Source organism: Acinetobacter sp. MF4640, from assembly GCF_002018895.1.
GTDB lineage: Bacteria > Pseudomonadota > Gammaproteobacteria > Pseudomonadales > Moraxellaceae > Acinetobacter > Acinetobacter johnsonii.
The window spans coordinates 57,672-100,962 of the sequence record NZ_MVOM01000007.1; the positions used below are offsets into that span (position 1 = coordinate 57,672).

Genomic DNA, 43,291 nt, shown 5'->3' on the forward strand with positions numbered 1-43,291 from the left:
GAATACCCAAGCTGCCGACGTACAAGCTTGCTTAAAAGTTGTACATGAAGCCCTTGAAGATGTAAAAGCAAAAGATATTTTAGCGATTGATGTCAGCCTAATCAGCAACGTCGCTGATGCAATTGTGATTGCAAGCGGTACATCAACGCGTCACATCAAAGCACTTGCTGATAACGTTGCTGAAGAAGCACGTAAAGCAGGTTTTCGCCCTCTCGGTGTCGAAGGCGAACGTGATGCAGAATGGATCTTGATTGATCTTGGCTTTGTTGTTGTGCACGTGATGTTGCCAACAGCACGTCGTTTCTACGACCTAGAAAGCCTTTGGCGTGCAGCCCCAGAAGAAACTGTAGCCTAATATGAAAAGAGCGACCTGAAGGTCGCTTTTTTTATGTCTAATTTTATTTAAATTAAGCGATGCATATCGACCATTGGGTAACGCTCTTTCACTTGGCGCTTCACGTGGGCATAGAGTTGATCTGCTTTTGCAGGACCATAAAACTCACAATAATTTTCATAACAGACTGTCAAGATCTGCGCATATTGAGTCATGGGCAAAGCTTCGAGCACCGCTCGATCATTCAAGGCCTGATACCTATCAATCACAATGGATAAAGCCTCTAGCTGCATTTTCACTTCACGCTCAAACTCCTGCACATCAACGGCTTTGACTGCTTGACAGATATTTTGCATAAAAAACGTCAATGCATCGAGTAACACTGCTCCCCCTTGTTCGCTTTTCGATGCTTTTGCAGAGGGATTCAACAACACTTGTTTTTCAACTTGGGCCATCTCGGCCAAGACATTTTTGAGCATGTCTTTTCGAAAGTAACGTAATTCCTCTGTGGTACAGATTTCACTCAAAAAACGATTCAGGACAAAGGAGGGTTGATCACCATATTTCGCTTCCCAATGATTCAATACTTGCTCTAAAAGTGTTCCTTGTAAGTACTGACTTAACCCACGTTCGATCGCTTGGCGTTTTTGTAAAATAGTTAATGTTTCAGTCGACATGAGCTATCCTCCTTTCATTAATGACGTTTGGTCATATCATCAGTTTCAAACGTCACATCACGCTGAAACTCAGGATAAGATAGTTCTGCATGTTCGGTATAGTCCAAGCCACGTTGTTCATGTTGTTTACTCACCCGCAAACCACCAAGAACGAGGTCTAAGACTTTAAAGACGATCAACGCCACACCAAAACCCCACGCAAAGGCTGTCAAAATCCCCAAGCCTTGTACCGCAATGAGCCCCGCATTAAACATATTGTTTTCAAAAAACAAACCCGCTGCCAATGTGCCCCATGCCCCACAAAAACCATGCACAGTCACCGCATCGACCACATCATCCAAGCGGAGTTTTTCCATCACCACTGGTAAAATACTGACCAGTACACCTGCAACCGCCCCACTGATGATGGCATACAGTGGACTCATGGTTGCACAGCCCGCCGTAATTGCAACCAGCCCACCCAAGGAGGCATTAATGGTGCCGCGCATTAAAATTGCTTTACCACGTATTAGGGTATAAACCATATAGGCAACTGCCGAAGCACACGCCGCCAAATGTGTATTCAAGGCAATCCGCCCAATACTCACATCTGCCTTCACGGTAGAGGCCGCATTAAAACCAAACCATGCCAGCCATAGAACAAAACCGCCTAGCGCCACCAACGGTAAATTATGTCCTGCCAAATAATGGACCTGCCCATTGCGTCCAAACCGTCCTAAACGGGGTCCCAGCACAATAATTCCGGCTAAGGCCACCCATCCACCAATCGAATGCACCACCGTTGAACCAGCAAAGTCGATAAAGCCCATGGCTTTTAGCCAACCTTCACCATCAAATAGACTCCCCCAAGCCCATGCACCAAAAATCGGGTAGATCAAACCACTGACCACCGCAGCACTCACGATATACGCCACAAAGTGAATCCGCTCAGCCATCGCCCCACTGGCAATCGTCGTGGCGGTGGCCGCAAACATCATTTGAAAGAACAAGAGGTTCCAGTGCCAGTCATCCATGGCATTGGGTGCAAAATGCGAAGTTCCTATCCAACCACTCGTATTGACACCAAACATCAAACCAAAGCCAATCAACCAAAACACCAAGCCCCCTAAACAGGCATCCATATAGTTTTTCATGAGTACATTAATGGTGTTTTTAGAGCGCACCGAACCACTTTCAATCAGGGCAAAACCTGCTTGCATGAAAAACACCAAGATGCCACCCAGCACCACCCAGACACTGTCAAGCGAGAGGCGAATCTCTTGAATATTTTGAGCCTGTGTTGGCAGGGGCTCTGCAGCAAAACTGGGTAAAGCAATACAGCACACAAAGAAGAGTAAGTATTTTATTTTTTTCATGAATAATCCCCCAAAGATTATTCATTTCAATTGCAAAATCAATGCCAGTGTTTCAACACATTACGGATATTTAATCATGATCCATGCCCGCCAATATAAACGGAGCGATTTAAACAAGGTGAAAAAACGATACACCATACAAGAAGTCAAAATGAATTTATAAGCCAATTGATAAAACATAACTTTTAGTTTTTATAGTACTCATCCACAGCATAATAGTGAACCTTCTCTATCCATCGACCACGATTCAGCGTTCGCTCTGTCACTTTAACCTTTCCCGCTTGGACTGTTGCATCTTCAATAAACTCTTTGACTAAACTCAAACCATGTTTAGGAATCACAATATATTCCGAACGGATGTGATAACAACATCCACTTTTATTGAAGGTTAAGATTCTTTTCTGTTTTGGATCGACCTCAAACATGCCCAAATTTTCATGGGTTAAGGCCGATAGCTCCTCACTCAGAACAAATTTATTTTTGGTTCGATGAAAGACATACACATCGTAGGTTGGTCCACCATAGGCACCATAGTTACCATTACGGATGGCGACATCCTCACTCCCGTCAAAGTTAAAGTCAGCAAAAATTAATGCGCTTTGCTCACCATAAAGCTGCACCACATTAACAGACGGTTTGTAAGTTTCGTCCAGATCCATCGTCAATTCAGCCGAGGAAAAATGCTGAAAGTGCTGTGTTGTCCCTTTTAGGTAAAGATCAATATTGGCTTGTCCATCACAGCTACTGTCCGTACAGTTCCTCGTCATTTTTACATCATAGTGCTTCGATGCATTTTTTATTTCGAAGACTTGAGCCTGAGTAGTTTGACTCAAAACGAACACACCAAATATCAACAGCAGCTGACACGAGATCTGATTTATGTTCATATTGTTTTCTTATTGAAAAGTTAAACATCATCTTAGCAAAAGCTGCAAACATAAAAAAACCACCCGAAGGTGGTCTTTATACACTCTAGGAGGAGGATTAGTGTCCACCACCATTGATTGCTTTAGTCATGTCTTCAACCACTTTCTTCGCATCACCGAAGATCATCATAGTTTTTTCGTTATAGAACAAATCGTTGTCTAGACCTGCATAACCTGTCGCCATAGAACGTTTGATGACCATAATGGTACGTGCTTTATGTGCTTCAAGAATTGGCATGCCATAAATTGGAGATGTTGGATCGTCTTTCGCTGCAGGGTTGACCACGTCATTCGCACCAATCACAAGCACCACATCTGTTGCAGGGAAGTCAGAGTTAATCTCATCCATCTCTAAGATGTCTTCATAAGCCACGTCTGCTTCAGCCAAAAGTACGTTCATGTGACCCGGCATACGACCAGCAACTGGGTGAATGGCGAAGCGCACTTTTACACCCTGTTCTTTTAGGATTTCACACAGTTCTTTGACCGCATTTTGTGCACGACCTTGCGCCATACCATAACCCGGTACGATCACAACGCTGTCTGCATTTGACATCAAGAAGCCGGCGTCATCTGCTGAACCAGAACGATGGTTACGCTGTGCTTGTTCGCCTTTGTCTGCAGAAGCTACCGCAGTTCCACCCATTGCACCACCAAACAAAACGTTGATGATTGAACGGTTCATGGCTTTACACATGATGTAAGACAGAATCGCACCTGAAGAACCCACCAGTGAACCCGCAACGATCAACATATTGTTTTCGAGTGTGAAACCAATACCTGCTGCTGCCCAACCAGAGAAGGAGTTCAATAGCGATACCACCACTGGCATATCACCGCCGCCGACTGGTGCAATCCACACCCAACCGAATGCAAGTGCCAGTGCAGTCATAGCCCAGAATGCATTCATGTTGCCTGTTGTGAAGAAGTACACACCACATGCCAACATTGCAAGGAAAATCAGCGCTTGTACAGGTTTAACCCATGCACCAGAAATGGTTTTCGCCCATTTTTTTGCAGCCAATTTACCATAAGCAAATACAGACGCTGTAAAGGTAATCGCACCGACGAAACAGCCCACGAACAATTCAAATAAATGAACCTGGCTCATGTGTGCATGTTGCACACCCGCAGCAGTTAATGCCGCTTCATTTTGTGCAAATAATGCAGTCAGTTGGTTGTTATGTAGAATTGCCGCAATCGCAATCAATACCGCAGCCAGGCCCACCAAAGAGTGCATCAATGCGACCGTTTCAGGCATCTGCGTCATAGGTACAGTGCGCGCACGAGCAATACCCACAATCGCACCCAGCACCATCGCACCACCAATCATCCAAATCACAGGATGATCTGCCACAAAGAAGGTAGTCACTACAGCAATCGCCATTGCGATCATGCCGTAACGGTTGCCTTGAATTGCCGTCTTCGGGCCAGACAAACCACGTAAAGTTAAGATAAAGAGGACAGCACCAATCAGGTAGAACCAATCCGCATAGTCTCGAATGAATTCCATATATTAGCCCTCTTTTTTCTTTTGCTTTGGCTTGAACATTTCAAGCATGCGCGCAGTTACTGCGAAGCCACCGAAAATATTGATACTTGCTAAGAACACCGCAATCGCACCTAAGATGCTCACCACATTCACACTTTGGAATGCAACATTCGCATCAACACCAATTGCAGGAATCCCCACCGTTTGAATCATTGCACCGACCACGATGATCGATGACAACGCATTGGTAACTGCCATAAGCGGTGTATGTAGTGCTGGCGTAACGCCCCACACGACATAGTAGCCTACAAAGATGGCAAGGACGAAAATTGTAATTGTTTCAACCATGATCTATCTCCTTAACCACGCTTCAGCAGTACTTGACCGCCATGAGTTACTAGAAGGGCTTTTTGAATTTCTTCTTCAGGATTGATAGCAAAGTTTTTCTCTGCATCAAATAAAGTATCTAAGAAGTTCAAGACATTTCGTGCATACAAAGCAGAAGCTTCAGTTGAAACTGTAGAAGGAATGTTTGGAATACCTAAAATGGTTACGCCGTTGTCAGTCACAACATTTTCACCATTCTTAGAACCTTCAACGTTACCGCCTGTTTCAACCGCCATATCGAGGATGATTGAACCTGGTTTCATTTTGGCAACTGTTTCCGCCTTAATCAGACGTGGTGCATTACGACCTGGTAAAAGTGCAGTGGTAATCACGATGTCAGCATTCGATACAGCTTTGTCCACAATAATAGCTTGATCGCGGATATAGTCTTCACCTGGCATCCAACCATAACCATTTTTCGCAGCATCGGCTGCTTTTTGCTGTTCTTCCGCTGACATAGGTACGTCTAGCCATTTGCCACCCAAAGATTCCACTTGATCTTTCGCAGTCGGACGTAAATCCGTTGCTTCAACCACAGCACCCAAACGTTTTGCTGTCGCAATCGCTTGTAGACCAGCAACACCGACCCCCATGATCACGACACGTGCAGGTTTTACAGTACCCGCAGCCGTCATCAACATTGGGAACATGCGCTGGTACTCTGCCGCAGCAAGAAGCACTGACTTGTAACCCGACAAGTTAGCTTGTGAAGATAATACGTCCATGTTCTGCGCACGAGATAAAGTTCGTGGCAGTAGCTCCAAAGCAAATGCAGACACTTGTTGTGATGCAAATTGATCAAGCTCCGTATTACGGTACGGGTCAAACATGGCAATAACCGATGTATTTGGCGCAAGCTTTTGAATTTCAGCACCCTGAGGGGCACGTACTTTCAAAATCATTTGGCTACCGGTATAGGCATCATCTGTCAGCGTAGCACCGACTTGCTCATAAGCACTGTCGATATAAGCAGCTTTCACACCTGCTCTACGTTCAATCACTACACTATGACCAGCACTGATCAACTTTTTTACCGTTTCTGGCGTTGCGGCTACACGATTTTCACCGACGACAGTTTCGGCTGGAATTCCGATCTGCATGAGCGTCCCTCAAGCTAGTTTTTCTTAAAGTAAACATCACCGATTAGGCAATGTTTTCTCACAGGATGTTCTTATGAATTTTTGGATTCTAATGAAACTTTTTTAAAATACCACCCACTATTTATTTAATAAATACCCATATACTGAACTGGTGATTCATAAAAAATATTGGGTGATATCTCGTTTATTTACTTTGAATCCGCTTAAAAATTGATTTATTTCTATTCAAATTCTGAGCTACAGATCTTTTTACACTAAAATCTGCACTTTTTTTGCACAAAACTAAGTCCTTTAATTCCGCAGTATTGATCTTTTTGACCAATCCAAGAATATGAACCACCACGTTCACATTAACCCGAACCTGTCATTCATCGAGCTTTGCCATCTGCCGTCGCGCAAACTTTGCAGGCATTGACTTGAATGACAGTTTTGCCCCATTTGCAAAAGCTTAGAATTGGCCTGTTCCTATGTTTCATCGATCAAAAATGCCAATGCTCAAAATTTAGTCCAACTGAAACGTGTATTTGAAGTGGATCATATAAAAATACGAGGAAGGATTAATCACGTTTAAATAGATCTAAAACGCGGAACGACCAACAAAAATGTTTTTTTCATATTTTATGGGATGATAATGGCGTGCATTGACGCACTAGCCTTAAGCAAAAATGCACCATAATTGAGCAAAAACACTTTAAATAGATGAATATTTCAACAATCAGCCCCAAATGCTTGGTATGCTTTATGAGTGAAAATGATCGAATGCAACAATTTCATACAAAATAGACGGGTGCGTTCAGAATTTTTTAAAGATTTTTATCATTTTTTGACAGGAAATTCGAAATATCATTATTTTTTGATTGTATTAGACGAAAATACTCTCCTGAGAACAGGTCATGCTATTTTCTATGTCTTCATCTTCGACTCATTTTTTATGCAGTCTTTTCTCGCCTGTTTTAGGCTTTTGACCCAGCTTCGTATACAATTTCTGAAACGATGCATCTATTTAGCTCAAACATGATGTAAACGTCTTTCTGAAAAAAATACTCCCTCATCAAAGGCTCATTATGAATACCTCTTTCGACATCAGTCGAGACAAATCTCTGCTCTGGCTGATGGCAATTGTCTGTGGCTTATGTGCAGGGGCAAACTATTATTGCCAGCCTTTGATTTCCTCTATTCAGCAAAGCTTTCAAGCGCCAGAAGAACAAGTGGCTTTGACCGTGACCTTTGCGCAAGTCTCCTATGCTTTGGGTTTACTGTTCATTGTGCCCTTAGGCGACATGCTGAACAAAGCCAAACTGATTCCATTCCTGATGTTTGGCGCATCTGCTGGACTGTTTATCTGTGCGACATCTACCAACTTATCGATGCTCTGGCTAGGCACCATTATTACAGGACTCTTTTCTGTCGCAGCACAAGTACTGATTCCTCTGGCCACGATGGCAGTCAAACCTGAAAAAACGGGAGAAGTGGTCGGTTTCCTCATGAGTGGCTTGTTGGTTGGGATCTTACTGTCGACCAGTGTGGCTGGATTACTCTCAGACTTATGGCACTGGAAAATGATTTATGTACTGAGTGGTATTGCCATGTTTGCTTTGGCCCTTCTGATGAAAGGAAAACTGCCTCAACTACCAAAACTCAAAATCACCTATTTCGACATTTTCAAGTCTATGGGGAGTCTGCTGCAACAAGAGCCGCGTTTGGTGTTTCGCTCAATCACGGGTGGATTTGCTTTTGCTGCCATGAGTATGCTGTTTTCAACCATTGCCCTACTTTTAACCTCTGAGCCATTTCAACTTTCGGATGTTTTAGTCGGCGTGGTAACTTTGGTCGGCGTATTTGGCGCACTCTCCACTCAGTGGATTGGTAAATGGGCCGATCGCGGTTATACCCTGCTTTTGACTTGGGTCGGCTGCGGGACGTTAGCCCTCAGTTGGGTGTTCCTATATTTAGGCGGGAGCTCACTCATCAGCTACATCATCGGTTATGCACTGATTAACTTAGGGCTTGCAACTACACATAGTTGTAACCAAAACGTGATTTTCCGTTTACGCCCCGATGCGAAGTCTCGGGTGAACTCCATCTATATGACCTTATATTTTATTGGTGGCGCGTGTGGCTCGGCACTGGGTGTCTATGCATGGCATCACGGCGGCTGGAGCAGTACATGTTTAGTCGGTATTACACTGGTGATGATGGCGAGTGTCTTTGCTCTGCTGGATACCCTGTATAGCAAAAAACATGGTATTGCTTAACCCTTAAAAAAGACAGTTGACTGAGTAAACTGTCTTTTGGTTTGGGCACTTCATTTTGAGCGCTAACTGACCTGAGCCACGGGGTAAAAAGGTTTACCCAAGTCGAGACTATCGGCATTTTCCAAAGCAATATACAAAAATGCGGGCAGCAAAGCCGATAAAATTTGACAGCCATCTTGTAGCTGCTTACGGTTTAATGAACTCTTATAGGTTGAACCGCCATGCATCAGCTGATTTCTCAAGGTATATAAACGGTTAAACAGTACCAGTAAAATATCAACCGAATGCTTCTGTTGTAGCGCTTTCGCCACTTTTTTCTTTTCTTGTTCAAGCTGAGCCTTACAAACCTCTAAACCAATTTTCTTATTTTGATAGTCCCAATAGCCTTGATAGGTGTATTGGTTGTCTAAGAGCATACGAATGGCTTGACTAAACTTGTCCCATAAAATGCTATAAATTCTATGATCGACATCATGCTGGCAAATTAAATGTAAGAACTGACGTAAACTCTGTTTGTCCTGACTTTGCCCCAAGTCTTGTGCATATATCGCATTGAAAGAAATCCAGAGGCTGATAAATTGCAAATCGGGATCATGATCGAGCAGGAATGCTTGCTTTAACCAACTCAGCCCACGATGTATTCTCAGATTAAACTCATCACTCTGTTGTATTTTTTTAGTTTTAAAAATTTCTTCTAAAAGCAACATCGGCTTTTCCTATACTTTATTCTTCTATATATTCAACATACTGAATGATTAAGCTAAATTCAATTTAATCCTGCTAGGACATAATGATTGATAAATCCCACAAGTTCAGTGTGAATGTTCTATCGAAAAAAACATTCTGTTTTCTATATTTCAATGTATCTAATGAATATTGGCTGCTCCTCTTACCATTAATTATAAGTTCTAAGGTTGATAAAAGCAGATAATACCTCTCAATGAATGTATTCCATTTTTGTGATAGTATTGCGTGCTATCGGAAATACCTGAATAAAAATGAAGCACCGAGTTTCATTTTTCGTCCACTCCCAAAGATCCTCCTATCGGTAATGAATGCATTTCAGCTCATTACATTGTGCTGTATCTTGCTCAATAAATGGATTGACGCTTTGGCTTTGCGACATCTGATTTTCATGTAATTTCCCACATATTTCTTTGCACCGCTTCCGCTCTAAGACATAGGTTGTTCACCATGTCTTTGCAGACAAAAGCTGATAAACACTGATCAAGAGCCTGATTTTTTAATGAATACTGACAAAACCATTGAAACCCCTCAATCTCCACGAATCAGTGTTGCACCTATGATGGATTGGACAAACAAATAAATATTACTATTTAAAAACAATGATTTATTATTATTATAAATTTTAATGGCGTAAATTTGGTGTAAAAAACAATTGGCAAGCCAAATGCTTACCAATTTTTCAATCGAATTATTAGTTAAGCACACGTCCAAGCATTCGACAAAGTCTCCGCCTGCTTCATCACCAACTCAATCGCTTCAGCTGCTTTATCAGGTGGATACTTCCAACGCTGTAAAGTACGACGTACTAATATTTTCAGCTGAGCACGGACACTGTCCCTAACCTGCCAATCGACGGTCGTTGACTTCCTGAGCTTTTCGGTAATCTCTCGTGCGATCTGTTTCAACGTATCGTCTCCAAGCTCTCTGACAGCACTTTCATTGTTTGCCAAAGCATCATAGAAAGCGATTTCATCTGGATTCAAGCCAAGTGAAGCTTCACGCTGCATTTCTGCCTGAAACTCTTTTGCCATTTGAATGAGTTCTTCAATGACCTGAGACGTTTCAATCGCTCGGTTATTGTATTTCCTCAAGGTTTCCTGCAAACGGTCAGAGAAGCGTTTTTCCTGTACCACATTGTTTCGTGTCTTTGCCTTAATGCCATCATTGAGTAACTTTTCCAACAGTTCAACTGCCAAGTTACGGTATGGCATCTGCCTTACATCTTCTAAGAACTCATCTGAAAGCAAGCCAATGTTGGGTTTATCCAAACCACACATTGCAAAGACATCTGTTACCCCATCAGCAATGACAGCATTATCCAGAATCTGTTTTAGCGTACTGTCCTTTTCCGCTTGCGACAGTTTACGATCTACAGAGGTATGCTTGCTAATGACCGCTTTAATGGCTGAGTAAAAGGCAATTTCTTTGTGCAGGTTCTTCGCTTCATCCAAGGTGCTGCATAAAGAGAAGGCTTTATTGATTGCCAGGACTAAATCAAGAAAACGCTTTTTACCATCCTTCAAGCTCAGCACATAGTTAGCTGCGGGGATAATCAGTCGGTGTGCCTGAGTTTCATAAGCACTTAAATCCATGCCAACCTGTTCATTGGTTTTGGCAAACATTCCCCGTATCGCATCCATCTTTTCAGCAAGAACCGCATAAGCTTCTTCTGCACGTAATGTTGGTTCCCCTTTACCTTTGGCATCGGTATAGGTTTTTAAGGCTTGCTTCAATTCATTAGCAATGCCGATATAGTCAACAACTAGTCCACCCTGCTTATCTTTAAAGACACGGTTCACACGTGCAATAGCCTGCATGAGGTTGTGCCCCTTCATCGGTTTGTCGATATACATGGTGTGCGTACAAGGCGCATCAAAACCTGTGAGCCACATATCGCGCACGATCACTAACTGCAAAGGATCTTTGACATCCTTAAAGCGTTTCTCAAGACGTTTTTTAGTTTGCTTATTGTAGATATGCGGCTGTAATAATGGTTTATCTGAAGCTGAACCCGTCATCACAATTTTGATTTTGCCTTTTTCAGGATCAGGGTCATGCCAATCTGGACGTAAGGCAATAATCTCATTGTAAAGGTGGACACAGATCTCTCGGCTCATGGTCACAATCATACCTTTACCCGCCGTCGCTTCAGTACGAGCTTCAAAGTGTGCGACTAAATCCGCAGCAATCTGTTTCAGCCGTGGTGTGGCACCCAGCAGCTTTTCTAGTCGGCTCCACTCACTTTTAGTCTTTTCTCGGTTACCAACATATTCTTCATCTTCTACAACCTCATCAACTTGATCAGATAGCTCTTCGATTTCAGCCTGATTAATATCTAACTTTGCCAAGCGTGATTCGTAGTAGATTGGGACTGTTGCACCATCATCGACGGCATCCTGAATATCATAGATGGAGACATAGTCGCCAAAGACGGCTCGGGTGTCTTTATCTTCACTTGAGATTGGAGTTCCAGTAAAGCCAATAAAAGCAGCATTCTTTAAAGCATCACGCATGTGCTTGGCATAGCCGAACTTGTATGTGCCATCATTGTTTAGTTTTGCTTTCAAACCATATTGGCTACGATGTGCTTCATCTGACATCACAACAATATTATGGCGTCCATTCAATAATGGATGCTCACTCTCACCTTCCAGTAATGCAAACTTTTGTACTGTAGTAAAAATGATTCCACCAGACTCACGCTCAGCCAAAAGCTGTCTTAGCTCATCACGGTTATTGGCTTGTACTGGGGTTTGCTTTAATAATTCTTGAGCATTGCTAAAGGTTTCAAAGAGCTGTCCATCCAAGTCATTACGGTCAGTCACGATTAACAAGGTTGGGTTGTGCATAGCGGGCTGCTGTAAAAGTTTACCTGCATAGCAACACATGGAGATACTTTTACCCGAGCCTTGGGTATGCCATACAACACCGGCTTTTTTATCCCCAGTTGGATTGGCTGCTGCAATGGTCGCATGTACCGCTTCCCGAACCGCATGGAATTGATGATAGCCTGCAATTTTCTTAATGGTCTTTTCGCCATCTGTTTCAAACAACACAAAGAATCGAATGTAATCCAGGAACAATTCTCGATCAAAGAAGCCTCGAATAACTGTCTCTAACTCCCATTCTAAAACGGGTTTATCATCTTCATTCTTGATCGTACGCCACGGTAAAAAGCGTTCCTGATTCGCCGTCAGTGAACCGACACGTGCTGTTACACCATCACTGACTACCAAAGCTTCATTAAATACAAACAGATCCGAGATTTCTTCTTTGTAAGTTTGCAACTGGTTAAAGGCATCCCAGATATCTGCATTTTCATCGGTTGGGCTTTTTAGCTCCAACACGGCAAACGGAATACCATTGATAAAACAGATGATGTCAGGACGTCGAGGTTGTTTAGTACCTAGAATAGTAAATTGATTGACCGCAACAAAACGGTTTTGATGCACATGATTAAAGTCCACTAAGAAGGCATGGTCATGTACCCAATCATCTTGCTTCTTATACGTGACAGGTACACCTTCCAACAACATACGATGGAAAGCGCGATTATTGGTGACAATATCTAAACTTTCAGGTTGATTCAGCTTTTGTAAGACTTGTTCAAAACAATTTATGGGAAGATGCGGATTTAATCGTTCAAATGCAGCATGTAAGTCTGATTCAATTAAGACTTGTTTATAGTCTTTGCGTAGGGGATTACTGCTGTCGGGCGCAATATCAATACCATGAACGACTTCCCAACCATTTTCAGAAAACCAATCTAAACATAAATTTTCTAGTTGTGTTTCATTCATGGTTAAGATTCCCCCTGTATCACAAAATCAAAAATATTATCAATAACTACTTCCCTATGAGTTTCAGGATAGTTCAACCTCCTCAAAACTAAACGGAGCTTTGCTTGCAACTCTAAGGCAAGATCATCTCTTTCTTCAAAATCAACTTCTTTATACTCTGTAATGATTTTTACTATCTCGGAAGCAATCCTATTTATTAAATCCTTTTCTAAAGTTTCTTCTTGCTGTAAAGAATTAATCAATAATTCAAGGATCGGTGCCACATCCTGTGACTCAAGACTTGGCTTAGGTACAACAATCTCAGTATCGATACTTGGTGGGGCAATAATTATTGATTCAGGTTGTAAGATAATAGCTTCTTTATCCTTTCTATTTTGCTCCCACTCTTCAATTAGAATATTTGAATAATCTGCAGCACCAATAAGATCAGGAAACAAACTTGCATGATGAACATTCATACGTCTCAAAAACTTTAAGCATTCTTTTTGCTGAACATTCTTGATAAAGACTTTACAAATATACTTAGCTAAAATAGCAGGCTCTTCCCCCTCATCTTGTGAAGCATTCCTTAGTTCTGCATCTGGATACTCTTCGCTTCCAAGAACTTCGATCAATTTATTTTCAATCGTGAGATCATTGGGTGAAAAAATAAAAAGTCCCGCTTGATTGACCAAACGTCCATGATCATCTTTTCGAGGTTCTAGCACTCGAATATCATTAAAGTACTCATCATCTGAGATAGCCGTTTTGTTTAGAATATAAATGGCTCTATAGGGATTATCTGTTTCCTCAGCTTCATCTGCCTTAGCAAAAGCAAAAAATAAAGCGACGTAAGGTGAATATGTCCAATCTAACAATGGCGTTTTTAATCCATAATGTTGACCAATTGCCCACAACTCATCATCCTCTCGCTTATCACCACTATTAAACAAAGAGTGATCAGAAATTCTGCCACGTATAGCTTTACGAAAAAGTTTCAACTGCGCCTCAGCCAACTTTTTATCAATTGTATTTTGTTCATTAAACCGAGCTAAAGTTGGTGTTAGCCCCCAGTCATAACGTCTATGCCCACGGAAAACTAGCTCAACTGTTTTACGATTACAAAAGTCAGTATCTAAAAATGAAGTAAATTGATTCCAGTGCTCTAACTTTGTAACAGGAATGCGACCATTAATTTGGTCATTCATTAAAATGAAACTGTCTTTTAAGCTTTCTTTATTCCATACAGGAATTCGGTCCCAATCATGTTGTTCATATTGAGTCATAAATTAAACCTGCGCTCTATTTAATAAAGACACATCAATTTCACCCGACAATAATTTAGGTAATAACGTATCTCTTATACTTGCTAGAATATTATTTTCTTCAAACTTACTCGCCGAAAGAAGGTAAAACTCTTTTACATTTTTATGGAATAAATTCAAAATTCCATCTTTATTTTCGATAGGTAAAATACAAGGTGTATTTAAAACAGTATCATAACTCACGGCAGGATAAGCCCCACCATCAGCCAAATGAGCTAAACGCTTAATATTTTCTTTATCAGTTGCCACAATATAAATAAATTCAGCATAATTTTTATGCTTAGGCGAAAGAACAGCAAAACCTGTACTACCTGTTAAATTTTCTCGTTGAATAAAAGCATAAGAACCATTTGCAGGTCGAACTGTACCAAAAATTGTATCCCCTATTTTCAATACACGTCTTGCTCGACTCGGTGCTTTTTCAAAAATAAATTCTTCCGTTTGCTGAATAGTCCCCCATTTTGTATTTGATAAATCTACATAAGTTACTTTTTCAGGGCAATTTTTCTTAGTCCAAGATTGAACATTCAAATCAGCAAGAATACTTAAATCTGTTTTAAACCACCCCTTCGGCACTTCCCCTAACTCACTTTCCATCAACTCATCAGGAAATAGCGAAGCAGTTGCTCGCAATTCAGCCAAATCATCTTCAGTCATTTGCTGAAGTTCCACTTCACTTTTACCGCTAATGGCACACATAGCAGTAAGTTCAGGATCTTTGCCTTCCTGCTTAGCTGCAATTTTGGCACGGACAGGGTCAAAGTCGATAAACCAGCTTTTAAATAGGGCTTGGGCAATAGATTCCAAAGTTTGGTTAATTTGGTTATTTAGATTAATTTTTTCACAGAAATTAAAGTAAAAATCACCAATAATTTTTTGATTTTTATAGCAAGGATTAGGTAATTTTAGTTTATTAAAATCAGCCTTTTTAAAGTGAGGAATAACACCATCTACATTTAAATTTTTAATTTGGTTTTGAACCTCTTGCGAGCGTAAAGCCGCGAAAAGAAATTTAGGATAAATTAAATCTCTTTTTGCTCTTAGCGCAACCATATCTTGTGCAATGCAAAAAGTTACTGGATTTGGAACAAAACATACAGCACCATTTTGACTACCTTTATTTGTGATAATAATATCGTCAGGTAATGGATGCGATCTAAACCAGTTATTATAAGTATCAGTTGATACATATCTAACATTTAAAAAGCTTGGATAGAGATTATCATTACTGATACAGTTAGTAGCGATTAATGGAAATCCTTTTTCTGTTGTAGGTACAGTTTTACCCCTATTATCTACAACAAATTCTAATGCATCTGCCAAAGTGATTTTCTCATTATTCACATTCCACCCCCAAATTCTTTCTTAATCACCCAACAGCCACGAGTTCCACCAACACGTTCAAGCCAGCCTGCATCTTTTAAATGATTCAGATGCTTTTTCACTGCTGAATCATTAATACCAAGCTGCTCTGCCATAGAACGATAGGAAACTTTTGGGTTCTGTTGAATTAAAACTAAAATCTCTTTGTGCCGATCTGTCAACATATCTTCTTGGATTGAGCCACCAATTGAGCCACCGATTGAGCCACCTGCTTGCTCAGTCGAAGGACGGTAAAACTCCCAATCGACAAAATCTCCTTGGGCTTTCAGTTGAGGTTCGACATTGCCTGCCTTCAAACAAAGATCTTTGATCCGCGCAATACCACTGCCCCACTGCTCGATATAACCCAGCTCTTTAAACACACGCGCCAAAACACGGTTACGGATCTCAGAACGACCTTGAGCCAAATCTTCTTCAGTCAGACCATTGGGCAAGCCACCCGGGGATACAATATTCAGGATGTCATCATAAATGCCAACCTTGATATCACGCCCTGCATTGCTATAGTCACGATGCAACACTGCATTCACCAAGGCTTCACGAATTGCAGGAATGGGGATTTCATAACTTTCTGTACGTTGTAACCCTAAAATCTCCGCCCGTAGATGCAAATGGTTTTTAATGAATTGCTCGGTTTGCTTCAACTGGCTAAATAGGTCTCCACGATATTCTTTTTTGTCCAAAAACACCGTCATGGTCGTGCCTTTAAAGCGGCTACATTTGATCTCAACCTGCTCATAAAGCCCCAACAAAATGAGTAACCCATGACTAGGATAATCCTGTCCATTCTGCTGAATGATCAATTTGAGATTCCGCATTTTCTGCAAAGACAGCTCTTTACCCACCTCAGCAAAGGCTTTCTGCAACGGCTGTAAATCAATATCATCTAAACTGTATTGCGGATTCGGCTGCTCATCAAAAGTCTGGTTCAGACGCTGCAATTCGAGTTGCTGAATATACTCAGGCGATGCCACACGATTACTTGCACCCAAACGGATATAGGTTCCCTGTGCCTTACCTTGCGGCTTGAGATAATAAGGCAATAACGAACCACGGCTCACTTCAATCACCAGCAACTCTATGCCTTGGATATTCTCGATATAGATATACGGCAGAATGTTTGGCATACACAGTTCATTAATCATCGAAGTGATCTGATCTTGCAACTCAAAAATATCATCTTGAATACCTACGAGTTGGCGATCATCACTTACACCCACTACCAATTTACCACCACTGGTATTGGCAAAAGCAATCAGGGTCTTTGCGACCTGTTGCCCTTTCGGTAACTGCTCTTTAAATTCAAGGGTTTGACTTTCACCCTTCTGAATTTCTTGCAATAAAGGATGATCAGAACTCATAACCCAAGCCTTTTAGATTCTTTTTAATCTCACTTTCCAAGACAGCACTTTCAGCAAATTGTTCTTTGAGCTGAGCAGTCAAACGCAGCATTTTCTCAGCGAATGGCTCGCCATCATCTTCCTGCTCGACTGCACCCACATAACGTCCTGGAGTCAATACATAGTCGTGCTTTTGTATATCTTTTAACTCAGCAGAGAAGCAAAAACCTTTCTCATCTTGATACGCTTCGCCTTCAAAATTTTCGCCTTGTTGCCAAGCATGTAAAGCATTGGTGATTTTAGCAATATCTGCATCGGTAAAGTCACGCAGTACGCGATCTTTCATATAGCCCAAATTACGGGCATCGATGAACAGAGTCTTGCCTTCACGATTGGCTTTCTTTTTATCTAAAGACAAGCCATTCTTTTTGTCCTTGGTTAGAAACCAGATACAGGCTGGAATTTGCGTGTTGGTGAACAGTTGTCCTGGTAATGCGACAATACATTCCACCAGATCGGCTTCGATCAGGTTCTTACGGATCTCACCTTCATTGTTGGTATTGGAACTCATCGAACCATTGGCAAGTAACAATGCCATACTGCCCGTAGGTGATAGATGGTGCAGCATGTGCTGCATCCAAGCAAAGTTGGCATTACCTTGCGGTGGCGTGCCGTATTTCCAACGCACATCATTTTCTAAAGAAGCATGCCACCAATCCTTGATGTTAAAAGGTGGGTTAGCCATGACAAAATCGGCACGCAAGTCTGGATGCTGATCCTCTAAAAAGCTGTCTGCATTCTTTTTACCGAAATTAAAATCAATCCCGCGAATCGCCATGTTCATGGCTGCCAGTTTCCATGTGGTCGGGTTGCTCTCCTGACCATAGATGGAAATATGCTTTTTCTGTTCAGACGCTTTGTAACGCTTTTCCTGTGCATGTTGTTCAATGAACTTTTCACTGGATACAAAGAATCCACCTGAACCCATTGCAGGGTCATACACACGACCTTTATAAGGCTGCAACATTTCAACGATTAAGGTGACGATACTTTTAGGCGTGTAGTACTGCCCACCTTGCTTGCCTTCAGCCAAAGCAAACTGTCCTAAAAAGTATTCGTAGACGTGCCCAAGAATATCTTTACTGTGCAGACTGAGTTGCTCACCGTTATATTCTGGATTAGTAAAACTGGTGTCAGAAAAAGTATTGATCAGATCAAGTAACTTGTCATTGTCCAGCTGATACTGTCCAATACGATTAAGAATACCCTTAAGCTTTGGATTGGCTTTTTCAATTGCATCAAAGGCATTGTCAATCAGCCAGGATACAGAACGCAGTTTGACATCTGTACCTTGTTCATCCTGCCAAATGGTTGAGCCAATTGGTAAAGCGGCTGCATCACGGATATTTGACCAGCGGCCTGCTTTTGGCACCCAAAATACGTTTTTTTCTTGGTAGTAATCCAGTATTTCTAGTTCATCAGCAATAGACTGTTGGTATTCTTCTTCGCTGTCGTACTGATCACGCGGCATGTAATAGATGTTGTGATCGTCTTTTTGTGCAAACAATTCTTTGAGTTCAGATTGCCGTTCATCAAAAGCATCTGATACGTACTTTAAGAAAATCAGTCCTAAAACAATATGCTTGTAGTTAGCGGCATCCAGACTGCTGCGTAATTTATCGGCGGCTTTCCAAAGCTTGTCATCTAAGTCATTTAGAAACTTTTGTTCCAATGAATGCATTTTATTTCCTCAATCCAAGATCAACCGCTTTGGTTTTATACTTAATGTTAAACAATGTTGCTAAGTTAGCATATCAATGACCTATTAAAAGTCATGCACTTAACAAAAAAAATAGAGATTAATAAAGTCCTGTCATTTTAACGGGATAACTTTAGCTAAAATAGTCCTTTAACAACTGCTACGTCTTATAATGTCGTAAAAAAAAAGAGCAACCTAGAAAGTTGCTCTTTTCCAACCAATCGATTAATTGACGGGTCTGACTGATCGCTGCAACCCCTGCTGAATACCCTGCACAAACCCTTCAGGCGAAGCTTGTTGCTCCACCGTACGGTTTTGTTCTTGTTCAGGGTAGTATTCCTCCAGCACATCCAACCCTTCCTCTATATCCGTTTCAAACCGTGCATTGGCAAAACCCTTCCTTGCGGTAAAGTCTAATGATTCTATGAATACACCTAACTTTTTCAACTAACTACAAATGTGTTGCACTTGGGATTTGAATCTGCGACTTTAAAAAATATTCATCTTAAATTTTATACTTATTTTACGCAAAATTTACGATATTTTTATTATAAATCAATAAATTAATCCATAACATACATTACTTCACTGACTACTAATTTAAAATGTTATGAAAAAATTATACCATCTACTTTTTAGCCTTATACCGCTCTATTCAAGTTATGCTTTTGCTACTGGAGATAAAAGCTCTCCCGCATTAAGCTTTTCAGGTAATGTATCATTAGCCAGCGAGTACCGATGGCGCGGCCAAACGCAAACCCAGAATGACCCAGCCTTACAGGCAAACTTTGTTTTAAGCCACGCTTCTGGCTTTTATCTTGCTGCATTTGCATCGAATGTTGATTTTGATGACGAAGCGCATTTAGAACTGGATCCCCAGATGGGCTATACAGCGCCAATCGCGCTAGGTTCAATCCATCCTGCAGTCGATCTTGGCATCCTGCGCTACAATTACATCGATAACAGCGATTTAAATTATAATGAATATTATTTCAAAATGATCTTTAATGCGTTGCTGCATCAGAACGATAGCTTCACACCAAGCATAAGCTATACCGATAACTATGGCGGCAAAGCTGCAAGTGACAGTACAGGTAAAGATATCTCAAATTGGTATTTTAATGTCTTATATACTACACCGATTGCCCAAACTAATTTTGGCACAAATGTTAGCTTAGGCTATTCTAAAGCAAATCAGGACATTTATGGTTCTGAAGCAGAAGACCATTTTTTTGATTGGAAAATTGGTGCAACTTACCGCTATAACCCAATGGGAATAAATGTAGAATTAGCAGCAGTTGGTAGTAATTTAAAAACCAAAGACTTTACAAATCAAAATAAAAAAGGGGTAAAAACTGAAGCCGTATTTACCCTGACTAAATCTTTTTAAAAGTCTAATGCCAATAGTATCAATAATACTATTGGCATAATCATTTTACTTGATTGAATTCAATAAATACTCTACCTCACTTCGATTAAAACCTCTTTCTTTTAAAATAGCATGAATTATTTTTTTCATATTTTTTGACGCATGCTGGTATTTCTTTACTAAAATTTCAGAATCAATTTCCTGTAAACTATACTTCAAATATAATTCTTCATTGAGCTTCTGATTTTTAGCATCATCTTCATTATTTATCGTGTTATACATTTTTATGTAGCTAAATATCCCAATGCTGTTCCATTAAAGTGATTTGGCTATACATATGCTGATACTCCGCACATTTAACAGCACACCATAATTCCATAAATCTTTTGCCGAGATGTTTTTGCAAAACCGAATTACTGTGAAAAAGCGCTAAAGCATCCGGCTGATTTGTACTTAAAAAGAGCAGCTGATCTTTATTTTTTATGTGAGTGGCTTGCTGTGGAATTTCCAGATTCTGTGTCAACCCATGCAGTGTGCCGATCAAAATCAGGGCTGCAGTTAAATAAGGATTGCAATCCGCACCTGCAACACGATATTCCAAGCGTTGATTTTCATTGTCCGAACGTGGTATGCGAATGGCCACATTGCGGTTATTCACGCCCCAATTAGCTTCTAAGGGCACATGGTTTCCAGCTTTAAACCGGCGGAATGAGTTTACATTCGGGGCAAGCACGGCCATGGACGGCGGCAGCAAGACTATCAGCCCGCTGATCGCCTTTAATAATTGCCGTGACGGTAAAGGATTCTGCTTCATGCTGAAAATATTCTGCTGGTCTTGATTTAACAAACTCATGTGAAAGTGCATGCCGCTGCCCGCTTTATTCAGATCAGGCTTAGCCAAAAAGCTTGCATGTAACCCATGTTCTACAGCGACTTGCTTAATGGTGCGCTTTAGCATCATGATCTGATCGCATAGCTTCAAAATATCACCGCTATGCTGAATATTAATTTCGTATTGTCCGGAAGATGATTCCGAGACTAAGCCTGTAATCTGAATCCCCTGCAAAAGGGCAATCCGTTCAATTTCATCCAGAACGTCTTGATATTTATCTTGCGCATTCACATCAAAACATTGATTTAAATAAATCTGATTGGAGCCAGATTTTTCATTGCTGTCAAATAAATAAAACTCCAATTCTGCGGCCATGCAAGGATAAAAGTTTTGATCATGCAGCGCTCTTAAACTTTTTTTTAAAATATTGCGCGGTTCAACTTCGCAATCTTGATGATTGTCATCTTTCATGGTTAGGAATAACTGTGCATTGGACTCTGGATTTAAAGCGCAGGGCTGCAGGCTTCCCAATATAGGTTTACATAAATAATCCGGCTCACCGATCGATTTTCCTAAACCCGATTCTTCAATCACTTCTCCATCAAGACTCATGGCATAAATAGACATTGGGAAATAACAGCCTTGTGCAATATTTTTTAGACCGACAATATCTATGCGCTTGCCGCGGACATGACCATTCAGATCGTGCAGGCAAATCTCAACATGACGGGTATTGGGATAGCGCTGCAGATAGTTTTCGATTTCTTCTGAAAATAGAATATCTTCAATATCGCAGCATTGACGCGCAGATGGCATGGATTCAGGGACCGCTTCTTCGTCAGCTATATTATGTCTAGCCATGAGTAAATTACTCATTATTTTGTCCTGTTAAATATTAACAATGATCAAAATAAAACAAGTTCTACCGAATGTAACGTAAATAAACCGTAAAAAAGCACCCAACTAATATGATTATTTTTTAAACTATTAAAACCACGAAAAAGCTAATTTAAAATAAGTTAAAACATAAAAATAACAATAGATCTCTTTCATAAATCAAAAAACGATCTTCTTTTTGGTTAATATTTGCACTCCGGATTTCTTAGCATTCGTGCATAATCTGCGGATGAAATACATCGATTCAAACAAGCTTTCTGATCCTCAGTTCAAGCGATACACAGGCATCTCATGGTCAACTTTCTATTTGATGGTTGAGCAATTGCAGAAGCATGTCTCTGCCAAAGACAGACCGCCCAAGTTAAGCCTGGAGGATCAGGTTCTGCTCTGTCTGAGCTATTGGCGGGAATACCGAACCTTATTTCACGTTGCGACGAGTTACGGGGTTTCAGAGCCCACAGCCTCAAGAATTGTCCGTCATGTTGAAGACTGCCTGCTTCGGTCCAATCTGTTTAATTTACCCAAAGATTTACCCGAGGGCGAAGGCATCGACTGGAATGTTGTGATCGTGGATGCCACGGAAATTCCAATCCAAAGGCCTAAAAAAACAGAAGAAAAGCTATAGCGGCAAAAAAAAGACCCATACCTTTAAAGTACAAGCCATGATTCACTACAAAACTCAGCAAATTCTGAGTTTATGTGCCAGTCGCGGGGCAGTGCATGATTTCGAGTTGTTCAAACGCAATTTAAACCAGATTCCTTTTGGGGCTTTTATCCTGGCAGATAAAGGCTATCAGCGGATTTATGTGTTGTATCCGAATAGCCTGTTGCCATTAAAAGCCAAAAGACACTGTAAATTGGATCCTGAATTGAAAATCTATAATCAAGAAATCAATAAAAGATGAATCGGAATTGAGCATGTATTTGGCAACCTGAAAACCTTCAAAATCCTTGCTGAGCGTTATCGAAATAGATGTAAAAGGCTTAGTTTGAGATTCAATTTAATCGCTGGAATCTACAACTTGGAACTGAGCAAAAAATGATTTATGAAAGAGGTCTAATTACTCATGTAAAATAAATGGCATATTTAATATTAATAAATCTTCAAAAATCGCAAACCCACTCCCGGTTCAGTAATAATATATTTAGGCTGCACAGCATTATCATTTAACTTCACTCTTAATTTAGCCACCAGAATCCGTAAATAATGCGTATCTTCTTGGTGCGTTGGCCCCCACAGCTCTTTCAATATTTGCGGCTGAGTAATCAATTGGCCTTTATTTTTCGCCAATAAATTCAGCAGCTGATATTCTTTGCGTGTTAAGGAGAGCAATTGTTGATTTAAAAAAACCTGCCGTTTGGAAAAATCGATTTTTAATACGCCATCATCAAAAATTACAGTATCAACAGTACTATGCTGGTGCTGCCTAAGCAGTACACGAATGCGCGCCACCAGCTCCTGAACACTAAACGGCTTGGTCACATAATCATTTGCGCCAGCATCCAGAAGCTTCACTTTTTCTTCTTCATTTGCCCGCACAGACAGCACTATCACTGGAACGTGCGACCATGTGCGAAGCTCAGACAAAACCTCATAACCATCCAAATCTGGCAAACCCAAATCGAGGATCACTAAATCCGCGCCTTGCAAAGCTAGGAGTTCCAAACCCTTTTGGCCATTTTCAGCCAAAAGCGTTTTATAGCCTTGCGCTCTGAGTGCTATATCCAAGAATTTTCGAATCTGATTTTCGTCATCAATAATCAAGACATTGGTCATGGAGCTGGCTGATTCATTCTGTTCTGGCATTTTCCCACCTAAAAGCTGCTAGATGCTTTAAGTAATTTGCTGAATAGGAAGCTGTATGCGGATACATGTTCCTTGATTGTTCTTGCCTGATGATGCCATGATTTTCCCCATATGCGCACCCACAATCGCTTTCACAATCGTCAAGCCCAAGCCTGTACCATATTGCCCGCGGTCGCCGCGCTGCATGGTATAAAACATGTCAAAAATGCGTTCCCGCTCACCTTCCGGGATACCCTGCCCCTTATCAGTTATGGCAATTTCGATCTCATTTTCATTCACCTGCTGCACCTCAATCATCACAGCTTTATTTTCTGGTGAAAATTTTGCGGCATTTTCCAGTACATTAAAAATGGCCTGTTCAATCAAGGCGGCATGTACAAATAAACTCAAAGATTCTTGAGGCGCATGCACTTCAACCAATGCATCTGGCATATAACGGTTTAAACGGCGCACTGCTGAACCGATCAGTTCATCAACTCCAATCCAGTCCCGCTTCAAGCTTAAGCCTTCATGGCCTAAACGGGTCATATCCAGTAGGTTTTGAATATAGCGGTCTAAACGCTCCCCCTCTAAATGAATCGCTTCCAGCAAGCTGTCCTGATCATTTTCATTCATGGAATGGCGGTAAGTGCTCAAAGTATCCGCTGCTCCAATCATCGACGCCAAAGGCGAGCGTAAATCGTGCGATACGGATGATAATAATGCCGAGCGCAATTTTTCCGTTTCAGAATTCACATTGGCTATTTCCAAAGCCTTGGTCAGCTGGGTGCGGAAAATCGCCTGCGCAAGATACTCTACCATGAGTTCAGCGAGCTGTTTTTGCTCCGTATTGATTACTGCTTGCACATCTTTAAGTTTCAACCCCACCACGCCTAAGCATTGCTTGGAAGCCAATAAGGGCAAAAACCACCACTCATTTTCCGTCAAGGTTTGGGTAAAGCGACCGGACGGTTGATGGTTTTTGAATGTCCAATCGGCTGAAATTTTTTCTTTATTACTCATGATAGTGGATGATGCTTGAGTTGCTGCAGTATCTGGGAAATACAGCCAGACATCTGCATTGAGATTTTTACTCAGGCTATGTTCAGCAATCTCCTTGATTTGTGCCAAATCTAATGCTGTGGACAGCTTCTGCCCTAAATCCTGCATAATGCTGTTATAACTGTTCGCCGTTTTGAGTGCAGTCACCTGCTCTTTCAAACGTGACGCTAATCGGCTCGAAATTAAAGCCGCGCCCAAAAATGCAATCACGGTGACAATCCCCTGATGTGCAGAAATCTGAAATGTAAATTGCGGGGAAATAAAGAAAAAATTATAAGCTAGAAAGAATAGGATGGCTGAAAAAGCTGCAGCCAGCATCCGTGTTTTTGATGCCACAAAAACCACAGCGGTGATAAAAATCACCGAAAGATCTTCAATCCCTAAATACTTTTCCCCTAAGCTTGCAATCACAATGCTGATGACCGTGGTGGCTAGTACGTACTGTATTTCTCTCAGCGACAAGAATGCCCTTTGAGTGAAAAAGGACAGATGCTTATTCTCTGCAATAATCGGCACTATACTGAGTTCAAAACTGGGCCGGTATTGCAGTAATTGATCAATCAAATTGAGCCTTAAATTCAGCGAAAACTTTTGCGGAGCCGCTTGCGCTAAAACCAAGGTTGAAATGCCGCGGTCCATCACATAATCAAATAAAGTTTTAGCATGTTGCTGGCCGTAAAGGACTTCTGTCATTCCGCCCATTTGACGCGTTAAGTTTAAAGCCCGTTCTATTTCACGGCTTTGCGAGTTTTCCTGTTTATTCATGATTTGCGTATCATGAGAAAAAGCAACAACCGTCCAGTTTGCCGCACGATGCTCGGCAATACGGCATCCAGTCCGAACTAAAGCTTCAGAATGCCCTTTGCCATCAATCATAATTAAGACATGATTTTTTAAGGGGATTTGAGCAAGCCCTTGAATGGCGAAATTTTCGCGTACATCATTATCAACATAATTGGCAACGGTTTGCATTGCCAGTTCACGCAGTGCCGTTAAGTTGGAGCTGTTGAAAAATCGCTGTAAGGCCTGTTCCGCCTGCTCAGGCACATAAACCTTCCCTTGGTTTAAGCGCTCCAACAGCTCATTCACAGGCAAATCAATTAAGCGGATATCTCTAATCCATTCGAACACCCGGTCTGGCACGGTTTCAGTGACACGAATCCCAGTGATTTGATATACCACATCATTCAAACTTTCCAAATGCTGAATGTTCATGGTGGTAAAAACATCAATACCAGCATCTAATAATTCATTGATGTCTTGCCAGCGTTTTTCATGACGGCTGCCGGGCATATTAGTGTGGGCAAATTCATCCACCAAAACAATACTGGGCTTTTTATCCAAAACGGCATCTAGATTCATTTCCTCCAGATGCTGCCCTTGATATTCAATAGCCTTGCGCGGAATTATATCTAAACCAGAAATTAAATTTTCAGTTTCTCTACGGCCATGCGTTTCTACATAGCCAATGACGATATTAATACCCTGCAGCGCCAGTTCATGCGCACGAACCAGCATGGCAAAGGTCTTTCCCACGCCCGGAGCTGCGCCTAAAAAAATCGTCAGCCGCCCAGACTGATAACGCTGTGTATGTTGCAGCAAAACATCGGCTTTATTGGTTCGTTGATCAGTCATAGAAGTAATCTTTATTTATTGCTTTAAAAAGATGTTTTTAAATTCATTTAAATGCGTCTAAAGTCAGCTTGGCTATTGCTGGGCAATATGGATGCCACCGTTGGGCGGAGGTATAGAACATCCCCTCGCCCAACAATCGTATGTAACTTAATTCAAATTATTTAATAGCGTTCAATCACTATATTTTAATCTTCAAGCCATTCATATCACTTCCCGCCCCGATCCAAAGCCAAATTCAATTCAAGCACATTGATACGTGCCTGCCCTAAAATCCCAAAAATCGGCTGAACCGTATGCGACTGAATCAGTTTTTCGACATTCTGTTCAGGCATATGCCGTGCATGGGCAATCCGCTTCACTTGAATCATGGCTGATTGCACGCTAATTTCAGGGTCGATGCCACTGCCTGAAGCGGTGACCAGATCCGCAGGAATTTTAGATTTTTCAATCTGTTCCTTCGCTGCGATTCGATTCAGCCGTTCCTCTATGGCTTTCTGCAGTTCAGGATTGGTTCTCGCCATGTTGCTTCCGGCCATCGCCATAGGATCATAATTTGCGGCAGATGGACGCGGATGGAAATATTGAACTTGGGCAAAAGGCTGTGCCACTAAGCGTGAACCGATCACTTGATTATTTTCGACAATCAAGCTGCCGTTGGCTTGTTTTGGAAAGAGCATTTGTCCTAAGCTGGTTGCAGCAGCACTATATACAAAGCCGCATAAGCCTAGAGCAATGATGGTCATTCCAAACGAAGCGCGCAGTTTCTCACCCCATGATGAGTCTGCCAATTGATGATTTTGCATATTCACTTTGTCATCCTCAAAAAATTTATAGGGCCAAGATTGGACTGATCAGCAGATCAATCGCTTTAATGGCAATAAACGGTAGCAGCACCCCGCCCACACCATAAATCAGCATGTTGCGGCGCAATAATTGGGTAGATGTCGAAGGTTTGAATTTCACACCGCGCAGTGCAATTGGAATCAGCAGAGGAATAATGATCGCATTAAAGATCAGCGCAGACAGGATGGCACTTTCAGAACTGCCTAGTTGCATGACATTTAACACATGCATTTGCGGAATTGCCGCGACGAATAATGCCGGCAAAATTGCAAAATACTTTGATACATCATTCGCCAAGGAAAAGGTGGTTAATGCACCGCGAGTAATCAGCTGCTGTTTGCCTATTTCAACCACAGATAGCAATTTGGTTGGATCAGAATCTAAGTCCACCATATTGCCTGCTTCTTTGGCTGCTTGCGTTCCCGAGTTCATGGCTAAGCCAATATCTGCTTGGGCCAACGCCGGTGCATCATTAGTACCGTCACCGACCATCGCTACCAAATGTCCTTTGTTTTGCTCGGTTCGAATGCATGTGAGTTTATCTTCTGGTTTCGCTTCAGCGATATAATCATCCACACCAGCCTCTGCTGCGATGGCCGCTGCTGTGAGCGGATTATCTCCGGTCACCATCACAGTTTTAATGCCCATTTCACGTAAGCGCGCAAATTTTTCTTTAATGCCTTGCTTAATCACGTCTGATAGTTCAATGACACCCAACAAATTCTGGTCTTTAGCCACGACCAGCGGCGTTGCCCCTTTTGAAGCTATTTGTTCTACGCGCGCTTTCAGTTCGGCATGATTTTCAAGGTTTTGCGAAGCGAATTTAAGAATGGCATCCATAGCGCCTTTACGCACTTGATGACCATCCGCCAAGTTAAGGCCTGAAATGCGTGTGGACGCATTAAAAGCGATAAATTCAGCCTGTTCAGGCTCGGCCACTCTTTCACCTTGCTCTTTGGCCAAAGCAACCACCGATTTACCTTCTGGCGTTGGATCGGCCAAAGAAGTCAGTACCGCCGCTTGGCGAAGTTCAGACTCCGTCACTCCTGTTAAGGGATAAAAAGCAGTCGCCTGACGGTCACCGTAAGTAATAGTTCCGGTTTTATCGAGTAGTAAAACATCTATATCGCCTGCAACTTCAACCGCCTTGCCTGATTTGGCAATCACATTGGCTTTGAGCGCTCTGTTCATCCCTGCAATTCCAATAGCTGGCAATAAGCCGCCGATGGTGGTTGGAATCAAGCAGACCAATAGCGCCACCAATAAAATCGGGCTGATTTCAATATGCAGGAAATGTCCAATCAACGGCAGGCTGACCACGACGATGATAAAAGTCACAGTCATCACGGTCAGTAAAATACCTAAGGCAATTTCATTCGGTGTTTTTTGACGGTTTGAGCCTTCGACTAAAGCAATCATTCGGTCGAGAAAGCTATTTCCCGCCTCTGCGGTCACTTGCACGATGATCCGGTCGGTTAAGACTTTGGTTCCGCCAATCACCCCAGATTTATCTGTGCCCGCTTCACGGAGTACCGGCGCAGATTCACCTGTTACTGCAGCTTCATTGATCGTAGCAAAGCCCTGAATTATTTCACCATCTGCGGGAATCAATTCCCCTGCACGCACTTCAATCAAGTCATGCATGTTCAATTCAGCCGCTGAAATCTGCACCCCATCCATATCATCTTTAGAATGGATCCGGCGCGCCGTCAAATTCTGACGCGCTTGACGCAGGGATGACGCCTGTCCGCGGCCTTTGGCTTCAGCAACCGCTTCGGCATAATTGGCAAAGAGAACCGTCACAAATAAAATCAACGTCACCAATAAGCCAAAAACCAAACTAGATTGACCTAGAATTGTACTAACCAGTGTAATCAGCGTCCCAAGCCAAACGATGGCCATCACCGGATTTTTAATCACATGCTGCGGCAGCAGTTTAATAAAAGCATTTTTCCATGCTTCAGCTTGAAATAAGGTTGAAGCTATGGTGTTTTGCTGTGTTTGAACAGTGTGTTTTGAATGATTCATTGTACTCCCCCTTAACCTTGAACCAATAACAGATGATCAGCAATTGGCCCCAAGACCAGGGCTGGCATAAATTGCAATAAGGTCAACATCACCACAATGGCAATTAAAGTCAGTGCGAATGTTGGCGTTTCGACTTTTAAACTGCCGCTGCTTTCAGGTGCTTGGCGTTTAGCAGCTAAACGTGTAGCGATGATTAAAGGAATAATTAATGTCGGGAAACGGCCGAGCAATAAAGCAATACCGCATGTGACATTCCACCACACGGTATTGTCTGATAGTCCTTCAAAGCCTGAGCCATTGTTGGCAAATGCAGACACATATTCGTACAGCACTTGAGAAATGCCGTGGTATTGCGGATTACTGTTGCCCGTCAATTCAGGAAAAAATACAGTTATTGCGGTTAAACCAAGAATGACGATGGGTTGGATCAAAATCACAACAGCGAGCAGCTTGATTTCACCGGCTTCAATTTTGCGGCCAAACAATTCTGGGGTGCGGCCGGTCATTAAGCCTGCAATAAAGACTGCTAAAAACAGATAAATAATGAATTGCTGTAAACCACAGCCAATCCCGCCCCAAATGGCATTGATCAGCATATTGGACAATTGCACCATACCTGTGAGCGGTGCAGATGAATCATGCATCATATCCACTGAGCCGTTATTGACTTGGGTGGTGACCGCTGACCACAAAGCAGATGATGCCTCGCCAAAACGCACTTCTTTACCTTCCATGGCGGAAAGCAATGTCGAAGTCGATGAAAGGCTTTCTGACCAGATAGCGCTAGTCGCAGAAATGATCGACATCAGCAGCATTGAAGCAAAGACCAAGCCTGCGAATTTGGCGCGTTTGGTGAAAAAGCCCAGCATAAAAATCACCGAAACAGGGATCAGTAAAATCGCAAGCATTTCCAGAAAGTTTGACAATGGTGTCGGATTTTCCAAAGGTACACTGCTGTTCGGACCATACCAGCCACCACCATTACTGCCCAATTGCTTAATTGCTACCATGGGCGCAACAGGGCCTAAAGGTATTTTTTGCGTTGTTAATTCGCTGCTTTGGTCGATGACTTGAACTTCTGGGCCGCCTTGAAAAGTCGATGGTACGCCTTGGCTAGTGAGCAATAATGACCAAACCATGCATAAAGGAATCAGAAAGCGGAACGTCGGACGAATCACATCGGCCCAATAGTTGCCGACATTAATTTGTTGCACTTTATGCTTAAAGCTGGTCTGTTGATCGGTTTCAGAAAGTGCATTGGATTGTTTGTAGAACAGTGCTCGAACTGTAGCCACCACCATCGCCAGGCCCATCATCGGCGTGAAGATCTGCAAGCCGACAATGCCGACCATTTGCGATAAATAAGACAGTTGCGCCTGTCCTGAATAGTGCTGCTGGTTGGTATTGGTCAGAAACGAAATCATGGTATGCAGCGCCAAATCCCATGACATATTCGGTGCATGGTTTGGGTTCAACGGCAGGCTGGCTTGAACCATAAATAGAGTCCAAGTCACCAAACCGATCACTGCACAGCTCATGACAAAATTGAATGAATAGGTTTTGACATTCATCCCCCGTTTGGGATTGATTCCTAAAACCGCGTAAATGGGCTTTTCAATCCAATTGAATAGAGGATCAATTTTCATATCGCGGTTGTGCATAATTGCTGCGAGGTATTTACCCAAGGGATAAGCCAGAACAAAGACGATGGCTAAAAGCAAAGCAAACTCTAACATGGCATTTCACTCCTATGTTTCAGAGCTGAAATCTGCATGCAGATATTGAAATAACGTTTATTTTGATTATTTAGTACAACGCAATTTTTTTGATGCTGTACCTGCTGATGCGCGTGAATGACCGCACTCATGTTTTTCATCCTAAGCATTGGGATATTCCAAAATCCAGTATGAAAAATAAGACCGTAAAGTCTCTATTCATAACTTTGGATGCCGCGTAAAGAAAGCGTAAAAATTTAGCTCAATGCACTTATAAATGCAGAAAAATATCTTAAAAGTGATGGCTATTATTATTCTGTGACTCACTTTATTTATGGATATAATTTCAGTACTTAAAGCCTTATTTTTAGGTTTTATAGAAGGTTTAACGGAGTTTTTACCCATTTCCAGTACTGGTCATTTAATTTTATTTGGCCATTTAATTGATTTTCATTCAGGCTCATGCTGTGTCTTTGAAGTTGTCATTCAACTGGGCACAATCTTAGCCGTTTGTTGGCTCTACCGTAAAAAAATTATTAATCTACTACATGGTTTTATATCAGGTGATTACCATGCGAGACGTTTTGCGATAAATGTCTTCATTTCATTTATTCCTGCAGTAGTGATCGGAGTTATAGCTGTTGATTTTATTAAACAAGTTTTATTCAGTCCTTCGGTTGTGGCATCTGCACTGATTATTGGTGCACTGTTAATTTTTGCTGTAGAAGCTAAAAATTTTAAAGTCCAAACCATTGAGGCAACCAATATTGGATTCAAACAGGCCATTGTTATTGGTTTGGTTCAATGTCTTGCGATGATTCCGGGGACTTCACGGTCTGGTGCAACCATTATTGGGGGGATGTTGGCGGGTTTATCACGTAAAGCAGCTACTGAATTTTCTTTTTTCCTTGCCATACCAACAATGCTTGGTGCCGCTACTTATGACATATTTCGCAACGTTGATGTTTTAACTTCAGAAAATTTATTGAATATTTCCGTAGGCTTTGTAACCGCATTCATCGCAGCTTTGCTTGTGGTAAAAGCCATGGTTAAATTTGTAGAAAAACATACTTTAAAAGTTTTTGCTTGGTATCGTTTGGTATTAGGTTCAATCATCTTATTTATTTTTTAATACAAGCAAAAAAATAAATAAATTAAAGAGAACTCGCTGTTCTCTTTAAGTTTTTTTAATTTACAACCCGTACATTCTGCTGCAAGCTTTTCTGAATCTCTTGTACAACACCCTCTCCCTGATGGAACTTAGGCCCTGATTTAGATTCCTTTTTGGTTCTAGTTTGCAGGGGTTCAGATTCAATAAGTTCATCTATATCAAACTCCTTAACTACCTCCAAGCCTTCCTCTATATCGACCTCCATCCTTCCATTCGCAAAACCCTTCCTTGCAGTAAAGTCTAAAGCCTCCTGATAAAACCCAGCCTGCTTACTCTGCTCATCAATTTGCTTTGCCTGAATAATGGCTTCATTCAAGCTAATCCCCTCCCTTAAAGTTAGATCCACGTAATACACCTGCTGACGATAGCTTTGTGTCGTACTCTTGCCCCGCAATATCAATTGCAAGGGTAGACATGACAGCAAACCATTTGATGCCGCATGGTAATAACTCAGCCGTGCAGCCAAAGTACGGATACTGTTAAAGCCTGTAGTTCTAAAGATGAAGGTGCCAAACTCATCTGAGTCATCCAGGTTCACATGCAAACGCCCGTAGGGCTTGCAGTTCCCTCCTTGAGCCAATGGACATAAATCAGGGGATGGACAGGGAAGTTGCTCCACGCCTTGATTGGTTAAACGCTGGCAGGTTTCTCCATTACCGACACAGACAGGTCTTCCAGTCTGTCGGTCAAACAGGCTGTATTCTGCACGCAGGTTTAAATCAGGATCATTAAAGATCATTCTGACAGGGATTGAACGTAGCTTCTGATTCGGAGCATTCGCTCGCAGCTGATCATCCAGTGGATGTTTAACCCAGCCTTCTTTGCTTTGAATCTGGGAAGTAATGGTGAACTGGTCATCCTTTTCCGGTAGGCGTTTGCCATTCTTCTCGATCATCCGACCGATACTGATCCGTCCAAGTATTGGAGGAGTAATTGCTAAACCTTTAATCATGTTGATATTCCTTAATGTATTACCTTACAAATTTGGGTCTATGTATGTAGGTCGGAATAAGGACCAAATAAGCTACCCAAAGAATGTAGAGCCAGATAAAGTGCTACAGAGATCGCGACCGATTTGCTCTCTACCGAAGGGTAGAGAGCGGGGAGCGATTTTTGTGAATTTTTGATTTGGTGCTGTAGATAGGGCTTAGTCGGTATAGATGTTAAATCGACGACTGCCTTGCTTTTGAAGTGGATAAAGCTCTATGAGTTCAGGCTGGTGCTGAAGCAATGCCTTGGTATTGAGACTGATAGAATCCTTGGCTTTCTTCCAGACTACTGAGCCATGAGTAAAGACAGCCCTTTCCTTGTCTTGCATCATCATCTGAATTTCATGTTTAATTTGGTCAAAGCGTTCCTGTTGATGCTGAATCTCTTCCTTCATTTTGATGAGCTGGTCGAACATCAAATTGGCATTTGGATTCTGAGACAGATCCTCTACGGTTAAAGGTACATGCGCTGGATAAAGTTGTTGAATCGCTTTAGCTGCGGATTCACTTGCATCCACGGATGGTGGTGTATCCTTTTCCACGCATTCCCAGAAATATCGTTCTGCTTGAACAATATGTTCAATCACGGATTCTGATCGTGTCACTTTGAAGATCTTGGTTTCATGCCCACAGATCAAGACACAAACATGCGCTGCCTGTTTACCAGTCACCGCCAGTTGATGTTGTACCTGACACAGCACGTATAAAGGCACACCATCACGCCACAATTTTGCTCCATGCTCACCTGCTGTTTTGCATTCCAAAATTTGGACTTCATCACTGCCGACCACGCTGTAATCCAGATTGGCTAACATAAAGTATTTATCGGGATCAGGATGCTGAAGTACTGCATTGATCCGTCGCACCTTGTTATGGGTGTGCATGCTATAGAACTCTGCCACCAAAGGTTCCAGCTGCTTACCCCAATACAACGGTGCCACACCTGAACTTTCATCTTCTATCGATTGAGCCTGTCGTCCGGTTTTGATTAACCAGAGTTCTAACATCGACATGTAGGGATTAAGACCACAGGCAGTAGCGGCATCACTACTACCGATACCTTGTTTACGAACTTCGAGCCAGTCCTGATATTCCATCCCTTTGGTGTTGACCAGTCGCTTGGCTGCTGTTGAGCGTTTGGTAGTAATGGTTGGATTGACTACGATCTTAGATCCTACAGTCGTAGGCTGATGGGAAATAGGTACAATTTGATTCATGGAATTATCCTTATTAATTCTGATCTCTGTAAAAGAAATGCATAAAAAAGCCATACCCGACACGAGGTCGGGTATGGCGATTTATTTGCTGTTTTAATTGATAGGGGTTACATGAGTGCTATGACTAGCATTTGTTTGGGGTGACTTGATTTCAACATAAGTGAATCGGTTAATTTCAGGCGATTAAAGCAAGTGCTTGCTCCAATCCTCTTTGTTTAAGACCAGCACCTGCACCGAACCAAGCTGAATCAAGACGATGATCGGTACTCATGGCACGTCGTTCATGATCCACAAATTCTGTGATCGAACAAAGTAAACCATAAGCCGTATCTTTAGCTGATGACAGGTCAGCACCACGACCTTGACCATTAAACATCTCCAAAGCTTTATTCATGGCGCGACCATTAGGTTCAGGCTTTTTCTCCTGAGCTTGCTGCGCGACATTGCGATAGAACTGAATGATGTTTTCTTCAGGATCGGAAACTGACATGGTGCTGTTGTTGAACACCGCATCAAAGTAGGCTTTAGCTTCCTGCTGACTCACCTTACGCTGTGTGAGCTGTTTCATTTCATACATGTGCTCATCCCATGCACGAACTGAAATACCCAATTGCTGTTTCACTTTCTCTGCATCAAACTTGGTGCTATGTGGAACTTTCACTACACCAGCACTACTGCTCTGCCCACGTAGAGCAATGGCTAACGTGTTGTTACAGACCACCCGGATACTTGTGAATTGTGCCGTCGTTGCCAACGTGCCGTCACACGCAGTAGCCAGCAAGATATAACCATTACTGACATCCTTAGACTTTAATGCAGTGCTTTGCCCAGTACGTGCCAAAGCCCAGAACTTCTTCCCACCTTTCAGCACCCCCGCAGTTTCTAGCTCAAAGCCTGATTGTTCAGTCAGATCCCGATAAAACTCCAGAATCTCTTTAGGCTGAACTTCCTGATAACGCTGACTGACCACAGATAAAGGTGCATGGGTATCTGAACGATACAAGACACGCTGCTCTTCAAATGGCATGATGATGCTTTGGCCACGTTCATTCTGTGCCATATAGCTGACATTCGAGGATTCAATCCGCCAATCCATTCCAGCTTGCTGTGCCCAAACTTCGAGTGGTTGATTCGGACTCAGCTGATTACCGAGACCATGCCAAGGGGTTTCGCCAACATAGGCGATTTGTTCGATTTGATGTGCCATCGTTCTTATCTCCTATGCTAATTCAACGAAAATTCTGCTGACAGTGATTACAGTGATAATAGGTCAGCGTGATCGGCTTTTTAGGCTCATCAAACACACTACTGAATAGGCCACCAATGACTGCACCTGCAAGCCCGCCAAGCAGTGGTGATACAGGCAAAGGTAAACCCTTTGAAATGGTTGCACCGATAGTTGCGAACGATGCGGACGCTGCTAGACCTGTAGAATCAGAACCATTCACCTGCTGATTGACCACTTGAATAACCTGATCCGAAAAACAATAAGGACAATTTAAACTCATAATATATACCTCTAGAAATGACAAAGGCTCACCGATTGGCAAGCCTTGCAAAGTATTTAAAACCTCGTTTTCATCTAGATAATGTATATCTGAGATTATCTTCATTTAGCGTCTATCATACTGCGCTCTTAACTGACCTTTACCAAATACTCTTCGTCCTTTTGGCTTTACACGTAAGTATTGAAGAGTACGTTTGTGATGATCAGCAATGTATTGCATTGCCTCAATGAAATTTGTTACTTGGGTGGAATCACGACGATAAATCACACCGATCCCTAGCTTATTCTCTCTTCGAAGTTTCGCTAGACGTTCACGGTTCCAGCAATTATATCCTTGACCAAAATCCCTAGTAATATCCCTCCATAGCTCGATTATTTCATCCCCCCAATATGCTGCACCTCCAGCACGATAGGCATTATCATAAATGATTGCTAAATGGCAATGAAAACCTTTACTTTTACCACCTTGCTCTACTCCCCACATATATCCGATCACATGTTTAAATATGCCATCTTTATTTTGGATACGATTAAGTAGTATATCCAAATCATTATAAATATCTTCAACTCTGATTCGACTAGAATATTCTTGCAAATAACCCAAGTCTACACGAACAACTAATATTCGACTGCATTTATTAAGTATTGATCTACAATATTTCTGCACTTCAATTTTATTTTCATCTTTCTGTTTTTCAATAGTTTCATAATATTTTTCACAAAGGTCAGATAAATCTAACAACTCTGATCTCAATTCTCTATACCCAATCGATTCCAATTCATTTTTAAGATCAACTTCATCAGAGTCTATGCTTTGTAAGTCATATATCAGAATAACAAAGAACTGAAGATAACCTGGGTATTCATCATCAGGATCATAAATATCATTAAAGTCTAATAACAGATTAGTAAGCTGTGAATAGAATCCATCCCATTTTGTACGTTGTCTTTTTAAGCGTTTTAAAAAGCTCTCAATCTCAAGTGTAAGTTTTGCTTGGTTAATTGAATACCTCATATTTAAACCTATATGTTTGTTAGTTTCATAAGAGATACGGGAATTCAGTATATATATACTTTTTACTTCTTAACAAAGCATTAACTAATAAAAGATTAGATTAATAACCAAAGCTTAAAATAAACCAAATTATCATTAAATCAAAATAAAATACAAAAATTCAAATACAATTTTCCCGTATTTCACAAAGATTTTTTAATACCCTACCTCTCATTAAAAGCTAGAATTAAGGAATAAAATGAATTTTAGACTATATCGTTTTAGTACCTAATTTTAGTTATAAAAAAAATTAAATTAAAAACTTATATTGCCTAAACATTTTTTATTTATAACACCCTTACCCCTTAGTAGAAAGCTTTTAAAAATATAGTGCAAAACAAGGGGAAATAGAGCGAAAAACTTAGTAGAAAGTATTGTTTTTATTACCTAAAGTATGACGTAAGCTTTTTTAAAACAGGATACAAAATGCGCAATTCTGAACTAGACAATCTTAAATCATTCCTGACACAACTTAGAGATGAAGATCTTATCTGGGCACTGTTTGTCTATCATCGCCCAAATATTGATAACAATCGCAGAATACGGGAGAGCAACGCTGCTATAGAAAAAGATATAGCAAAACTGAACAGCCTAGATAAACTCAGGAACATAAGTAAATTTATAATTGATGAAATGAATAATAGTAGTGATGATGATATCTATTATTTTTTACGTGATTTAAAGGATTTTCAATCTAGAATCACAATACATTCTTTTGACTTTAATAAAATTAAAGATAATCAAAGATTCTTACAATTTGCATGCAAAGTCTTGAATGAAAAAGAAGGAGATCGCTTAATTTTAGATATAAAAAATCTATACTTCCAGCTCCTTTATCTGGCTTATACAATCCCTTTTTATTATGAAAATTCTAGATCAATTGAAAATATATATTTTCGATTTGACAAAATATACACAAAATTCAACAGTCATTTTAAATCACCATGCTCTGATTTTTTTGTATGGGCTAAAAAGTATATTAATGAAAACTCAGAATTTAGGAGATACAGAAGAGATGCATCACATGTATCTGAATATGAGACTTTAATTAACTCAATATTTGATATTATCTATTATGAAGATGAAAATATTCACTATGCTTTAAGAAAAAAATTATCTAACGCGTGGTATCAAAAAAAGCACCGTGAGGAGAAAAAGGTGAAAAAACCTCACTATTACGCATTAACTAAAAGAGCTAGAGAAGCGTTGCTTACATTAGCTTTCAAGAATGGTCTGTCCGAAGAGCAAATGATCGAAAGACTCATCAATGAAACCTATGCCAAAGAATGCTGTTCAGTCGATGGAGAAAATCTATATTTGTAAAAATAATCTTTCCACCAGTCACACCCAATCTAGTCCATTATATAACTAAGATTGGGTTTGTGCGTGCAGACCTAATGAAAATAGGTATCTTAATAAAATTTTATTGATTTAAGCTCATATTCACTTTGCTTAAAGCACTTTTAAACTTATCCCCAATATTGGGATCATAAAAGAAATATTTAGTTAGTACTGGTTCTAATATTCCATAGAAGCCATCATCTATCATGTCATTCACTGTAATTCTAATAAGCTTATAAAAATCAAAAATACTATTATGTTGGTCAAATAAGGTTCTTTCCGAAATAGCAAAACCATACTCTTCCATTTCTTTTTTTGCTATCTCAGAACAGGTAGGTTCAGCATCTAAGATGTGGATAGGGGTCTCACGGTATAATGGTTTATTTATGTTGTTCTTTTTGACCAGCATCAGATGCCATGCTCCTAGCAAGCTAACCCAAGATGCAAGGTTGGGCTTAAAGATCGGATTATGCCCTAACCTTGCCTCCACATTAGTAAAATACCTCGACAAATCATTTTTTTTGTTTAGATCAATAGTATAGATACGCTGATAATCTACTTTTTCCAAAGCTTCCAACTTGGCGTTAGACTTAATAACTGCAATGACTTTTTCATGGTCACTTAAATTATTCAAATCTACAATCTGCGACATTTTTAAATTTGATGCCAACAGCTTATTTTTAAAAATTTCTAATTCAAGAAATAGCATAGCTCTAAAGAATAACTTATCTAATAATTCCTGAGAAATCACCTGATAGGCTTTACTATACTTCGAGACCTTTAAGATCCCCATATCAAGTAATTTTCCAAGTACTCCAATGGCAATATTGTCATATTCATAGCTTAAAAACTGACTAACTATTTTATAGCGTTCATTTCCGCTCAACGGATTTATAGGTTGTCTATCCAATATGTTCTGCAAATCTTGGGCAAATTCATCAATAGGAAAATCCGCCTTATCGACTTCTAAACGTATCTCATCATTAAAAGCAGAGATAAAATTGCTAACATCATTCTCTTGCATCTTATCCGATTTACTATAATAGGCAATATTTAAGTCTAGCCCCATCAACAGTAAATGCTTGTAGTGCTCAGCTCTCAGCCCTTTATATTTTCTTGTAGCTAAAATTAGATGAAAAGAATCATTCAACCTTTTATAAAAATCCGACTTCTCATCAGAAAAGGTTTCTAGCGAAACAATATCGTAGAAGTATAAATAATCTAATAGTTTAATAGTGTTGATTTGAATGTCTGTTAGTTTTGGCATTGAGCTATCTATGAAGAAAAAAGTTACCCTTATTTCCTCATTATTCGTCATTTCATCTTTTTTACAATTATTTCAGTGAATTTTGTTAGCTATACCTTAGTTGTATGACTAAAGATTCAAGAATTAACTTTTAAAAGAGTAACCAAATGAACAAAGTACAAATGAATTTATCAGATTATTTATTCATGCAATTTAAAACCATGACTCCCACTCTTGAACAAGTGGCAGCCATGTATTACCCCCATCTAAGTAAAGCAAAAATATTAGAAAAAGCGAGAAAAAAGGAATTTCCATTTATTTGCTACAAGATAGATGAAAGTCAAAAATCACCATACTTAGTTGATATTTTTGACTTAGCTTTTGTTTTAGACAAACGTTACAACGAACAAGCTAAAGAGTATGAAATTTTTACGAAGTCAGCTCTAACGAATTCTCAAAATTAAGGGTCTGTTTTCTTCGTTTAACTGATACATACCTTTCCAAACTCCCCCATGAATCGTGCAAACTAATTTGCTGTATCTGGGGGATAGTGAAACCTTGCTCAGCTAAACGGGTACACCCTTCATGTCTCAAATCATGGAATTTTAAATCATCTATTCCAAGCAACTTACAAGCTTTTCTAAATTCACCACCTATTGTTTTTGGACTAAGAGGTATCAGATATTCATCGCCATAGCCTCTTTTCAACATTCTAGCTCTAACTTCCTGCTCCGATAAAAGCTCAATAATTTTTTTACACTGAGGTAATACATTAAACTCCTTATGATTACCTTTAGAGCCTGTTGGGTTTTTCAAATCACGTATTTTCCATGAGTTGTTATGAATGTCAAAATCACTTAATTCCATTCGAGTTATTTCCGCCTCACGTCTACATGAGTAAATTGCAAACCAAATAATCAAATGCATTGGATAACTGTAAGCAGGATTATTCCATTTATTGACAAAATACTTCGTCAATGCCGCCAACTCTTCATTCGTTGGAAGCCTATCTCTTTTTTGACTTGATGAAATTTGGCGTGTCTTTCTTAATTGTGCTGTTGCCTTATCGAAAGAATTTAGATCAATATCTATATCCCACATTACCGCTGCATGAGATAGCACCCCTCTAATATGTAAAAGCTCATGCTGGAGTGTACTAGATGCAACAGGAGCGAGTCCTAGATCTTCAATGCCTTTTTTGCGTAGAGCTACGTGTTCCGCAATATGAGTCGATTTAATTTTTGTGATAACATGCCGCGCGATTGGAAACTTCTGAATAAGTTTGAGTGAATATGTTTTAGTTCGTCCATACTCAGCTCCCACTTCCGCCAAATATTTCGAAATAGCGTTAGAAAGAGTTAGATCTATTACATCTTCTTGACCAAACAAAATTTCAGGATTTTCTTCTATTTCAGCTTCCCTTTTTGCTAACCAAATTGCTGCAACTTTCTTCGATCCAAATGTTTTACTTTCTTTATATATTGGTAAATCTTTTCGATTGATTCGAATTTCAGCACGATAGCGTATTGATCCATTGACTAACTTACGCTGCGTGATTGTACCCATTTTTACGCCTTATGATATTTTTACTTATTATGGCGTATTTATGGCGTAAATCAAATTTTAAAAAGAGCAAAAAAAGATGAAATAGATGCAAATAAATTCAACACAACACTGATTCAATAGGTTGATTTTCAATGAGTATTTTATCAAAACCAAGCAACACACAGAATCCTCGAATCAGTGTTGCGCCGATGATGGATTGGACGACCAAAGACTATCGTTTCTTTGCGCGTCTATTTAACCCAAACGTCATTCTTTATACAGAAATGGTGACCACTGGCGCGATCCTGTTTGGCGGTGCAAATCGACATCTCGATTACAACAATGAAGAACACCCGATCGTTTTACAACTCGGTGGCTCAAACCCTAAAGACTTAGCCACTTGTACCAAAATGGCACAAGACTGGGGCTATGATGAAGTCAACTTAAATGTCGGCTGTCCAAGTGACCGTGTACAAAACAATAAAATTGGCGCATGCCTCATGGCAGAACCGGACCTCATTGCAGAATGTATCGCTGAAATGCAAAATGCCGTCGATATTCCAGTGACGGTAAAGCACCGTATCGGCATTGATGATATGCAGTCTTATGAAGAGATGCTGCATTTTGTCGATACCGTAGCCAAAACAGGCTGTAATAATTTTATTGTACATGCACGTATTGCATTACTTCAGGGACTTTCTCCGAAAGAAAACCGTGAAGTTCCGCCACTACGTTATGAAGATGTCTATCGTTTAAAGCAAGAACGCCCAAATCTATTGATTGAGATTAATGGCGGGATCAAAACCTTTGCTGAAACACAAGAACATCTCAAACATGTGGATGGTGTGATGATTGGTCGTGAAGCCTACCATAACCCCTACCTTTTGGCAGAGCTGGGGCAGCTGTGGAATTTGGATCTACCTGATCGCTTTGAAATTATTGACCAAATGCTGCCGTATATTGCAAAGCGTATGGCTGAGGGTGCGCCATTGTCGATTATCACGCGCCATATTTTGGGTTTATTCCAAAACCTTCCGGGTGCTCGAAAATGGCGTCAGGCTTTAAGTGGTGGTAATGCCAAGACTTTTGCCGATGTTGAAAATGCAATTCTTAACATTAAAGACGCAATGCAACGCACCGAAGATTATTTAAAAGAACACACTCTAGCTCAGTAATTTAGAACGTTGATCTAAACGAAAAAAGCGAAGCATCTGCTTCGCTTTTTTATGTTTCACCGTTATAGCCGAGTACAAGCTTTCACTAAAGCACGCTTGTGTATATTGGTGACACATTTTATTGTTTCAGTCTTAAAATCATAATGATAGGAAATATACTTTCCTGCAATAAGCTCGCTGACAAAGGGTTCTTTTCTAAAGTAAGCCGTAGTTATACAGTGGTGTAAATCAGGCGTGGCATTTACTTTAATCTGTTCAACAAATTGACTTTGCTGATGAATTTGATCCTGTAATTTTAAAATACGATTCATATTTTGAAATTCTACGGATTGAGCAATCTGTTGTATATTTTTAAAATGACAAGCCTGCGTGACATCATCATGATGCTGATGCATTGACCAAACCAATAATGACTGTATATCACTCATCATTTCTTTGGCTTCATTGACCTGATTTAAAACATAAAAATGACGAACGGTTGAATAAATAGCATATACAACACCGCAACTCAAAATGATCCCTAAAGCCACTATTTTAACATCAAGTTTGGAATGCCCTGAAAGATCAGTCATTGAGTTACTTTATCCCATTATATTTTAAAAGTGCTTCAGGCGAACTCGTCTTTTATATAAGAGATTAACCCGTAAATTTACTCAGAGCACGCCAGTATTTGTCTTTAAACAGACTGACCTCTATTTCAAAGTTGCCTTTATATTTTTCAATTACTTGATCAATGACTTTGGATGGCTTTCTAAACTCTTTACACGCAAAATATATGGTTCTTAAGTGATTACCCGTTTCACGGCCTATATTTAAATAGCCATCCACATCTTTCAACTCTTGTAATAATGCGTCTTCTATCAAATTCAGTAGTTCATAATCTGTAGACGCAGGGCGAATTCAAACATGAGGTGCGACAGTTTCAAAAGCCTTATGATAATCAACAAGCTGAGCAAATTTCTCTAATGGTGTAAGCCAATCTAACGCCTTTCTAGGACGAGTATTCAGTGACATGGCAAC

General features: G+C 40.7%; 36 protein-coding genes and 3 pseudogenes (1 of these 39 running past the window's edge). 9 read left to right on the plus strand and 30 right to left on the minus strand.

What is annotated here, in order from left to right:
• Window positions 1-355, plus strand: partial view of a ribosome silencing factor gene (gene rsfS / locus MF4640_RS03735; RefSeq protein WP_004692321.1) — the 3' portion only. Its footprint begins 50 nt before the window's first position; the window shows 355 of its 405 coding nt (coding positions 51-405); the start codon falls outside the window, past its left edge; it ends in the stop codon at window positions 353-355.
• Between the two features lie 47 nt (window positions 356-402).
• On the opposite strand, the gene MF4640_RS03740 is transcribed toward rsfS, so the two are convergent.
• The 6 genes from MF4640_RS03740 to MF4640_RS03765 all read right to left on the minus strand — a co-directional run bounded on the left by MF4640_RS03740 (window position 403) and on the right by MF4640_RS03765 (window position 6,271).
• Window positions 403-1,011, minus strand: a complete 609-nt coding sequence (locus MF4640_RS03740; RefSeq protein WP_078388733.1) for a hypothetical protein — start codon at window positions 1,009-1,011, stop codon at window positions 403-405.
• Window positions 1,012-1,028: 17 nt separating this feature from the next.
• A complete protein-coding gene (locus MF4640_RS03745) occupies window positions 1,029-2,366 on the minus strand; it encodes an ammonium transporter (protein WP_078388734.1) in 1,338 nt (445 codons plus the stop codon).
• A 185-nt stretch (window positions 2,367-2,551) separates the two neighbouring features.
• Window positions 2,552-3,253, minus strand: a complete 702-nt coding sequence (locus tag MF4640_RS03750; protein WP_078388735.1) for an XAC2610-related protein — start codon at window positions 3,251-3,253, stop codon at window positions 2,552-2,554.
• Window positions 3,254-3,350: 97 nt separating this feature from the next.
• Complete coding sequence (locus MF4640_RS03755) at window positions 3,351-4,805, minus strand: NAD(P)(+) transhydrogenase (Re/Si-specific) subunit beta (RefSeq protein ID WP_078388736.1); 1,455 nt, start codon at window positions 4,803-4,805, stop codon at window positions 3,351-3,353.
• Between the two features lie 3 nt (window positions 4,806-4,808).
• Window positions 4,809-5,132 (minus strand): proton-translocating transhydrogenase family protein, encoded by a 324-nt coding sequence (locus MF4640_RS03760; protein WP_004692331.1) that lies wholly within the window; start codon window positions 5,130-5,132, stop codon window positions 4,809-4,811.
• 11 nt (window positions 5,133-5,143) lie between these two features.
• Window positions 5,144-6,271, minus strand: coding sequence for an NAD(P) transhydrogenase subunit alpha (locus tag MF4640_RS03765; RefSeq protein ID WP_004979125.1), 1,128 nt, complete (start codon window positions 6,269-6,271; stop codon window positions 5,144-5,146).
• Window positions 6,272-7,335: 1,064 nt separating this feature from the next.
• Between MF4640_RS03765 and MF4640_RS03770 the strand changes: the two genes are divergently transcribed.
• The gene (locus MF4640_RS03770; protein WP_078388737.1) at window positions 7,336-8,526 is read left to right on the plus strand and encodes an MFS transporter; all 1,191 of its coding nucleotides are present in this window, start codon (window positions 7,336-7,338) and stop codon (window positions 8,524-8,526) included.
• A gap of 62 nt (window positions 8,527-8,588) precedes the next feature.
• On the opposite strand, the gene MF4640_RS03775 is transcribed toward MF4640_RS03770, so the two are convergent.
• From MF4640_RS03775 to MF4640_RS19875, 7 genes and pseudogenes are all read right to left on the minus strand, one after another.
• Window positions 8,589-9,233, minus strand: a complete 645-nt coding sequence (locus tag MF4640_RS03775; protein ID WP_004692336.1) for a HEPN domain-containing protein — start codon at window positions 9,231-9,233, stop codon at window positions 8,589-8,591.
• Window positions 9,234-9,968: 735 nt separating this feature from the next.
• A complete protein-coding gene (locus MF4640_RS03780; RefSeq protein ID WP_078388738.1) occupies window positions 9,969-13,073 on the minus strand; it encodes a type I restriction endonuclease subunit R in 3,105 nt (1,034 codons plus the stop codon).
• A 2-nt stretch (window positions 13,074-13,075) separates the two neighbouring features.
• A complete protein-coding gene (locus tag MF4640_RS03785) occupies window positions 13,076-14,338 on the minus strand; it encodes an FRG domain-containing protein (RefSeq protein WP_078388739.1) in 1,263 nt (420 codons plus the stop codon).
• Between the two features lie 3 nt (window positions 14,339-14,341).
• A complete protein-coding gene (locus MF4640_RS19585; RefSeq protein WP_193791549.1) occupies window positions 14,342-15,721 on the minus strand; it encodes a restriction endonuclease subunit S in 1,380 nt (459 codons plus the stop codon).
• On the minus strand, window positions 15,718-17,121 hold the full coding sequence (locus tag MF4640_RS03795) for a helix-turn-helix domain-containing protein (protein ID WP_078388741.1): 1,404 nt from the start codon (window positions 17,119-17,121) through the stop codon (window positions 15,718-15,720). Before MF4640_RS03795 ends, MF4640_RS19585 begins: the two co-directional genes overlap by 4 nt.
• Window positions 17,111-18,841 (minus strand): type I restriction-modification system subunit M, encoded by a 1,731-nt coding sequence (locus tag MF4640_RS03800; RefSeq protein WP_078388742.1) that lies wholly within the window; start codon window positions 18,839-18,841, stop codon window positions 17,111-17,113. The genes MF4640_RS03795 and MF4640_RS03800 overlap by 11 nt, the downstream gene beginning before the upstream one ends.
• 243 nt (window positions 18,842-19,084) lie before the next feature.
• Window positions 19,085-19,273: pseudogene (locus MF4640_RS19875) on the minus strand (hypothetical protein); the annotation flags it as partial.
• 196 nt (window positions 19,274-19,469) lie between these two features.
• Between MF4640_RS19875 and MF4640_RS03810 the strand changes: the two are divergent.
• Window positions 19,470-20,249 (plus strand): TorF family putative porin, encoded by a 780-nt coding sequence (locus tag MF4640_RS03810; RefSeq protein ID WP_078388744.1) that lies wholly within the window; start codon window positions 19,470-19,472, stop codon window positions 20,247-20,249.
• A 45-nt stretch (window positions 20,250-20,294) separates the two neighbouring features.
• On the opposite strand, the gene MF4640_RS19930 is transcribed toward MF4640_RS03810, so the two are convergent.
• Both MF4640_RS19930 and MF4640_RS03820 read right to left on the minus strand, forming a co-directional pair.
• Window positions 20,295-20,510, minus strand: coding sequence for a hypothetical protein (locus MF4640_RS19930; RefSeq protein WP_078388745.1), 216 nt, complete (start codon window positions 20,508-20,510; stop codon window positions 20,295-20,297).
• A 10-nt stretch (window positions 20,511-20,520) separates the two neighbouring features.
• Window positions 20,521-21,936: a glutamine synthetase family protein gene (locus MF4640_RS03820; protein ID WP_078388746.1), complete on the minus strand. Its 1,416-nt coding sequence runs from the start codon at window positions 21,934-21,936 to the stop codon at window positions 20,521-20,523.
• Between the two features lie 331 nt (window positions 21,937-22,267).
• Here MF4640_RS03820 and MF4640_RS03825 point away from each other — a divergent pair, with 331 nt between their 5' ends.
• Window positions 22,268-22,582, plus strand: coding sequence for a transposase family protein (locus MF4640_RS03825; protein WP_026057330.1), 315 nt, complete (start codon window positions 22,268-22,270; stop codon window positions 22,580-22,582).
• Window positions 22,530-22,862, plus strand: a complete 333-nt coding sequence (locus MF4640_RS03830; RefSeq protein ID WP_004692353.1) for a transposase — start codon at window positions 22,530-22,532, stop codon at window positions 22,860-22,862. The genes MF4640_RS03825 and MF4640_RS03830 overlap by 53 nt, the downstream gene beginning before the upstream one ends.
• A gap of 188 nt (window positions 22,863-23,050) precedes the next feature.
• Here the strand turns inward: MF4640_RS03830 and MF4640_RS03835 are convergent, their stop codons facing one another.
• The 5 genes from MF4640_RS03835 to kdpA all read right to left on the minus strand — a co-directional run bounded on the left by MF4640_RS03835 (window position 23,051) and on the right by kdpA (window position 31,047).
• Window positions 23,051-23,764 carry a response regulator gene (locus MF4640_RS03835; protein WP_004692355.1) on the minus strand — a complete coding sequence of 238 codons (714 nt, stop codon included), beginning with the start codon at window positions 23,762-23,764 and terminating at the stop codon, window positions 23,051-23,053.
• A gap of 27 nt (window positions 23,765-23,791) precedes the next feature.
• The gene (locus MF4640_RS03840) at window positions 23,792-26,440 is read right to left on the minus strand and encodes a sensor histidine kinase (RefSeq protein ID WP_078388748.1); all 2,649 of its coding nucleotides are present in this window, start codon (window positions 26,438-26,440) and stop codon (window positions 23,792-23,794) included.
• A gap of 206 nt (window positions 26,441-26,646) precedes the next feature.
• A complete protein-coding gene (kdpC, locus tag MF4640_RS03845) occupies window positions 26,647-27,249 on the minus strand; it encodes a potassium-transporting ATPase subunit KdpC (RefSeq protein WP_004679624.1) in 603 nt (200 codons plus the stop codon).
• Window positions 27,250-27,268: 19 nt separating this feature from the next.
• Entirely contained in the window at window positions 27,269-29,311 is a 2,043-nt protein-coding gene (kdpB, locus tag MF4640_RS03850) for a potassium-transporting ATPase subunit KdpB (protein ID WP_004281624.1), read from the minus strand.
• A gap of 11 nt (window positions 29,312-29,322) precedes the next feature.
• Entirely contained in the window at window positions 29,323-31,047 is a 1,725-nt protein-coding gene (gene kdpA, locus MF4640_RS03855; RefSeq protein WP_039890241.1) for a potassium-transporting ATPase subunit KdpA, read from the minus strand.
• 313 nt (window positions 31,048-31,360) lie between these two features.
• Here kdpA and MF4640_RS03860 point away from each other — a divergent pair, with 313 nt between their 5' ends.
• Window positions 31,361-32,158, plus strand: coding sequence for an undecaprenyl-diphosphate phosphatase (locus MF4640_RS03860; RefSeq protein WP_078388749.1), 798 nt, complete (start codon window positions 31,361-31,363; stop codon window positions 32,156-32,158).
• Window positions 32,159-32,213: 55 nt separating this feature from the next.
• Here MF4640_RS03860 and MF4640_RS03865 read toward each other — a convergent pair whose 3' ends face one another.
• The 5 genes from MF4640_RS03865 to MF4640_RS03885 all read right to left on the minus strand — a co-directional run bounded on the left by MF4640_RS03865 (window position 32,214) and on the right by MF4640_RS03885 (window position 36,925).
• On the minus strand, window positions 32,214-33,149 hold the full coding sequence (locus tag MF4640_RS03865; RefSeq protein WP_078388750.1) for a hydrolase or metal-binding protein: 936 nt from the start codon (window positions 33,147-33,149) through the stop codon (window positions 32,214-32,216).
• Window positions 33,150-33,344: 195 nt separating this feature from the next.
• Window positions 33,345-34,403, minus strand: coding sequence for a YqaJ viral recombinase family protein (locus MF4640_RS03870; protein ID WP_078388751.1), 1,059 nt, complete (start codon window positions 34,401-34,403; stop codon window positions 33,345-33,347).
• 175 nt (window positions 34,404-34,578) lie between these two features.
• The gene (locus tag MF4640_RS03875; RefSeq protein ID WP_078388752.1) at window positions 34,579-35,610 is read right to left on the minus strand and encodes a DUF932 domain-containing protein; all 1,032 of its coding nucleotides are present in this window, start codon (window positions 35,608-35,610) and stop codon (window positions 34,579-34,581) included.
• Window positions 35,611-35,632: 22 nt separating this feature from the next.
• Entirely contained in the window at window positions 35,633-35,911 is a 279-nt protein-coding gene (locus MF4640_RS03880; RefSeq protein WP_078388759.1) for a hypothetical protein, read from the minus strand.
• A 105-nt stretch (window positions 35,912-36,016) separates the two neighbouring features.
• Complete coding sequence (locus MF4640_RS03885) at window positions 36,017-36,925, minus strand: inovirus-type Gp2 protein (RefSeq protein ID WP_078388753.1); 909 nt, start codon at window positions 36,923-36,925, stop codon at window positions 36,017-36,019.
• Window positions 36,926-37,390: 465 nt separating this feature from the next.
• Here MF4640_RS03885 and MF4640_RS03890 point away from each other — a divergent pair, with 465 nt between their 5' ends.
• On the plus strand, window positions 37,391-38,287 hold the full coding sequence (locus MF4640_RS03890) for a hypothetical protein (protein WP_078388754.1): 897 nt from the start codon (window positions 37,391-37,393) through the stop codon (window positions 38,285-38,287).
• A gap of 100 nt (window positions 38,288-38,387) precedes the next feature.
• On the opposite strand, the gene MF4640_RS03895 is transcribed toward MF4640_RS03890, so the two are convergent.
• Entirely contained in the window at window positions 38,388-39,572 is a 1,185-nt protein-coding gene (locus tag MF4640_RS03895) for a hypothetical protein (RefSeq protein WP_078388755.1), read from the minus strand.
• Between the two features lie 146 nt (window positions 39,573-39,718).
• Between MF4640_RS03895 and MF4640_RS03900 the strand changes: the two genes are divergently transcribed.
• Window positions 39,719-40,015, plus strand: coding sequence for a pyocin activator PrtN family protein (locus MF4640_RS03900; protein WP_004281614.1), 297 nt, complete (start codon window positions 39,719-39,721; stop codon window positions 40,013-40,015).
• Here the strand turns inward: MF4640_RS03900 and xerC are convergent.
• Entirely contained in the window at window positions 39,981-41,117 is a 1,137-nt protein-coding gene (xerC, locus tag MF4640_RS03905; RefSeq protein WP_004281613.1) for a tyrosine recombinase XerC, read from the minus strand. The two genes, MF4640_RS03900 and xerC, sit on opposite strands and share 35 nt — an antisense overlap.
• Before the next feature lie 131 nt (window positions 41,118-41,248).
• Here xerC and dusA point away from each other — a divergent pair, with 131 nt between their 5' ends.
• Window positions 41,249-42,271, plus strand: coding sequence for a tRNA dihydrouridine(20/20a) synthase DusA (dusA, locus tag MF4640_RS03910; RefSeq protein ID WP_078388756.1), 1,023 nt, complete (start codon window positions 41,249-41,251; stop codon window positions 42,269-42,271).
• Between the two features lie 62 nt (window positions 42,272-42,333).
• Here the strand turns inward: dusA and MF4640_RS03915 are convergent, their stop codons facing one another.
• The 3 genes and pseudogenes from MF4640_RS03915 to MF4640_RS18935 form a co-directional block, all read right to left on the minus strand.
• Window positions 42,334-42,843: a hypothetical protein gene (locus tag MF4640_RS03915; RefSeq protein ID WP_078388757.1), complete on the minus strand. Its 510-nt coding sequence runs from the start codon at window positions 42,841-42,843 to the stop codon at window positions 42,334-42,336.
• A 64-nt stretch (window positions 42,844-42,907) separates the two neighbouring features.
• Window positions 42,908-43,162, minus strand: a pseudogene (locus MF4640_RS03920) (DUF695 domain-containing protein); the annotation flags it as partial.
• A 9-nt stretch (window positions 43,163-43,171) separates the two neighbouring features.
• Window positions 43,172-43,291 (minus strand): annotated as a pseudogene (locus tag MF4640_RS18935) (IS30 family transposase); the annotation flags it as partial.

What these genes read in the sequence shown, in the direction of transcription:
- MF4640_RS03860 (WP_078388749.1), top strand. Translation starts at nt 31,361, where the DNA reads ATGGATATAATTTCAGTACTTAAAGCCTTATTTTTAGGTTTTATAGAA.
- MF4640_RS03825 (WP_026057330.1), top strand. Translation starts at nt 22,268, where the DNA reads ATGGTTGAGCAATTGCAGAAGCATGTCTCTGCCAAAGACAGACCGCCC.
- kdpA (WP_039890241.1), bottom strand. Translation starts at nt 31,047, where the DNA reads ATGTTAGAGTTTGCTTTGCTTTTAGCCATCGTCTTTGTTCTGGCTTAT.
- MF4640_RS03900 (WP_004281614.1), top strand. Translation starts at nt 39,719, where the DNA reads ATGAACAAAGTACAAATGAATTTATCAGATTATTTATTCATGCAATTT.
- MF4640_RS03785 (WP_078388739.1), bottom strand. Translation starts at nt 14,338, where the DNA reads ATGACTCAATATGAACAACATGATTGGGACCGAATTCCTGTATGGAAT.
- MF4640_RS03800 (WP_078388742.1), bottom strand. Translation starts at nt 18,841, where the DNA reads ATGCATTCATTGGAACAAAAGTTTCTAAATGACTTAGATGACAAGCTT.
- MF4640_RS03870 (WP_078388751.1), bottom strand. Translation starts at nt 34,403, where the DNA reads ATGAATCAAATTGTACCTATTTCCCATCAGCCTACGACTGTAGGATCT.
- MF4640_RS03770 (WP_078388737.1), top strand. Translation starts at nt 7,336, where the DNA reads ATGAATACCTCTTTCGACATCAGTCGAGACAAATCTCTGCTCTGGCTG.
- MF4640_RS19930 (WP_078388745.1), bottom strand. Translation starts at nt 20,510, where the DNA reads ATGTATAACACGATAAATAATGAAGATGATGCTAAAAATCAGAAGCTC.
- MF4640_RS03795 (WP_078388741.1), bottom strand. Translation starts at nt 17,121, where the DNA reads ATGAGTTCTGATCATCCTTTATTGCAAGAAATTCAGAAGGGTGAAAGT.
- MF4640_RS03885 (WP_078388753.1), bottom strand. Translation starts at nt 36,925, where the DNA reads ATGAGGTATTCAATTAACCAAGCAAAACTTACACTTGAGATTGAGAGC.
- MF4640_RS03745 (WP_078388734.1), bottom strand. Translation starts at nt 2,366, where the DNA reads ATGAAAAAAATAAAATACTTACTCTTCTTTGTGTGCTGTATTGCTTTA.
- MF4640_RS03810 (WP_078388744.1), top strand. Translation starts at nt 19,470, where the DNA reads ATGAAAAAATTATACCATCTACTTTTTAGCCTTATACCGCTCTATTCA.
- MF4640_RS03740 (WP_078388733.1), bottom strand. Translation starts at nt 1,011, where the DNA reads ATGTCGACTGAAACATTAACTATTTTACAAAAACGCCAAGCGATCGAA.
- xerC (WP_004281613.1), bottom strand. Translation starts at nt 41,117, where the DNA reads ATGGGTACAATCACGCAGCGTAAGTTAGTCAATGGATCAATACGCTAT.
- kdpB (WP_004281624.1), bottom strand. Translation starts at nt 29,311, where the DNA reads ATGAATCATTCAAAACACACTGTTCAAACACAGCAAAACACCATAGCT.
- MF4640_RS03840 (WP_078388748.1), bottom strand. Translation starts at nt 26,440, where the DNA reads ATGACTGATCAACGAACCAATAAAGCCGATGTTTTGCTGCAACATACA.
- MF4640_RS03780 (WP_078388738.1), bottom strand. Translation starts at nt 13,073, where the DNA reads ATGAATGAAACACAACTAGAAAATTTATGTTTAGATTGGTTTTCTGAA.
- MF4640_RS03820 (WP_078388746.1), bottom strand. Translation starts at nt 21,936, where the DNA reads ATGAGTAATTTACTCATGGCTAGACATAATATAGCTGACGAAGAAGCG.
- MF4640_RS03775 (WP_004692336.1), bottom strand. Translation starts at nt 9,233, where the DNA reads ATGTTGCTTTTAGAAGAAATTTTTAAAACTAAAAAAATACAACAGAGT.
- MF4640_RS03765 (WP_004979125.1), bottom strand. Translation starts at nt 6,271, where the DNA reads ATGCAGATCGGAATTCCAGCCGAAACTGTCGTCGGTGAAAATCGTGTA.
- MF4640_RS03755 (WP_078388736.1), bottom strand. Translation starts at nt 4,805, where the DNA reads ATGGAATTCATTCGAGACTATGCGGATTGGTTCTACCTGATTGGTGCT.
- MF4640_RS03890 (WP_078388754.1), top strand. Translation starts at nt 37,391, where the DNA reads ATGCGCAATTCTGAACTAGACAATCTTAAATCATTCCTGACACAACTT.
- MF4640_RS03895 (WP_078388755.1), bottom strand. Translation starts at nt 39,572, where the DNA reads ATGCCAAAACTAACAGACATTCAAATCAACACTATTAAACTATTAGAT.
- MF4640_RS03880 (WP_078388759.1), bottom strand. Translation starts at nt 35,911, where the DNA reads ATGAGTTTAAATTGTCCTTATTGTTTTTCGGATCAGGTTATTCAAGTG.
- MF4640_RS03835 (WP_004692355.1), bottom strand. Translation starts at nt 23,764, where the DNA reads ATGCCAGAACAGAATGAATCAGCCAGCTCCATGACCAATGTCTTGATT.
- MF4640_RS03830 (WP_004692353.1), top strand. Translation starts at nt 22,530, where the DNA reads ATGCCACGGAAATTCCAATCCAAAGGCCTAAAAAAACAGAAGAAAAGC.
- MF4640_RS03915 (WP_078388757.1), bottom strand. Translation starts at nt 42,843, where the DNA reads ATGACTGATCTTTCAGGGCATTCCAAACTTGATGTTAAAATAGTGGCT.
- MF4640_RS03760 (WP_004692331.1), bottom strand. Translation starts at nt 5,132, where the DNA reads ATGGTTGAAACAATTACAATTTTCGTCCTTGCCATCTTTGTAGGCTAC.
- MF4640_RS03750 (WP_078388735.1), bottom strand. Translation starts at nt 3,253, where the DNA reads ATGAACATAAATCAGATCTCGTGTCAGCTGCTGTTGATATTTGGTGTG.
- MF4640_RS03875 (WP_078388752.1), bottom strand. Translation starts at nt 35,610, where the DNA reads ATGGCACATCAAATCGAACAAATCGCCTATGTTGGCGAAACCCCTTGG.
- dusA (WP_078388756.1), top strand. Translation starts at nt 41,249, where the DNA reads ATGAGTATTTTATCAAAACCAAGCAACACACAGAATCCTCGAATCAGT.
- MF4640_RS03865 (WP_078388750.1), bottom strand. Translation starts at nt 33,149, where the DNA reads ATGATTAAAGGTTTAGCAATTACTCCTCCAATACTTGGACGGATCAGT.